This is a genomic window from Shimia sp. R9_3 (assembly GCF_017743755.1).
GTDB lineage: Bacteria > Pseudomonadota > Alphaproteobacteria > Rhodobacterales > Rhodobacteraceae > Shimia.
Map to the genome: position 1 here is coordinate 229,037 of NZ_JAGHRP010000001.1, position 57,418 is coordinate 286,454.

A 57,418-nucleotide genomic window follows, 5' to 3' on the forward strand; every position below is an offset into this window, starting at 1 on the left:
TGCCCGCCACGGACCATCCGTTTCCCACCCATCTGAACACCGCGCTGGGACGTCCGATCACCTATGTGAATGACTGCCGTGCGCTAGGGCTTTCCGAAGCAATTTTTGGCGCGGGTCGGGGCCATGACACGGTGATGTCGCTGATCATCGGCACAGGCATTGGCGGCGGAATTGTGGTGAAACAGTCACTACTACAGGGGCCAACCCTCACCGGGGGTGAGTTTGGCCACATCGCCGCGCCCGCACATATCGTGAGCCGTTACCGGCTGCCGATCCACCGCTGTGGCTGCGGCCGTCAGGGCTGTATTGAAACCTATGTTGCGGGCCCCGGCCTGAGCCTGCTGGCGGAGCATCTGACCGGACAGAACCTCTCCCCACCCGAGATCGCTGCGCGGCGCATGGGCGATATGGCGCGGGTCTGGAAAGTCTGGACCAGCCTTGCGGCCGAGATGATCCACGGGCTGACCCTGACGGTGGACCCTAACGTGATTGTGCTGGGCGGCGGCTTGAGCCGGATCGACGGCGTGATCGAAGACATCACAGCCGCCGCGCAGGATGCGCAGATCGGCGATTTTCTCGCCGCAAAACTGGTACTGGCGCAGGGCGGAGACGCCAGCGGCGCGCGCGGCGCAGCCTATGCCGCCTGGCAGGAGACACAAAATGACTGATGTGCTGCGCAAAATCATCGCCCAAAACCGCGGCGGCGCGCCGGTGGCCATCCCCTCGGTGTGCTCTGCCCATCCGGATGTGTTGCGCGCCTCACTCGCGCTGGCGGAGCGCAAGGATCAGCAAGTGGTGATTGAAGCCACCTCCAATCAGGTCAATCAGGATGGCGGCTATACCGGAATCACGCCGGAAGGCTTCATCCGCTATGTGCACGACATTGCTGACGGCGCGGGTGTAGACCGCGGGCGCATCATCTTTGGCGGCGACCACCTAGGCCCGCAGGCCTGGCGCGCCATGCCCGCTGAGGCGGCCATGGAAAAGGCGCGCGTCTTGGTGCGCGACTATGTGAAAGCCGGATTTGGCAAGATCCATCTGGATTGCTCTGAAGGCTGCGCAGGCGAAGCGGCACAGCTTAATGACGATCAAACCGCCAGCCGCTCTGCGGATCTGGCGCGGGTCTGCGCAGAGGCGGGTGACGATCTGCTCTTTGTGGTTGGAACCGAAGTGCCCCCGCCGGGCGGCGCGCGCATGGATGAGGACGGAGACATTCCACCCACCAATGCCGCAGACGCCGCAAAGACGCTGGCGATGCATATCGAGACCTTCGGCGATCTGGCCCCTGCGATTGGCGGATTGGTGGTGCAGCCTGGTGTCGAATTCAGCCCGACCGAGGTGCATCACATGCCACTGACGCGCGATCCGGGCTTTGTCGCCGCACTCGCAGACGCGCCAAATGTCTGCGTTGAGGCGCATTCCACGGATTATCAGCATCCGGAGGTGTTTCACCGGCTTGCAGAGCTGGGCTTTGCGTTCCAAAAGGTCGGCCCGGCGCTGACCTTCGCATACCGCGAAGCGCTTTACGCGCTGGACAGTCTGCGCGGCACCAAAGGCGCGCTGCAGGCGGCAATGGAAGACGTGATGTTGGCAACGCCAAAACACTGGCAGGGGCACTATCATGGGGCCGAGGAGGCGCTTTATCAGCAGCGCCATTTCGGGCTGGCAGATCGTATCCGTTATTACTGGCCCCAGCCCAAAGCGGTGGCCGCTGTGACCGCGTTGTTTGACGATCTCCCCGCCGCATTGCCGGACGCCACGCTGCGTGCGGCCTTTGACGAGACCACGCTGGCCCGCGCCGAGATGCTCAGCGGCTCGCAGGCGCAGCGGTTGGTGGATGCACAGATCGAGCTGGCGCTGGATCCCTATTTTCTTGAGGTGACATCATGAGCACGCAATGGCTGGCCTCCGATCACCTGTTTGACGGCAAAGACCTGCGCACAGGCATGGCCCTGCGTGTGGAAAACGGCGTTGTGACAGAGATCGCCAAGGCGCCAGCGGGGGCCACGCCGCTGTGCGGCACGCTGACACCGGGCTATGTGGATTTGCAGGTCAACGGCGGCGGCGGCGTGTTGTTAAACGCCACGCCCACGCGCGAGGCCATTGCCACCATCGCCGCCGCGCACCGGCGGTTCGGCACGGTTGCGATCCTGCCCACGGTGATCACCGACCGCCCCGAAGTGCTTGAAAATGCTGCCAATGCCATTGTCGCGGCCAAAGATCTGCCGGGCGTTGCGGGGCTGCACATCGAAGGGCCGCATATTGCCGAGCCGCGCAAAGGCACCCATGAGGGCAGCTTTATCCGCCCGCTTGATACGCGCACGATGAATGTGGTGCGCCATCTGCGCGAGATCGGCATTCCGGTGATGATGACGCTGGCGCCAGAGGCCGCGACGCTTGAGCAGATTTCCGAGCTGGCGGGGATCGGCGTTGTTGTGTCGCTGGGCCACACCGATGCCACGGCAGCACAGGTTGAGGCAGCGATTGCGGCGGGCGCAAGCTGCGCCACGCATCTCTATAACGCCATGTCCCCGATGACGAGCCGGGAACCCGGCGTGGTGGGCGCGGTGATCAACTCATCGCTGTATGCCGGGATCATTTGTGACGGCTTCCATGTGGCTGACAGCATGGTGGGGCTTGCCCTGCGCGCACGTCCGGTGCCGGACCGTATGATGCTGGTCTCAGATTCCATGGCCACGGTTGGCGGGCCGGACCGGTTTGATCTTTATGGCCATGAGGTTGTGCTGCGCGACGGGCGTCTGATCAACCGTCAGGGCGGCCTGGCCGGGGCGCATATCACTCAGGCCGAGGGTGTGCAGCGCCTGATTTCAAAGATCGGGCTGACACCGGAAGCGGCCCTGCGCATGGCGATCACCACCCCTGCGGCCTGCATGGGGCTGGAGGCGCTCGCAAGCCCGCTCAACCGCCCTGTCGAAGATCTGATCCTGCTGGATCAAGACCACGCTGTGACCGGCACGCTTGCCGCAGTTCTCACCGCGCCAAAAGCCCCAGATGCGGCGGAATAGGTTCACATTTGAGGTCTGTATCGACAGCCCTGCCGGGTTGGATGCCTGCGCCGGCTTGGTGGACCGGATCGAACTGTGCAGCGCGCTGGAACTGGGGGGCCTGACACCCGATCCCGGGCTGATAGCGCTGGCGGCGCAGAGCGACTTGCCAAGCCATGTGATGATCCGGCCCCGCGCCGGAGATTTCTGCTATGATGTGGCAGAAACACAGGCGATGTGCGCCAGTATTCATGCGATGAAAGAGGCAGGTCTTGCAGGGGTGGTTATCGGCGCACGCGAAGGGGACGTGCTTGATCTGAAAACGCTCAGCACCCTGATGCGCGCCGCCGACGGGTTGGAGGTCACATTGCATCGTGTAATCGACCTGCTGCCGGATCCCATCGCGGCCATGGAGCAGGCGATCTCCCTAGGCATAGACCGCATCCTGACCTCCGGCGGAGCGCCCAAGGCGATTGACGGGTTGGCGCAGCTCTCACAGCTGCAAAACGCGGCAAACGGGCGGATCGAGATCATGGCGGGCAGCGGCGTTTCAGTCTCTAACTTGGCTGAAATCGCAGCAACGACCGGCATCACATCCTTTCACAGCTCTTGCGCGAAAGACATGCCTGTGGCTGCAGATTTGCATCAATTTGGCTTTGCCAAGACGCAGCGCGTGACAGACCGCGCCACCGTTTCTGCCTTCCGGAAAGAGCTGGATCAGCTTGCGACGCGGAACTAGCTGCGCAGCGCCTGTGCCAAAGCGTGATAAGAGGCCTTGGGCGTGCGCGCAAAGCTGTCAAAATCCACATGGATCAGGCCGAAACGCTTCTCATAGCCCAGCGCCCATTCGTAATTGTCCATCAGCGACCAGATGTAGTAGCCCTTCAGCGGCACATCTGCGGCCAGCGCGTCCTGCACCGCGGAAAGATGGCTATTGAGGTAAGACATGCGGTGCGGATCCTCCACCACCCCGCGATCTGTGAGGTGATCCGGCGCAGACATGCCGTTTTCGGTCACATAGATCGGCAGATCGCCGGTGTATTCGCGCGCCATGCGGATCAGGAAATCACGCAGCCCGTCGGAATAGATCTCCCAGCCCATTGAGGTCAGCGGCAGATCGCCGGTGTGCTCGCTATAACGCGGCCACGGGCCATCCTGCGGCCCGATGAGCTTGCGGGTGTAGTAATTCAGCCCGCTCCAATCCACGGGCGTGGTGATCACCTCAAAATCATCCTGCCAGCCGTGCGGCAGATGCGGCTCCAAGCCCTCCAGCGCCAATGCGGGATATTCGCCTTTGAACAGCCCGCCGAGGAAGAACCGGTTGTAAATCGCATCATAGCGCGCGGCGGCGGCCGCGGCCTCTGCACTGTCATCCAGCGGCGTGGCCCATTCAAAATTGCACACCGCACCGAGGTTTTTCATGCCATGGCCGCGCATCACCTGAATGGCCGTGCCATGGGCCAGAAGCACATGATGCATGGCGCGTGCGGTGGCGCGGATGTCGCGCAGCCCCGGCGCATGTGCTCCCATGAAGTGGCTCAGCCAACCCACGCACCAGGGCTCGTTGATCGGCGCGACCGACCAAACGCGATCCCCGATCCGGCGCATGAGCGTGTCGGTATAGTCGCCAAACCAGCCCGCAATATCGCGATTGCGCCAGCCGCCCAGATCGGCCAGGGCGGAGGGCAGCTCCCAATGATAGAGTGTCAGCGCCGGATTGATGCCGCGCGCCAGAAGCCCGTCCACCAGTCGGTCATAAAAATCGAGCCCCTCCTGATTGGGTGTACCACGCCCATCGGGCAGCACCCGCGCCCAGCTGGTGGAAAAGCGATAGGTGTCCACCCCCAACCCGGCGATGAGATCGAGATCTTCTTCCAGACGGTTGTAGTGGTCACAGCCCAGCGCGCCATTTTCGGCCCGCACCACATTGCCGGGTGTGGCGGCAAAATCATCCCAATGCGTGCGCCCCGCGCCGCCAAAGCTGTGGCCCTCGATCTGATAGCTCGATGTGGCCACGCCAAATTGAAACCCTTCGGGAAAGTCGGAGCGCTTGTGGGTGATCATCTCAGTCCTCCTGTGCCAGAACCTGTCGCACCGCCGGGGCTGGCCCGGTGGATTGGCCCACGGTCAGGGTTGCTTCGAGCATCTCCTGACGCAGCTCGCTGCCGGGTTTGGAAATCATATCGATCAGCGTGCCAGCCACCTTGCGCCCGGCTTCGCGCACCGAAGAGCGCACAGCGGTGAAAGCAGGCACATCGCCTTCGTTGCCAAAGTAACTCAGCGCATCGTCATGGATCACCACGGAGACATCGCGGCCCATCTTCAGCCCGGCCTCGGAAAGCGCGCGGCGCAGGCCAATGGCCGGGATGATCGAGGACACCACAAAGGCGGTTGGCGGTTTCTCCATCGCCAGCGCTTTGCGGCAGGTTTCATAGCCGTAGTTCTCGGTCATTTCATCGTGAAAGATCAGCTCCTGGCGCACAGGCACCTCGCGCCCGTCCAGCGCCGCCACATAGCCCGCGCCGCGGCGGGTGGCAAAATCCATATCCGCCAATCCGTTCAGCAAGGCGATGCGACGGTGTCCCAGATCCAGCAGAAATTCGGTGGCCCGCTGAAAGGCCCGCTTGTTGTTCACATCCACCCAGCTGTAACGCTCTGCCACCTCGGTGGAGCGGCCATGCACCACAAACGGCACACCCAGTTCCTGCAACAGCGCGATGCGGCGGTCATTCACCTTGGGGCCATGTACGATGACCCCGTCCACTGCTCCACGTGAAACAAGTTTGCGGTAACTGGCTTCTTCGTCCTCGTCATTCACCACCGACAGCAACAGATCATAACCGTTGTCAGAATAGATCTCCCCCGCCCCGGCGATGAAATCCGCAAAGATCGGGTTCACCATCTCATGCTTCTTGGACACCGGCAGCACGTGACCGATGGTCATAGCCCGCCCGGTCGCCAGCGTTTTGGCACGGGTGTTGGGCGCATAGTTGTGGGCGCGCGCCGCCTCCAGCACCTTTTGCCGCGTTGATTCGCGCACTTCAGGATAGCCGTTTAACGCACGCGACACTGTGGTCTGCGACAGACCCAGTTTCTCTGAGAGCTCTTTCAGGTTCATGATTTTTGACGTTTATTCCTCAAAGCGCTTTGATAATGGATACTTTATCGGTGTTACCAACAGCATCAACATCAAAGAATTCCTCCTGAAAACAGTCATAAATCATATATTTCTTTGGCACAAGCGCCGCAACTTCAAGCGCATTGCAAAATTCAAAGCGCTTTGGTAATCTATCCACAGATTATGGAAACTGGGAGGAAATCCATGACACCGAAACTCTATGCGAGCGCCGCCGCGCTGGCGCTGATGGCGGGCACCGCAATGGCGGACGGCCACGGCCACATGAAGTTCAAGCCGGGTGAGGGAGCATTCAGCTGGGACAGCTACAACGCATGGGCCGAGAGCGCGCCGGATCTGAGCGGTCAGACCGTGACCGTGGCCGGTCCCTGGCTGCAGCCGGAGGACGACGTATTCCGCTCCGTGCTGGCCTATTTCACCGAAGCCACTGGCGCTGAGGCGATCTACACCGGTTCTGACAGCTTTGAGCAGCAGATCGTGATCGACGCCGAAGCGGGCTCCGCCCCCAACATCGCCGTGTTCCCACAGCCGGGTCTCGCAGCAGACATGGCCGCGCGTGGCCTGCTCTCTCCGCTGCCCGCCAGCATGGCCCCCTGGACCGTTGAGAACTACGGCGCAGGCCAGAGCTGGGTGGATCTTGGCACCTATGCGGACAAAGACGGCGCTGATCAGCACTATGGGTTCTTCTACAATGTGAACGTAAAATCGCTGGTCTGGTATGTGCCGGAAAACTTTGAGGACGCCGAGTATGAGGTGCCCGAAACCATGGAGGAGCTGCGCGCACTGACCGAGCAGATCGTGGCCGATGGCGAAACCCCTTGGTGCATCGGTCTGGGATCGGGCGCGGCAACCGGTTGGCCCGCCACCGACTGGGTGGAAGACATCATGCTGCGCACTCAGCCAGCCGATGTTTATGACGCCTGGACCACCAACGACATTCCGTTCAACGACGAACGCGTGGTGGCAGCCATTGAAGAGTTCGGCTGGTTTGTGGGCGATGACGCCAAGGTCTCCGGCGGCGCGGGTGCCGTGGCCACCACCGACTTCCGCGACAGCCCGAAAGGCATGTTTGCCGCCCCAGCAGAGTGCTACATGCACCGTCAGGCCTCCTTTGTGCCAGCCTTCTTCCCGGAAGGCATCGAGTTTGGCGAAGATGTCGATTTCTTCTACTTCCCATCTTATGAGGGCAAAGACCTCGGCAATCCGGTTCTGGGCGGCGGCACATTGATGGCGATCACCGATCCGTCTGATGCCACCACCGCGCTGATGGAATTCTTCCAACTGCCGCTGGCGCATGAAGTCTTTGGCGCGCAGTCGGGCTTCCTGACACCCCTGAAAAGCGTGAATCCGGAGACCTACCTGAACGACGCGCTGCGCGGCCAGGCAGATATTCTGGTGAATGCGACCACCTTCCGCTTTGACGGCTCTGACCTGATGCCAGGTGGCGTGGGCGCAGGCTCCTTCTGGACCGGCATGGTCGATTTCACCGGCGGCAAAGACGCAGCCACGGTGGCGACCGAAATTCAGGACAGCTGGGACGCGCTGAAATAAGCGCGCTCTGACGCCAAACCCGTGTCGCCCCACAGTCGGGGCGGCACAGTTCAAAAAAGGGGTGCGCCATGTCTCCGGCCCTGCTTGGTCTTGTGACCATTGCGATTGGTGTGAGTGGCTGTCTTGGCTATTTCTACCTGTCCAATCTCTTTCTGGATAAAGTCCTGTTTCCGCCGGTGGGCCCCAATGCGGGGCGCAATATCAACCGCGCAAACATGATCCGCCCATGGCTGTTTCTCGGCCCTGCGATCCTCGCGCTGGGGCTGTACCTCGGCTATCCGGTGATCGAGACGCTGCGGCTGTCTCTCACGGACCGCACGCAGGATGAGGCCTTTGTCGGCCTCGCCAATTACAGCCAGATGTTTGCCGAACCCAAATTCTGGGAGGCAATGCGCAACAACATGCTGTGGCTGATTGTGGTGCCTGCTGCCTCCACCGCCTTTGGCCTGTTGGCAGCGCAGCTGACCGACCGCATCAAATGGGGCAACATCGCCAAATCCCTGATCTTCATGCCGATGGCGATCTCCTTTGTTGGCGCGTCGGTGATCTTCAAACTGGTCTATGATGCGCGCCCCGCGGGCAATGAGCAGATTGGCATCTTAAATGCGGTCTGGCTGCAGTTTGAAGGTGGAATAGGCTCTTTTCTGATCCTGAAACTGATGCCTGCGGTGCTTCTGGTGAGCTTTGCCGCAATCGTGGCCTATGTCGCCTATCTGCTGCTGCGCCCCCTGTTTGAAAGCGCTGGCACCGTATTGATCAAAGCACTGCGTGTGTTTGGCGCGGCGCTTGGCCTGTGGTTTGCCTATACCGCGCTCAGCAATGCGGTGACGGTCTTTGTCACCGAACTTGAATATGGTGCACCGCAGACCTGGCTGACCCTGCCGTTTTACAACAACTTCTTCCTGATGGTGGTGCTGATCTGGATCCAGACCGGCTTTGCCATGGTGATCCTCTCCGCCGCGCTGCGCGGCATTCCCGAAGAAACCATCGAGGCCGCCATTCTGGATGGGGCCAACCCGTTTCAGATCTTCTTCAAGATCAAGGTCCCGCAGATCATGCCCACAATTGTCGTGGTCTGGACCACCATCACACTGGTCGTGCTCAAGGTCTTTGACATCGTGTTCGCCATGACCAACGGCCAGTGGGAAACGCAGGTCTTGGCCAACTACATGTATGACAAGCTGTTCCGCGCCAATGACTGGGGCGTGGGCTCTGCCAGCGCCATCATCATCATGCTGCTCGTCTCCCCGATCCTGATCTGGAACGTGGTGCAGGCCCGCAAAGAACTGCGCTGAGGAGAGAGACCATGGACAATATCGCAGGACGTAAATCCGGTCTCAGCTGGGCAGTGAATATCTCTGTGGCGCTGCTTGTGGCGCTGTGGCTCTTCCCCACCGTTGGTTTGTTGGTGTCCTCCTTCCGCACCGCAGATCAGATCTCTGCTTCGGGATGGTGGAAATCCCTGTTTTCGGCAGAGCAGGTCGTGCAGCTGCGCACCGGTGGGGCGGAGGCCGCAACACAGGAGGGCGACCTCTGGGTGGTTGAGGGCAATCTGCTGGACGAGGCTGAGGACGGCCCCGCACCGGGCATCACCATCACGCGGTTTGGCGTATCCTCCAAAGCGGTGGACGCCTTTGCGGTGGGCGACACAGCAACGTTTTCCAGAGACGAGAAAACCTTCACCATGGACGCGGCGGGGACCTACCGTTTCACCTCCACGGAGAAGCTGCGCAAACGTGGCCAGCGGGTGTTCATCACCGCCACCCTGCCGCCGGACTTTACGCTGGAGAACTACGATCAGGTGCTTTTCTCCGGCAACAGCAATGACAGCATGGCCAAAGCGTTTTTCAACACGCTGACAGTCACGATTCCGGCCACAATCATCCCAATTCTGATCGCCGCCTTCGCCGCCTACGCGCTCGCGTGGATGGAGTTCCCGGGCCGTGTGCTGTTGATTGCGACAGTGGTGGGCCTCTTGGTGGTGCCCTTGCAACTGGCGCTGATCCCGCTGTTGAAGCTGCATCTCAATATCGGCATCGGCAAAGGCTATCTTGGCGTCTGGCTGGCCCACACGGGCTTTGGCCTGCCGCTCGCGATCTACCTCTTGCGCAACTATATGGCGGGGCTGCCCAAAGACATCATCGAAAACGCCAAGGTGGATGGGGCCACGGATTTCCAGATCTTCACCAAGATCATCCTGCCTCTGTCTTTCCCTGCGCTGGCCTCTTTCGCGATCCTGCAGTTCCTCTGGACATGGAATGATCTGCTGGTGGCCAAAGTCTTCCTGATCGACGCCACCGGCAACACCACAGTGATGACCAATCAGATTGTCGAGCTGCTGGGCACCCGTGGCGGCAATTGGGAGATCCTCGCCACCGCAGCCTTTGTCTCCATTGTGGCGCCGCTCTGCGTGTTTTTTGCCATGCAACGCTATCTCGTACGCGGCCTGCTGGCCGGCTCCGTGAAATAACAAAACAGACCCTAACACGGCAGAAATGCCGCCAAGACCTAGGACGACCCGATGACATATCAGGACCCGAACATGACCCAAGACACCGCTCTCATCACAGACCCAGACTGGTGGCGCGGTGCGGTGATCTATCAGATTTATCCGCGCTCCTATCAGGACAGCAACGGCGACGGTATTGGCGATCTGGCCGGCATTATGCAGCGCCTGCCGCATGTGGCCAGCCTTGGTGTGGATGCCGTCTGGCTCTCACCGTTCTTCACCTCGCCGATGCTGGATTTTGGCTATGACGTTTCGGACTATCGCGATGTCGATCCGATGTTTGGCACGCTTGCGGATTTTGACGCGCTGATCGCCAAGGCCCATGAGCTGGGCATCAAGATCATCATCGATCTCGTGCTCAGCCACACCTCTGACCAGCACCCGTGGTTCGTGGAAAGCCGTGCAGATCGCAGCAATGACAAGGCCGACTGGTACGTCTGGGCTGACGCCAAGCCGGATGGCACGCCGCCCAACAACTGGCTGTCGATCTTTGGCGGCCCGGCCTGGCAGTGGGACACTGCGCGGATGCAGTATTACCTGCACAACTTCTTGGCCGAGCAGCCAGACCTCAACTTCCACAATGCAGAAGTGCGGCAAGAGCTTCTGGATGTGGCCCGCTTCTGGCTGGAGCGTGGTGTGGATGGCTTCCGTCTGGACACGGTGAACTTCTATTATTGTGACGCAGAGCTGCGCGATAACCCGCCCCTGCCCGAGGATCAGCGCAACGACAATATCGCGCCAGCGGTGAACCCCTACAACCATCAGGATCACCTGCACGACAAAAACCAGCCGGAAAACCTCGGCTTCCTGCGCGATCTGCGGGAATTGCTGAATGAATATGACGCGATCACCACTGTGGGTGAGGTGGGGGATTCCCATCGTGGCAGCGAAATTCAGGCGGAATACACCGGCGGCGGGGACAAGCTGCATATGGCTTATGATTTTGCCCTACTGGGCCATGTGCATCCCACCGGCACACGCATTGCCGAGGTGATGAAAAAGGCGGAAAGTTTCTCTCAGGACAGCTGGGGCTGCTGGGCCTATTCCAACCACGACGTGGAACGTCACGGCTCCCGTTGGGCGCTGTCTGATGCGGCCCAGCGCACCTATGCGGCGCTTTTGATGTCGCTGCGCGGTTCTGCCTGCATCTATCAGGGCGAAGAGTTGGGCCTGCTGGAGGCCGATGTGGCGTTTGACGATCTGCAAGACCCCTATGGCATCCGTTTCTGGCCTAAGTTCAAAGGGCGTGACGGCTGTCGCACGCCCATGGTGTGGAAGTCTGACAATCAGAATGGTGGTTTCTCGGACAGCAAGCCCTGGTTGCCAGTGGCCTCTGAACATCTGGCGCTATCGGTGGAAGCACAGGAAGACGCCTCCGGCTCCATGCTGAATTTCTACCGCCGCCTGATTGCCTTCCGCAAAACCGTGCCTGCGCTGGCTAAGGGGGATTTCACCCTGATCCACGCCGATGACACCCACATCCGGTTTGAGCGCAGCCACAATGGCACCCGCGCGATCTGTGCCTTCAACCTGTCTGACAAAGACCAAAGTTTTGATCTGCCCAGCGGCGCCTGGAAAGTGGAGGCCAAAGCCCCCTTCACCGTCAGCCGCGATGGCAACAGCGTCACCTTGCCTGGATGGCAGGCGGTCTTTGCGGTCACATCAGGCTCTAACACGGCGCAAAACAGCGAGGAAAGCGGACATGGCTGATCTGGTTCTCAAAGATGTGGCCAAGTCCTATGGCCAGGTGAATGTATTGAGCAAAATCGATCTGGAGATCGAGAAAGGCGAATTGATCGTCTTTGTCGGCCCGTCAGGCTGCGGCAAATCCACCTTGCTGCGGATGATCGCGGGGCTCGAACATATCACCGGCGGCACGCTGGAAATTGACGGCACATTGGTCAACGATGTGCCGCCCAGCCAGCGCGGCATCGCCATGGTGTTCCAATCCTACGCGCTTTATCCGCATCTCACGGTTCGCGAAAATATGTCCTTTGCGCTCAAGATCGCGAAAATGAGCACGGCGGAGATCAACGAGCGTGTGGAGAAGGCCGCCAAAACCCTGCAGCTGCACAATCTGCTGGACCGCCTGCCCAAAGAACTCTCTGGCGGGCAACGCCAGCGTGTGGCCATCGGCCGCTCGATTGTGCGCGATCCAAAGGTCTACCTGTTTGATGAGCCGCTCTCCAACCTTGATGCGGCGCTGCGGGTCGCCACCCGCATCGAGATTGCGCAGCTCAAGGAAAGCATGCCTGACAGCACCATGGTCTATGTGACCCACGATCAGGTGGAGGCGATGACGCTTGCCTCGCGCATTGTGGTGCTGGCCGGTGGCGGCATTGCGCAGGTTGGCACGCCGCTGGAACTCTATGAGCGCCCCGAAAATGAATTTGTCGCGCAGTTCATCGGCTCTCCGGCCATGAACCTGCTGCCCGGCAAAATCACGGGCACGGGCGAGACAACCACCGTGGCATTGGATGCAGGTGGCACCGCCACATCGACGGTGCCGTCGCGCGCTGAGGATATGGGGCGTGCCGTGAACATCGGCGTGCGCCCCGAAGATCTGGTGACCACCGACGGCCCCGCGATCTTCACTGGCACGGTCAATATCACCGAAGCTCTGGGAGAGGTCACCCTGCTCTATTTTCAGCCGCAAGGTGACGCGGATCCGGTGATCGGCAAGCTTCAAGGCATTCACCGCGACCTCAAAGGACAGCAGGTGTCCATGACCGCAGACCCGGCCAAGGTGCATATTTTTGCCGACACGCAGTCGCTTCTCTATCGCGACCGTCCGATCAAATCGATCACAACCAAGGCGCATTAAACCGCGCCAAGGTGCATGGCCCTCATTTTAGGGTTGCTCTCTGCCCCTGCAGCACCCGCCGCAAAACAGTGGTGTGGTGCGCAAAATCGTTGCAAACTAGGGGGATGCAACGCACCCAGCAAGAATCGCGCCGCCGGATTTCAGTGGGCCACAACCAGAGCAGCACAGGCTCTGTGCAAACTTACGAAAAATTTTTGACGAATTTAGCAGACCGCCCAAATATCAACAGTTTTTTTACCTCTGTTAAATAGTCGTCAAGACGTTCCATCTGTCGGCTTATCTAAGTCATTGGGGTTTATCGCAATGCTGCGTCTTATCAGGTTGTTCGTCACATTGGCTGTCGCCGGTGTTCACTGCGCCCCGCATATGTCGGTGGCGGAGACGTTGACCATTGGCACGATGAACCAGGGCATCCGCGCGCAGATGAAGATATATGAGCCTTTCGCGGCTTATGTTGAGGAAGAAATGCGCGGCACCGCGGTGACCAATGTGCGGCTGATGGTGGTGTCGAGCGCCGATCAAATGGCGGATGCGATCAAACGCAACGAGGTCGACATCTTCATCGACAGTCCGCTTGTGGCCGGCAAAGTGGCCAAGATGTCCGGCGCACAGCCATTTCTGCGCCGCCATCAGGAAACCGCAGGTCCCTATTTTTCGGTGATCCTTGCCCATGTGAACAGCGGGATCGCCACGCTGGACGATCTCGAAGGCAAGACCATTGCCTTCAGCGAACCGGAATCCTCCGCAGGCTTTCTGCTGCCCGCCCATATCATTGTGCAACACGGCCTGCGTCTGCGCGAGAAGCTGAACCAGACGCAAGTTGCCGAAGAGGGTGAAGTGAACTTCGTGTTCTCCTCACACGATAAAAACACCATTTTTCTGATCGCCAGCCAGCGTGTGGACGCGGCGGCCACCAATCTGGATGCGTTTCAGGCCTTGCGCGCAGCGCGTCCGGGTGAGTATCGCGTCATCGCCAGTTCCGCAAAGTTTCCGCGTCAGGTGTTGTTGCATCGGGAGAGTTTGAACCCCGACACGCTCTCAGACGTACGCTCTGTGTTGCTGGGCATGCAAGAGTCAGAAGAAGGTCGCAACGTGCTTAAAAAACTGCAGAACACCAGCGCGTTTGATGATTTTCCAGATGGTCGCAATCGGCTGTTTGAAAGGATCAACAAAATACTGAGCGACCTCGAAAAGGCGGGGATACAGTAGCGTGTCCGCAGAGAAGAAACGACCTTTGAGCTATTTTTCCCAGACATGGCAATCGATGACCTACGGCCTTGGCCGTCGCATGACGCTGTACTTCGGCCTCATGATCGGTGCCTTTGTGACCACGCTGATCTATCTCAACACCCTGACCCAGCTGGAGCTGGTGCGCACGCGTTTCTCGGAACGCTCAGACGCGCTGGGAATCCTGATCCAGGAAGTGACGCTGCCTTACCTCTTTGAGGGGCGTCCGGCGGAGCTCGACATCATCTATCAGGAGCTGATGCGCCAGCCCGACATCCTGAGCCTGAAGTTTGTCGACCCAAACAGCTATCTGCTGGTGAACGGCGAAGAGGATTCCAATGCGCTCTTTCTCAGCCGGGTCGAAGATCCCCTGATCACGCTGGCCACCGAGACCCAGACAACCAATATCATCTCCGAGGACAACCGCATTCAGGTGGCGGTGCCGGTGATCTATGGCAATGTGAACTACGGCACGATCCGCTTTGATCTGGATGGGGAGCCTGCCAGCCGGGAAGTGAACCTTGTGCTGCGCCGGAACCTGCTTTTCGGGGTGTTTTTCACCCTCACCGGCGTCTTGTTGAGCATCTGGGTGTCGCGCCGTCTGACCGAGCCTCTGGCGCGTCTGAACAGCGCCACAAAACGCGCCGCCAAAGGCAACCTCAATCAGTCCATTGTCATCCGCACCAATGACGAGGTCGAAAGCCTCGCCAACAGTTTCAACCTGATGCTGGGCAACCTGCGCGCCTGGGTGCAATCGCTGGAGGACACCCAGACCAAGCTTGAGGTGTCGGGTCGCGATCTGAACCTCAAAAACCAGGAGCTGCAAATCGCAGCGGAACAGGCCACAGCCGCCGAAAAGGCCAAGTCCCAGTTCCTTGCGCGCATGAGCCACGAGATCCGCACGCCGATGAACGGGGTGCTTGGCATGGCGGAGCTGCTGGCGGACACCGATCTGTCGGTGGATCAGCAAAACCTGCTGGAATCGATCCACAGTTCTGGCTCCACCCTGCTGCGGATCATCAACGACATTCTGGATTTCTCCAAGATCGACAGCGATCACATGACCCTGCGCGAGGAGGCCTACCGCCCCAGCGACGTGATCGAAAACACCGCGCAGATGCTCTCCTTTCAGGCGGCGCAGGCGGGCGTTGATCTGATCACACGGGTTGCGCCGGAGCTGCCCAAATCCCTGATGGGCGACGACTCGCGCCTGCAGCAGATCATCATCAATCTTGTGGGCAACGCGCTGAAGTTCACCGAAGAAGGCTATGTGCTGATCAACGCCACGCTCAAAGAGGATGACGGGCGCGAGGTGATGCAGGTGGATGTCTGCGACACCGGCATCGGCATCCCGAAAGACAAGCTTGAGACCGTGTTTGACCAGTTCACGCAGGTGGATGGCTCCTACAGCCGCCGCCATCAGGGCACCGGTCTGGGCCTTGCCATTGCCAAAGGCTTCACCGAACTCATGGGCGGGCGCATCTGGGTCACCTCTGAGCTTGGCAAAGGCACCACGTTCAAATTCACCATTCCGATCAAAAAGCCTGACACGCCACCGCCGCTGCATTCCGAGGACAGCGTCGATCTGGAAGGTCTCAGGGTTCTGGTTCTGCAATCCGAACCCACAGCGCTGTTTGTGACCAAAGAAACCTTGAGCCAATGGGGGGCTGAGGCGCAAACCTTTGAGACCGCCGCCGCCGCGCTCAGCAGCCTGCGCGCCGCCACGGAGGCCAAGGAACCCTACGAGGTGATCATCACGGAAACCTCCCTGCCCGATATGGAGCAGGCCAAGCTCTTTGCAGAGCTCAAGGCGGCGCAGGGCCGCAAGAAGGCGCGTCTGATTGTGGTCAAACCGATCAGCGAAGCGCTCAAGACCGACAAGGTGAAAACACCGCAGGCCGATGCCGAACTGCTGAAACCTGTTCTGACACCCAAACTGCTGGCCGCCCTCGTGCCGGATGAAATCGACGCAGAAGAGGCCGCCGCCCCCAAGGCCTTCTTTGCCGCCAATGGCGCGCCCAAACCCATCGCGCAGGAGCTTTCAGAGCTGCCTGAGGACAAAACGATCCTGATTGTGGATGACAACAAAACCAACCGCAAACTCATCGAGGTCTTCCTCACACGGCTTGGGATCAGCCATTACTCCGCCAACGACGGGGAACAGGCGATCAACCGGTTCCGCACACACCGCCCCGATCTGGTGCTGATGGATGTGAGCATGCCGGTGATGAACGGGCTGGACGCAACCCGCGAAATCCGCGCGCTTGAGGCGCTTGGAGGTGCGGCCCGCAGCCAGATTGTCGGGCTGACAGCCCATTCCGCTCCTGAAGATCGGGAGGCCTGTCTGGAAAGCGGGATGGATGCGCATATGGCCAAACCGATCAAACTTCAGCAGCTCAAAAAGATCATCGCCGAACTTTGAGATTGATCGCCGCTTGAGACGCGCAAGCTATTGAAATTCCGCTCTTTGCCCTGCAACACTCGGCGAAGTTGCAAGGAGCGGAACATGGCGAAGACAACACAGCATGTTGTGGTGGTGGGCGCAGGCATCAATGGCGCGGCCACGGCGCTTTGGCTGCGGCGCGCAGGCTGTGAGGTGACGCTGATTGACAAGGGTGCGCCGGGCATGGGCGCTTCTTTTGGCAATGCCTGCCTGTTGGCCAGCTGCGCGATCCTGCCCAATGCAACACCGGGTCTGGCCAAAAGGGCGCCGGGTTACCTGCTCAACCCTGATTTCCCGCTTTTCATGCAATGGGGCCACCTGCCCCGGCTGGTGCCTTGGTTGCTGAAGTTCATGGGATATTCCAGCGACACCCATGTGCGCCGTATCACTCAGGCTCTGACAGATCTGATCGGCGACAGCGTCGAGCAACACAAGGCGCTGGCCGCGGGCACCGCAGCGGAGCGCTGGATCAAAGACACCGATTATCTCTTTGCCTATAAAGACCGCGCCGCATTTGACGCCGACAGCTACGTCTGGGACATGCGCGCCGAGATGGGCTTTGTGCCCGACCTCGTCGAAGGGCAGGCGATACGGGAGATGGAGCCCATTCTGGGCGGGGACATCGGCCTGCTCGCGGTCAACAAAGCTCATGGCTATATCCTCAACCCCGCGTCTTACGTGAAAGCGCTGGTGGAGACATTAACCGGCATGGGCGGCCGCTTTGTGCAGGCGGAGGTGCGGGATTTTGATCTTTCAGGGGGCGAAATCTCCGCCGTTCTGACCGATCAGGGCCGCATCGACTGTGACCGCGCGGTGCTTTCGTCGGGGATCTGGTCCAAGGATCTGGCGCGCAAACTGGGCCTCACTGTGCCGCTGGAGGTCGAACGCGGCTACCATGTCACCTACCGCAACCCGTCGGTGCAGCCCAACAATCCGATGATGATCGCGGACGCCAAATTTGTGGCCACGCCCATGGATCAGGGGCTGCGCTGCGCCGGGATTGTCGAGTTTGGCGGCCTGTCAGAGCAGAAATCCAAAGCCCCGCTCAAGCTGCTGCGCCGCAAGGTGGCAGAAGTGTTCCCTGATCTGAAAGCTGACAGCGAAGAGGAGTGGCTCGGCTTCCGCCCGACGCTGCCGGATAGCCTGCCGATGTTGGGAGAAATTGGCACAAGCGGTGTGTTTGCGGCCTTTGGCCATCAGCACATCGGCCTCACAGGCGGTGCAAAAACCGGACGTCTGGTGGCGGATCTGATCACCGGCAAAACGCCCAACATGGACCTCGCACCCTACCACCCGCAACGTTTCACATGAAACATCGCCCGCAACGTGGCGGGCGATGTCTCAAGTTTTATTGGGGATCAGGCGGATTTGCGTTCCGCTTCCGCTGTGGACACCTCAGCTTCCACTGCTGAGCCTTCCACCACCTGATCATCCGCGTCCGATACCTCTTCGGCATCTTCGACGGAGGAGTGTTCAGAGTGATCTTCCAGCGCGCCGATGATCAGCGGCAGCATGGCCGCACTGGCCTGGCTCTGGCCTTCGACTTCCGGCGGAGCCACCCAGCTTAGCGTGTCAAAGCTGTGGCAGGTCTCACAGGTTGGTGCCCACTCCGCATGGATGTGACCACAGTTGTCGCAAACCCATTGCGGACCGCGCGGCGCGCTCAGCGCTTTGGCGAGGAAACCCTTCACCACCGCATCGCTTGAACCTTCGCCACGTTCCACAGCTGCCATGATGGTCAGCACTCGCTGCGTGGCCGCGCTCTCAACCAGATCGCCCAGCGCACGGCGTGCCGCCGGGAAATCTTCCGCCGCAATATAGAGCTCCGCCATGAGCATTTTGCTTTCGTCATGCTCCGCCGTGGTCTTGATCAACGCGCTAAAGCGCTTGATGCGCGCCTCAGGTGTTTCATCAGGGGCGATCTCGGCAAAAGCAGCGGCAAGATCCGGATGCGGCTGCGTATCCCAGGCTTTCTTGAGCAGGCGTGTCGCATAGCGCGCTTTGCCTTTCTCAATATAGCCGCGTGCCGCCAGAACTGCCGCAGGGATCAGATCCGGTGACAGACGGTTGGCCTCAATCGCCTGCTCCTGCGCCTCGATCGTGGTGTCTTCGGCCATCACATCCTTGGCTTCCGACAGTGCCAGAACCGCATCGCGACGGCGGTGCACATCGCGCGGCAGATTGCCGTGGCGCAGCTTGGCGTTCAGCGTGCCACGGGCGCCTTTCCAGTCTTTGCTTTCGGTCTGAAGCCGCAGCAGCGTGTCCTGCACCTCTTCATGGCGCGGCTTCAGCGCAAAGGCGTTTTCCGCCAGCTTCAGCGCCACATCGGTTTCACCCGCCGCCAGCTTCTGCTTCATGAGGCCGCGCACACCCACAAACCGCGTACTCTCGTCATTGAGCAGCTTTTTGTAGGTTTCCTCGGCCTTTTTGGCATCGCCATGCATCTCAGCGGCCTGTGCCACAATGAGGTTGGTCAGCTGCGGCTTCATCAACAGGCGCTCTGCACGGCGCGCTTTGTCCATCGCGATGCGCCCCTCACCGGAGGCCAGCGCCATGACGCTGTCAGACAGCGCCTGATAGCCTTTTTGCTCGCGATTGCGGTCAAAATAGCGGCTGATCGCGGTTTCATCCCCGTTGAGGAATTTCAGAACCGCCACGAGAAAGCCGAGAAGCTTGATGCCCACCCAGACAGTGGCCACCAAAGCGGCCAGCGCCAGCGCGGTCTGGAACGGGCCGAGGCTGTATTCCACCCCGCCCACGGTCAGCATCACACCGCCTTCGCTTTCAAGCAGGTAAATCGAGCCAAAGGTCAGCCCGGTGACAATGGCAACAAACGCAATAATTTTGATCAGGGACCAGAGCATGAAATGACCTTCAGTTACTGTTTAGGGTTTGTGCCAGATCTTCGGCAGCTTGCGTGGCGTCAGCCCGGGTCTGCGCCTGCGCAACCCATTCTGCCATCACGGATTTCGGCCCCTCGGCCAATGTGTCGATCTCGCCTAGCACCGTCGCCAGATCACCTGCCTTCAGGGCCGCTTCGGCCCGGCTGAGGATCGCATCTGTGTCGCTGCCTTCGCGGGCCTCAACAGAGCGTGCGCCAAACTGGGTTTTGAAGAAATTGCCAAGGGTGCTGCCTTGGGCATCATCCACCTTATCCGCCCGCGCCTTGGCCAAGGCCGCGCGTGCCGCATCCGGATAGCTCTCGATCAATGCAGAGAGCGGGATGATCCCATCATCCGCAAACTGTTCCAGAACCGGTGCAACCTCCTGCCCGGTGGCAGACCGCAGATCAACCACCGCAGCCCGATACGGCGCGCCGCTCTCAAGCGCGGCAACTATGCGGGTTACAGAAGAGCGCGCCAATGCGGTCTTGGCCGACAAATCCGCGCGGTCTTTAAGCTCCGCCGCTTCCGCTTTCTGGGCAGCAACCAGATCTTTGAGGTCTTTCACCTCGCGCTCATAGGCGGCCACCGCCGCCGCGCCCAACCCTTCGGTCAACGGGCGCTTTTCGATATCCATCAGGCGCGCTTCAAAAGTGGCCACCGCCTCAGACAGGCTGCCCACATCGGCGCGCAACGTCTCAAGCGCGCTTGCGGCCGCATCCGCTGCGCCTTGCGCTCCGGTTGCCGCCGCAGAGCTTGCGCTCACACCGCCCTGCAGCTCAGCCAGCGTGGCATTCTGTGCCTCAAGCTGCGCAGATAGCTCGGCAAGCGCCGCCTTGGTGTCGCCGCCAAGACCAAGCTGATCGCCAAAATAGATCGCCCCGCCAAATCCGATGACAGCCGCGATGACACCGCCAAACACCATCGGCACAAAGCCACCGCGACGGGCGTCCTGTGGTGCGGGCGCTGGGGCCATCTGCTCAGGCTTTTCAGAGGCGACGCGCTCAAACTCCGGCTCTTGCGCGGATGGCTCGTCTGCACTGTCCTGCGCATCCTCAGAGAGATCAGTATCCGAAACCTCCTCCGCGGCGCTCTCCTCCACTATTTCGGCATCTTCGATCGTGTCCGCGGCCTCCACCGCCTCCACCTGATCCTTGTTCGGCTTGTCCGACTTGTCCGTGGTCCCCACCGGTCACCCTTTCGAATCCGTTTTTGCAAATGCAGCACCAAGTCTAGGCGAGCGTGGCGACTCGCTCAATGCGTCACCCTGCGTCCAACAGTCTCGTGATCGCATCCGCCATGGCCCCCGCCTCTTTTTGGGCCGCCAAAACAACCTGTTCACAGGGCAAATCCCCCAAGGCACCTTGTGTCGCGCCACTGATTACCACCACATGCAAAGCGGCCTTGATCGGGCCAAGCTCCTGCAACTGATGCGCAAATTGGTCTGCGGCATTTGGCGAAAAAAGCGGCACTAAGACGGGCTTTTCCTGCATGAGCCGCGATTTTGCGGCATTTGACAGCGCAGAAGGAACCTGCCGGTACACCACCGTTTCGCGCGTCTCGATGCCCAGAGCGGTCAGTCGAGCGGCCAAATCGCCCCGCGACAAAACCCCGCGCAGATGCAAAAGCGGCCCCTTGGGCGCATCGGCTGAAATTCGCGCATAAAGCGCATCCGCGTCGCCTTCCGCTGCAATGGCACGCCAGCCCTTGGCCGTTGCCATCTCTGCCGTGGCCCTGCCAACGCACCAGGCGGGCAGATCCAATCCATCCACCGCCGCCACCGCATTGCGGGAGGTGAACACAACGCCCGTGACAACTGAAAGGTCGACCTCTGCGCCGGTGGGCACAATCTCCACAATCGGGGAAATCTCAATCGGTGCCGCCACGCCGCGTGCGCGCAACACCTCCGCAAACCGCTCCGCATCCGCCAAAGGTCGGATCAGCAAAATCGAAGCAGGTGTTTGCGGCATTCAGGCCACCGGGATTGTTTGAACGATAGGGAGGTGTTACCTGCCACAGAACCCACGCGCAACGGCAAGGACACCCGCCGCCATGACTGAAACGCTCACCATTCTTGGCATTGAGAGCAGCTGTGATGACACCGCTGCCGCGATCCTGCGCCAACCTGCGGGCGCTGAGGCCGATATCCTCGCCTCCGTCGTGCACGGGCAAACCGATCTGCACGCCCCCTACGGCGGCGTGGTGCCCGAGATCGCCGCCCGCGCCCATGCCGAGAAGGTGGACATCTGTATTCAGCAGGCTTTGGAGGCCTCCGGTGTGACGCTGAAGGATCTGGACGCCATTGCCGTCACCGCCGGGCCCGGTCTGATTGGCGGGGTGATTTCCGGTGTGATGTGCGCCAAAGGGCTGTCGGCCAGCCTTGGCATCCCACTCATTGGGGTGAACCACCTCGCCGGCCACGCTCTGACACCGCGCCTCACCGATCAGGTGGCCTTTCCCTATCTGATGCTGCTGGTGTCGGGTGGGCATTGCCAGTTCCTCATCGCCCATGGCCCGGAAAAATTCTCCCGCCTTGGCGGCACCATTGATGATGCCCCCGGCGAGGCCTTTGACAAAACCGCGCGTCTTCTGGGCCTGCCGCAGCCGGGCGGGCCTTCGGTGCAGGCAGAAGCGGAAAAGGGCGATGCCAAGCGGTTCCGCTTCCCCCGTCCGCTGCTGGATCGCCCCGGATGCGACATGTCTTTCTCTGGCCTGAAAACCGCGCTGTTGCGCCAACGCGATGCCATCATCGCTGAAAAAGGCGGGCTGACCGTGCAGGACCGCGCCGATCTCTGTGCCGGATTTCAGGCCGCTGTGGTGGATGTGCTGGCGGAAAAGACCCGCCGGGCGCTGGAGACATATCTGGCGGAACCCCCCTCTGAGCCACTTCTGGCTGTGGCCGGTGGCGTGGCGGCAAATACTGCCATTCGAGCCAGATTAGAGACTGTTTGTGCCGATCTTGGCGTGACCTTCACCGCGCCGCCGCTGGCGCTTTGCACCGACAATGCGGCGATGATCGCCTATGCTGGGCTTGAGCGGTTTCGTGCAGGGGAGCAAGACGACATGTCTCTTGTGGCGCGCCCCCGTTGGCCGCTGGATCAATCCGCACCCGCGCTTCTTGGCTCCGGCAAGAAAGGGGCCAAAGCATGATCTCCGTTCTGGGCGCAGGCGCCTTTGGCACCGCACTGGCCGTGGCCTTTGCCAAAGGCGGCACCGAGGTGACCCTCTGGGCGCGCGATGCTGACGCCGCGAAAACCATGTGCGCAACGCGAGAAAACCCGCGCCTGCCTGGTGTCGATCTCCCAGCTTCCTTGGCTGTTACAGCTGATTTCGCGGCAGCCCTCTCCGATGTAATCCTGCTCGCCGTTCCAATGCAGAAACTGCGCGGCGTGCTGGAGGCGCACCCAGAGCTGTCTGGCCGCACCCTTGTAGCCTGCTGCAAAGGGGTGGAGCTGGGCACAGAGCTTGGCCCCGTGGCCGTGATCCGCGATGTGCTGCCCGAGGCCATGCCCGCAATTCTCACCGGACCCAGCTTTGCCGCCGACATCGCGCGCGGCCTGCCCACCGCACTGACGCTGGCGACGCCCGATGAAGACACCGGAAAAACGCTGCAACAGAGACTGATATCGCCCAATTTGCGCATTTATCGCACCACCGACACAGTTGGTGCAGAGTTGGGTGGCGCCCTCAAAAACGTGATCGCCATCGCCTGTGGCATTGCGATTGGGGCCGGTTTAGGTGACAGCGCCCGCGCCGCGCTCATGACCCGTGGATATGCCGAAATAGTGCGCATGGCCCGCGCGCTTGGCGCGGAGGGCGATACTTTGGCCGGGCTTTCTGGCTTTGGCGATCTCACCCTGACTTGTTCATCTGAACAATCACGCAACTACAGCTTTGGCCTGTCGCTGGGTCGCGGTGAAGGCTTTGACGCCTCCGTCACCGTTGAAGGTGCAGCCACGGCCCGCGCCGCACTCGCACGCGCCAAATCCATGCACATCGACATGCCCATCACCGAAGCGGTTGTCGCCATCCTCGATGGGGGCTTGCAAATCCGCGACGCGATGGAAATGTTGCTTTCAAGACCACCCAAGGAGGAATAACCATGCTGATCGCCCTTATCGCCAAAGACAAAGCCGGCGCATTGGACATCCGCAAAGCCAACCGTGACGACCACGTCGCCTATCTGAAGGCATCCGGCGAAACCGTCATGATGGCAGGCCCGTTTCTGAATGACGCAGGCGACATGTGCGGCTCGCTCATCATTCTGAATGTCGCAGACATGGCCGAAGCCCAGGCCTGGGCCGCAGCAGACCCCTACAAAGCAGCTGGACTGTTTGAGAGCGTCGAGCTGACCGCCTGGAACAAGGTACTGGGCTGATGCGCTATTGGCTGTTCAAATCTGAGCCTTCCACCTGGAGCTGGGATCAGCAGGTCGCCAAAGGCGAGGTTGGCGAAGAGTGGGACGGCGTGCGCAACTATCAGGCGCGTAATTTCATGCGGGAAATGGCCGTGGGGGACCGCGGCTTTTTCTATCACTCCCAGAAAGAGAAATCCGTGGTTGGCATTGTCGAGGTCTGCGCCGCAGCTCATCAGGACAGCACCACAGATGATGACCGATGGGAATGCGTGGACATCAAGGCGATTGCCCCGGTGCCCAAACCGGTCACGCTCGCCATGATCAAAGCCGATCCTCGGCTCACCGAAATGGCGCTTGTCAAAAGCTCCCGCCTGTCCGTGCAACCCGTCACGGAAGAAGAGTGGGCCATCGTTTGCGACCTAGGCGGTGTCAAACGCTGAAAATTCAGGCATACTTCTCCGTGAACAACCATGAACGGGGGAGGTTTCCATGGGATTTCTAGCCGTATGTGTCGCCGCTGTGGCGTCTTATGCCTTTGGGTCGGTCTGGTATATGGTTCTGGCCAAACCCTGGATGGCCGCCGCTGAGGTCAAGCTGGGCGACAACGGCCGCCCCCTCAACGCCAGCAATCCGGCCCCCTATATCGCCGCCTTTGTCTGCACGCTGATTGTGGCGGGCATGATGCGTCACATCTTTGAGCTCTCAGGCATCACCAGCCCCGGCGCAGGGCTGATCGGCGGGCTGGGTATTGGCCTGTTTCTGGCAACACCTTGGATCATCACCAACTACAGCTTCGCCGGCCGCCCGCGTGTCCTGATGCTGATTGACGGTGGCTACGCCACCATCGGCTGCGGGATTATCGGTGTGGTGCTGACTTTGTTTTGAGGATAAGCTTTGAGATATCAAGACATCGTAGAACAACATCCGACCTAATATCAAAAGCTGGGAGGTTCGCCGAAAGCTAGAGGTTTGTTTGTTCTGCCACCAAAATCCTGCGCTCGATCCGAGCGAATACTGTTTCGAAAAGAGCATTTAGCTCGGACGAGCTCGCAACAACGCTCCTACCATGTTCTCTGCGTAGCTTTCGTACGATTACACCATTCTGTGCTAGTTCAAAATCGTCACGACCTGCGTGCCGCTACCCAATTTCTTCTTAGTCCAAAACTCCTTCGTTATAGTGCAGGAAAAAATTGAGCCTTTAACTACCTCAAAATTTCATTGGGAACACCGAAGGACAAAGCTCTGGACAGAGATAGTGTATCAAATCTGTCTAAATCCTAAGCGGGTAGCCACAGCTAAAAGACCTCTGGATTTGTGTCTACGGTTATGTTCTACCACCTTCGCGTATGACGCGAAAAATCACGGCTACCATACAAAATGTGCTTAAGATAGGAATTCCAATTGAAGAATTTTGTAAACGGGGTGCTCGCTTCGATCGACGTGCAACTAGTGCGAAAATCAAAGTATGAACAGCTTCTCGAGAACAGAAAAAAGTATCGCGATATCGAACTTGCCTCTGTGCTTGATATCAAAATGGTCGAACGTTATCTGGAATTCTTACCATTTTCGACATCTCAGCTCCGCCAAGACCTATTCGTATTGAGTGAACTTGGCTTCAAAACTAATGGTTACTTCGTGGAATTCGGTGCGACTGATGGAGTTACGTTGAGCAACAGTTTCCTGTTGGAAAGCAAATTCAATTGGACTGGTATTCTAGCTGAACCAGCCAAAACCTGGCACGATCAGTTGATCAAAAATCGAAACGTGAATATCGAGAGAGACTGTGTTTGGCGCGCTTCAAACGAAAAACTAATCTTTAACGAAGTGCAGGACGCCCAGCACAATGGAGAGTTGTCGACCATAGATTCATTTTCCTCCTCAGACAAACACAAAACTGCTCGACAGATGGGCAAGAAATACGAAGTTGATACAATTTCGTTGATGGATCTTCTAAAAAAATACAACGCACCTAAAAAGATTGACTATCTCTCGATAGATACCGAAGGAAGTGAGTTTGAAATTTTAAACTCATTCGACTTTAGCGAGTATAGTTTTAAAGTCATCACCTGCGAACACAACTTCACTCCAATGCGTGATGAAATTCATAACCTATTGTCTTCTCATGGGTATGTTAGAAAATTTACCGAGTTTTCGCGATTCGACGATTGGTACGTTTTACAAGACAACTAAAGCTTTCAAGTAGACAGCGCTCATTTTGGTCGATCGTATTTGAGAGGCTCAGACGAGCGTCACTTGAGCAGCCGAAGCCAAAGCTACCTTACAAAGAAGCAAACATCCACCTCGGCAGTTTGTTTCGGAAAATGGTTTTGCGCTGCCTAAGGGCGAATTTGATGAGGCGTCGAGGAAATGATCGCCCGAATATGAACCCGAACCGCACAATGACTTTATCCAACACGCTTAGAGAAGGTGCTGTTTTAACTTGGGAGTAAGCCGAGGAAAAAGATGAATTTGCCTTCACCGACGGGCGCGAGAAACTTCGCTCTGCCATGTTCAAGAAATCCAAGCACCTATGAATTTCTCGGTCAAAGTCATTTCGCAAATCTTCGTAGGCAATCTCGAGCAAACGATCTGATTTGATGGACAAAACAGCTTCATAGATGCCGGACTCAAATGCAGCGACGAACAAATTCTTTTTGTTAAGTGTCCCCTTTAGCCCGACACACGTTGACAAAGTCTGATCCAAAATATTGCGTCTTACACGAATGAATTGAGCGTCCGGGTAGTATGACATGAGGTCATCGACCAGCAGTGAGTGCGCGGGCGTTTTTTCAAGCCAAGCGTCGCAATCTTGGGCATTCGCAGCTGCGCTCATCAAAGCTTCAAACATCAGTTCAGGGCAAAGTTGATGATCGACCTCATCGAAATCTACACCTAGTGCCGAAAAGAAATCAGATTTGGAAAAGGCCGCGTAAAGAGCGGATCTATCGACAGCCGATTTCGCGCCACTGAAATAAGGCACTATACTGCTAAAGAAAGCGCTTTCGATTTGCCCATGATGGAGGTCAACCCGTGGCGTATATACTCCATCAACCTCTGCGATGCAGTTCGCGAGCCAAGTTGTGCCAGATCTGTGTTTTCCAAGAATAAAAATTTTTTTCATGAGCTAGTTTATCCAGTCACCATAAACCTTAAGTTGGGCGCTGACGACATAGTCTGTTGAGAAGTGATCAACAACCTTTCGCCGCGCTGCGTGAGACATGGAAGTGCGCTTGCTATGGTCATCTAACAGCGAAGTGATTGCCCGCGAGAGCGCTTGGTATGAAAGTTTCGACTTAGGCACGATGAGCCCGCTAACGCCATCATCAATGACTTTGTCGTAGTCCGGCCAATCGGTTGTGATCACGACCGCGCCAGCCGCCATGGCCTCTAGCACGACTTTGGGAAGTCCTTCCGCATAATTCGTCGGTAGCACAAATACCGTTGTCTCAGTCATGAGCGCAGCCATGTCGCGGTGATCGTAAAGTACCTCGATACCGGTGCCGCCTACTTGATCCTCAAGTTCATTTTCGCTGAGGCCGTCGAAGGAAGCCTCATCAAGTCGACCTGCTATGGTCGGTCTATAGCGGTGAGATATTTCTGACGCTTTGATCGCTTCGATAAATTCTATGATGCCTTTTGACTTCAAAAGGCGAGCGGCAAACAGAATTCGATTGCGGTTTCGTGAGGGTTTATCCTCCGAGGAAAACTGATCAATATCTACACCCGCGCCTCGTATCAGAAATACGTTCTCGTTCAGCCGTCTAGAAAATTGTTTTCCAAGCAAGACCTCTCCGTCGACTGTATTCTGGAAAACATACTTTATGTTCTTCGATCCAGATTTGAATTTCGCCAGAACCAGAAATGAATGAACCAGTATCCGTTTTGGTAGAGAAAGCTGCTCTAATCCGCCCAACCCTGCAATGCTGATAACGCTGTTCATTGATCGCCCAACTGCAAGATAAGGGGCTAGTAACAAGAAACGGATCGTAATCACATGGACCAAATCGGGATCCAGTGTTTTGATAATATCGCGTGTCGCGCGCATTTGCTCAAACAAGCCGAGCCCTTTGTTCGCGCCTTTGCCTGCGAACGGGTGGAAGGTCACGGAACGTAGTTCTTCGGGCACTTCATCTTTGGGCACCGTGATTTCTGTGAAGACATGCACGTCATGGCCTAGCGCGACCAAAGCACTCAGTAGCTCTTTGCGATGACTAAAGAGGTACCAGTCGCTGGGTACGAGAAACAGGATCTTAGACACTAATTTCGCTCACATATTATCTGGTCATAAGCCTGAGAGATTGAGAAGTTTTCGGCTATTTTGTCTCGGCACCGGAGCTTTAAAGCGTGCCAATCCTCTGGCGTGGCGGCCATACGCTTTAAATCAGCCAATCGTTGAATAAGCCGAGCCTCATCTTCAATTGGCACAACAAAACTCTCTCTCACAACGATCTTTTTCGCAGCACCTATATCGGTGCAAAGCGCTGGAACGCCAAACGACATTGCTTCCGCAACCACATTCTGGAAGCTTTCACCCCAAGACGAGAACGAAACATAAGCATCAAGCTCAGTATAGAAGTCGCAAATAGCTTGCGCGTCGACTTCGCCGAATAGTTTGATTTTATCCTTCGCGCGCGAAAAGGCAGGCAGATTTGCCAGCTTATCTGTATCCTTTCCGGCGATGTGAAGTTCGTAGTGCTCATCAGAGGCAATCAATTTCTCGAATGCATTTATTAATCCAGCTAGATTCTTCATTGGGTGGTTGCGCGCAGCAGCGCCAATCACAAATGAGGTTCGCGTTGGATCTCTTAAAGTAAGTGGCCTTTTGCCATCCACTGTGTAGCCGTTGTCGACAACAAAATGACGACGCGCTTTGAACCCAAACGCTTCGTGCCACGTCTGTGCGTGCATGGAATTATATGTGACGGCGTCCAATTTTGGGGTTAACAAACGCAATAACCTAAGGGCGATTTTTATTTTGTGGGACTCATTTGATAAAGAGACAGGCGTATGTCTGATATGCGCCATGACCCGCCCATGAGCGGAAAACTTTAACAGCGCAGAAATAATACCTCCATAGTACATCCACCCAGAGACCAGTGTAACGCTCTTCCTCTTTGCGCGCCAAAGATTGACGAAGGCCCAAATTGCTTTGAGAGGGTTTCGCTTTAGATCCAGATTCACCACCTCAGCGTACTCGGTCATCTCTTTTGACAAAGCCGTTGGAGAACCTAAGTTTACTACAAGGTGTTGATCTCCACGCTGTGCGCCCTCTTTGACTATTCGCGATAGTAGAGTTTCCGCCCCCGCACGGGGCAATCCAGCAATGATATGGAAAACTTGGCTAGCGTCATGCATCTCTGATTTTCTGCTCGTTCGTCGAAATTTGAGCTGATGTAACAGCTAAGAGAACTATCAAAATTGGGGTCAGGACATTTGGCTTGTGGGCCAAAAACAAAATAAGGCCAAAGCTGTACAAAAACGAGCCGCGCCAAAACAGCTGGCAGGCCACGGTTATCACTGGTGCGAACAGGATTGCACTTCCTGTAAGGCCAAACTGTTGGAAAATCGCGAGACCACTGTCAAACCCACCTCCGTAACTCCCGTCCCCGATCAGGAAGTTCGATGGAAGAGTATCATCGTAGAATCTGTTGTCCCCTGCAATCAACCTCCCTCCTTGGCCAAACGAAAGTCGCGCGGCGACAAAACTCAGCGCTTGTATGAGGAAAAAGCCGACTAGAACTACGAACGATCCCCAAAACAGTGAGGTGAAGAAATTCTTCCGAAATAGCTGTAAAACTACCTTAATACGTAGGTTGACCAATGAGGCCACTACCATAGAAATGAAAGTTCCTAGCGAAAATGTTGAGATGATGCCGGTGAAGAGTAGAAATTTTTTCCCGGTCGAAAATTCCCTCGAGGTAACAAATAGAAGAAACACGCAGTAGAGTATCATTCCGAAGGTGCCAGGTTCATTAAATATTCCGCTAACGCGGAAAAAGGTAAGCCCCTCAACAAAGATCCGGGAGGTGGCAAACGATCCGAAAAGAACGCTAATTTGCCGATTGTCGATCACCCATCTGGTGAGCTCTCCCTGCCCAAGGAAGTTGTGAATGAGGTTGGCAACAAGCACGAGTACCAAAATTGGTAAGACCGCATAGACAACGGCGCGTGATGCATCTTCCGTTTTTTTTTGGGCGACCGATGCAATAACAAAAAATATCGCAACTTTGATAGACGCCCCCAGAATGGGCGCTACAGAGGAGGTGAGGCCAGCGGCGGCATAAAGAAGAGCGGTAAACAAGCCACAAGCAATGACAATCGTCGCGCCCAAAATCGTCTTCCTAGGCAGTTTGAAGCGATTAATTGACATAAATGCCAAAGCCAAAACCACCAATAGCAGCTGTCCAACAGGAGCTTTCAAGGCCCCTAATCCAACCACATTGAGCAGCAACGAAGGTGCGGCTAGACCAACCGTTACAACGAAGATGGAGCCCAAAAATTTATGAGACTGGAGCCGCATTTACCAATGCCATGTACTTGTTGTAGACCTGAACAGGGTCGCTCACTTCGATTGCACGCTTACGCAGTTCTTCGGCTTGGTCCGGATCAAGCAGCTTGCTCTCGAGAGCATCTGCGAGAGCTTTCGGAGTCGCCTTTGCAATTGCACCAAAACGACCATTGTCGAGGATTTCGATAGGCCCCGGGCACGGCGTTGAAACTACGTTTTTTCCCGCATAGAGTGCCTCAATAATTACGATGCCAAATCCTTCCCAACGGCTAGACATGAGAAGACAATCGGTCCGTCGCAGATATCCATAGACGTCTCTTTGAAATCCAGTGAACTCATAGGAATGAGCCAGTAATCTTCGTTCTGCAAGCTTCTCTAGATATTTGTGTTCCGGCCCTTCCCCGACAATTGTAATGCGTACCTTGGGAAGGCGTTTTTGTAGCTCACCAACGGCCTCGATTGCCAGTCCAAAGTTTTTCTGCGGGTGCAGGCGCCCAATACAAAGCACATTGTAACCTTCGCAATCGCTATCCGGCACGCCACTGGATAGCTCAGGTGCGAAAACTGGGTTGTGCACAGTCCCAATTAGATGATCCTGAAGATCAGAGCGTTCTCGTAAAGAGTCCTCAATCGCCTTTCCTACGCAGAAGATTCCGTCGGATTTCGGATAGAACCACCATTTCAGATTCTGAATGATTTTTTCTTTTTTGTTCAGAGAAATATCAATCGGATTGTGTTCTGTAACGAAAACGCGGGCTTTCGAGCGCGCAACCTGTTTTAGTGCAAGCACAGCCAAGTTTACATGAGGCTGCCCAGTTATGATCACATCCTCTTTGGTCGCACTTTTCATGATTTTCGCTAGGTTTCTCAGCGAAGATCTGACAGTCGACCTGCCTAAAACCTCGACTGGTACATCGCCAAAGTCCAAATGTCCGTCATCCAAATCAGTCAGCGAAACCACACGGACATCTTCACCTTGCTTAAGGCAAGTGATTGCCAGGTTACAAATTCCGCGCTGTACCCCGCCTCCCTTGAGGTTTGCTACGATCAAAGTGATACGCATGTTAAGCTCGCAATTTGTTCAATACAGAAGCAGCAAATGATCGAAAAACAAGGAACAACGGTATTCGATATTTCAAGGTTCTGCTGATGCGCAGTTTCTCGTTCCACTTTCTCAATGCATGGCGGCGCGAGTTCGAGATACCTCCAACTCGGAACTTTGTAACAACGAAATCCAGAAACTGCGGGGTCTCCGTCGCAATTATGCGTCCAACATGCAACGAATCCGCGCAGATCTTATAGCTTTCATCAAATCTCGGAAAATCGTCAAACAACGATTTGTGAAAAAAGGTAGCCGGATGTGGCGGAAACGCGCGTGTTGGAGGATCGAATTTGTTTGCATAGTTTGCAAATGGCTCTCCGTTAAATGAGATAAGTTCTCCGGACAACGTCTCTTTGCGTACTTGGCCATAGAACAGCCGGCATTCGGGAAAGCGCGACATTCCTTGCAGGATTTCGTACATGACCGTTGACGAAGCGAGCTCGTCATCGGACCCGAGGAATATGATCCATCTTCCGCGCACGCGTTTGAGAGCCTTATTCCAAGCTTCGTATACACCACCATCCTTCTCGACATTCACGACGAGTTCAGGTCGCGACAATCTTTGTAGAATCTCGTACGATCCGTCTTTCGACTCTGCATCGAAAATGAGATGCTCCACGCGCACATTTTCTTGCGCCGCGACACTTTGAATACAAGCCTCAAGTGTTGCGCTGCTATCTTTACAAGCAGTTATAACCGAAAAATCATAGTCTGGGCTTTGGCCTGAGGTGCTATCTGGCAAAAACAACGTCGACCTCAAAAAGCTGCCGGGTTTCATCATCAAAATAGCCAGGAAAAATCCCGGCAACATGAAACCCTTTTTTAGTCATATATTCAAACATGTCACCCATCAGTGGTCTGTCGCGATAAATTTCGACCAATGAGCACTCCAAAAGCGCCAGAGGAACATGATCCAAGAGAGGTCCAAAACCCTCTAGGACATGTTTTTCAAACCCCTGAACATCAAGTTTCAGAAAACACTTATCTTTCTTAAAATCCAGGCTAGGAAAGAGACTTTGAGCAAAGTCCTCGAAGCGCTCGACAGGGATCCCGATCTTCTGCATTTGAGCCTCTTCTTCCAACTCTAAGTGCCGCTTAAACCCATCTGCAACCGGCAAGAGTGAGCTGGAAACGCTATTGGGCGCGACGTAGATATTCTGCGTTTCGTTCTTGTCGCCGAGCGCAATATTGAATGTCTGTATTTTTGACTTAGTTTTTAGATCTTGGACACGGTTTTGCAGGTTGGCAAATGCATCTGGTAAAGGTTCAAAACTGTATATTTTTTCAAAAGCCAAGCTGCTGTTGCTCATGACCTTCGAAATGAATTGCCCTTCGTTCGCCCCGACATCGATCATAACATTCGTTTTATAATCAAGTATTTGCGACTCGAGAAGGTACCAAAGATCGTTACGGTCGTTCAAGCGCGACAGCTTGATACCGAATTTTCTTGCATGTTTCTGGAGAAACTTTTTCATGGTTATCCCTCAATCAGAGCTCTTAGTTCGCTCAAGTTATTCTGCAAACACGCCTCTGGCTCCACCTCAAAAAATAGGCGTTGCAACATATCTCGTCGGGCTCGTGTGTCAGCTTCAATTTTCGTATTCTTTATCAGGGAAAATAAGGCCTCCTGGGTCGATACTCCCATTCCAGCGGTCAGAAATTCATCAGGCAGGATGAGCCCTCTCTGCTCCAAGAAGTTATCTCCAGGGAATCTCAACAGACCAATTGGAATATCCTGTCCCACGAAATCCAAATACAGCCCTGAGTAGTCCGTAAGAATCACATCGATGCCTGCGATAACGTCATTCAATTCCGGCAGGACATTTGCGCCCATGTAAGCACAGTGACTATTTAGCTCATGTTCGTGTTGGCCGTTCGTCAGAAAATGATCTCGGACGATGAGACCGATATTATTCTCTTCTAGAAACTGAACCAGTTCCGAGCGTTCATAGCCGTCCAATTTGCTCAAGCTATCAAGCGCTGTAGCCTTGTTACCTTCCTGGTATGCCCTTTGTGTGAGTGCCAGCAGAACCAACCGTTTACCGACATATTCCTGACCTAAAACCGCGTTTATCTTGTCTCTTGCAGTTTCGCGATTCTGACGGGTGGCGGTCTCAGAAAGCTGACTTTGTCGAGCGGCTCCGTTTACCTTGATTTTCTCAATCGGAACGCTCAGTGATGCTGAGGCAAGATAACGCTCGAATGTTGAGCTTACCCACAGCTGGTCAATGTCTTTCCAATAGGACAAGTACTTCTGTTTTTTTAACGCACCGAAATGTTTGGCTATCTGGCCTGGTGCTTTCAAAGGAATACCATTTGACAGTAAGATCGTTTTCGCCCGCCACGCAAACAAATGTCTGCTTTTCCAGTCATATCCGGGCGTCGTTACAAACATAATTTTCGCCTTCCACAAAAAGGCGATAAAGGAAAAATAACTTGAGCTGGAACGCAAATGTAAGATGTGTGCCTGTGTCAACGGCTCGCTAATATCAGCGTGGTTCCTAGCGACAAAAATAGGTTCGAGCCCGTCTTCAGCTTCTTTCAGATAGGCTTCGAACAAATACTTCGCATTGCCATTGTAGTGGCCTTGATGCCCCAAAAAAACAATATAACGACGGCGACGCGGGATAATTGCCAGCAGATACCCCAGCGCTGCAATGGCGAAAAATGCACACCTATTCAGCAGTAGTGAGACCGCGATACGCATTTCTATGTTCACGCCTGTACCGAAATCTTATCTTGGAAGACCGTAATTCGTGCATCGCAAGCGCCAACTACCGCGCTAGAATGCGTTACAATCAATACCATGGCGCCATTCAAATCCGACTTTAGGAGGTTAACAACGTCCTTTGCAAAGGCGTCATCTGTCGCTGATGTTGGCTCATCCAATACAATGATATCTCCGCCAAAGATCAAGGCACGTGCTATTGCCAACCGTTGGCGTTGCCCCCCGGAGAAAAATCCATATTTGTCGCCAACTAAAGTATCTAAACCTTTAGGAAGATCATGAACATAGCGCTCCAGACCAACACGTTCGAGCATAGTCCAGACAACACTATCTGAAATATCCATACCGAGGCTTAGATTCTCTCGGACCGTCGCATCCAGTAATATCGGATCTTGAGGCACATAACCGATCGCGAGATTGTCCAGAAGCTGAGGCGAAGTCAGTGATGCTTCTAATTCGTTAGAGCTAGAAATCACGATGGACCCGGCCTGCAGGTCCCCCTTAACCGAGCCGAGCAAAACCTTAATGAATGTTGATTTCCCCACGCCATTTGGCCCGGTGACGGCATAAACACGGTTCGACTCTAAAGTCATATTTACGAATTTTTGGAAATATGGCCCGTCTTGCCCCGAAACTACAAGCTCGGCGCCGCCAAATGAAATTTCAAATGGGCGCGGCTGTGGTTCTAGTGGAGCTGAATTCAAGGGAGCGTCAGCTTCTTGATCTGCAAGTTGCTCTGAAAGCTCCTCCAAAACAGGGCCAGAATAGTCCAGTCGCTGAAAATTTGCCAACATTTTAGAAGATAGCGGAAGCAGACGTATAGCGATACCCGCTGTTACAGCAATTTGACTAAGCTCGGGCACATGCCCACCATTGAGAAGCAAGATTACGGCTAAAATCGAGATGATAATGAACTCAACGATCCAGCGTGTCGACATATTCAAGCCGCTTTGGAGCCCACCTGCATGGGCCGACCGTTCGTTCACACGATCATACCGCCGCCAAAAAAAATCAAAAAGTCTGTGCGCAAATATGAGATCTCTTTGTTCAAAAGCCTCATTCACATACTGATATCGAACCCCATCCATTTCTTTGCGCAGCGTGCCGAGCCGACCAAGATGACCACGCACTACGGCTGCCATCAGATAAATCAGAACCCCAAAAAGCACACTGATGACCAATAAGGACGATCCATTCAGGTAGATTAGATAGCTAATCAATACCGCCGCAATTACCGTATCACTCGCTATCGCAATCATCGGAACATAGCCGTGCTGCGTGATACTTTGAGCTTCTACGATTACGTTTTTGGCCAGAAGGTTAACGTTGCGCGTTTTTTCTGAGCTCTTGTTCAGCTTTAGATACTTCCGAAACAGAGACGACGAAATCTCGGCCTGAATCTTAAAGACAGTCGTTGCTTGGAAAAACGACAAAAACACCAACATCGATGATCTGAAAAAGAACGCCAAAACAAACAACGCCAAAACAAAGTTGGTAGAGCGTTCTCCCAATAACGGGACGGTGGTCAATCCGGCTTCATTTGCCATAAGACTTTTGGCAAGTGGGGCAATTGTACTGAATGCGACACTTTCCAATATCCCGATTAATAAGGACGCGAAAATGAGCAACACAAAACTGCGTTTGCGTTGAGAATCCAGCAAAAAATATAAGGACTGTAAGCGCTGTATTAGTTTCATCTATAAAATTTGGTTTTCTAGCTTTGAACCTTGCGACAAATGCTGGCATAGGTTTTCTGCGGCTAGACTTCGCATTTCCTTGTAGGATTGTTGAGAATAGTAGGCCGTATGCGGATTCAGAACCAACTTTCCTTTTTCTATTAGCTCTATCATTGGCTCATGAAGTGCATTTGTTCGAGGCAAGGGCTCCTGTGGAATAACATCCAAGCCAGCAAAAGACAGCTTACCTAGCTTCAGCGCGTTAAAAACTTCCTCTAAATCGTCGATCAACCCACCACGGGCGGTATTAATCAGAATTGCGCCATCTTTCATCTTTTCGATGAATCTTACGTCAATCATTCCCTCAGTCTGATCGTTCAGAGGAGTATGTACTGAAACAACATCACATTGGCTCAGAAGATCGTCGAGAGACCGGTAACGAAGCAACGAGAGGGACTTATCAACACCGGATGGAAGAAGGGGATCATAAAATGAAACCTGAAACCCGAGTGCCTTGCACTTCAAAGCAAGCGAGGTTCCGATCCGGCCCAGGCCAACAACGCCCAAACGCATGTCTTTGGTGCGAACAATATGCGGCAGCGTATTTTCCTGCCAGGTGCCTTCGGCCAACGTTTTGATCACATGGTGATAAGCCGTGAGCCCTCGCGCACCACTTAAGACCATTGCGACACCGGTGTCGGCAACCTCATCGGTCCCGTAGTTTGGAGTATTCCCAAATCCAATTTGCCGTTCGGCTAGAAGCGAAACATCGATTTGATCGAAACCAACCCCATATCGAACCACGGCTTTGAGGTTTGGAAACTGATCGATGTAGTCTGCGTCGATTTCCTGATGCCAAACCAGAAGCCCAACTACGCGCTCTTTCTCGGAAACACTCAACTCACCATGAGCGATACCCAGTCCGCAACGCTCGGTTATTTCCTGCTCAATGTCAGGATTTTCGACATAATCGGTTACGTAGATTAAATTTTTAGAAGCCATTTATTCGTCTTCATTTTGTGCTTTGCATCGCTGCAACAAAGTCGCTGTAAGATTTCCGTACAACGTTGCAGTCGACGGAATAAACCAAATAATTCATGCCCATTTCGCTGAACTCAGTTGCGACCTCCGTTGTGGCGCAAATCGTTCCGACAGATTTGCCCTTGGCGACACAAGCATCTGTCACTTTCCTGACCGCATCCTTGAAAACCGTTGATGAAAAATCTCCCGGTCTACCTAGGCTACGTGAAAGATCGTAGAGGCCAATAAAGATAGCATCGATCCGATCGATGGAAATCAACTCATCAATCGCGTTAGCGCTTTCAATAGACTCGACATTAACAATAATTGCTGTTTCGTCGTTTCTCTTTGACGTCATCTCAGTCGCAGGCAAACGTCCATATTCACCGTTGCGGGTGAACAACGAAAATCCGCGATTCCCCTCGGGTGGATAGAGAGAAAATTCTAGCAGAGAACTCAATTGGGAAACATCTTCGATATTTGGAACCTGTATTCCAGCAATTCCCAAATCCAAGCAGCGCAAAATTTCAGCCTGATCAACATGGGTACACCGGACTAAGGGCGCTACACCACGGGCCTCAGCGGCCAAGGCAGAAGCCAGTACGGTTTCAAAACTATGTGGACCATGCTCGCGGTCGATGATCAAAAAGTCTATGCCTGATGTACAGATAATATCTGCTGCTGCTGCAGACGGAATTGTGAACCAAGTCCCAAGCACTTGCTCTCTGTTTAAGAGCCTTTCGCGAAATGTCATTACAGCTTCCTCTGCATCAAGAACTGCGCATACTCGAAATCTAAGTCTGTATCTACATCGACAGAAGACACATCATCCGTTTCGTAAAAATAGGGGCTCGGACTAACCACATACCGATTGCGAACCATCATTTCTTTTTTTGTTATGAATAGCGCACCGTTCACAGCAAAAGTCTTTGGTAAGTGCTGGGAATACTTGTGCCATGGCCCCCAAGCGTAGTTGATCGGGAGCCCCATCTCAGAAACCAGGAATTCAGAAATTTTCTTAACAGCGACAAGACCGTCATAATCGCCACCAGAACATTTTTCCTGATATGCTGCGACACATTTCGAATACTCATCAAACAGCGGACTGGTTGTATGACACCATGCAACACTCGTCTCATCATCTTCAGGAAGAGACGCAGCCACTTGGTGAATAACCTCTGGCCAAGGTTTGACATTGTCACAGAATTCGACATCGCGCTCAATAAAAGTAAATCCAAGTTCGCTCTGTCTGTCTGCCAAGCTCGTGTAGTCAGACGACACATAGATTTCGTCAAAACAATCGGCCGCGTGAAGCTGCGATAGCTTTAGTTCAAAAAGCGATTTTCCACCAAAAAACTCGCGAAAGTTCTTCGATACGACGCGATCAGATTTTTCTTTTACCGGAACAACAGCAACGATTTTCATGCTTTTCTCGCTTCCGAGACAAACTGGGCTTGATCCAGAACGCGCCCCGCATAGCCATTTTCATTGTCATACCACAAAATCAGATGAATTTGGTTGTCAACAATATCCAACCACCTTGCATCGATGATCGCAGATTCCTCACGATTGATAAAGTCACGGGAGATTAGGGGGTCAGTGTTTATCCCGAAGAGCTTCCAGGCAAATGCAGAATTAAACTTTTCAAAGGCCGAAATGACTGAAGCCTTACTCGCCGGAGCTTCCTTCAGCTGGAGCACGAGGTCAGCGGATCCAACCAAAGATGTAGGAACACGATATGAGAATGATGAAATTTTCGCATCGAAATTCGGCAGTGATTTGAATGTCGCGGTTACCGCAGAAGTTGGTTTTGGGATTAGGTTATCCAAAGCACTGCGACCTAGCGGATAGTGATCATAGATTTCGCCAGGATTAGCCCAAGACGTGGATGGTCCGTCTAACAAGTTTTGGTAGTTTAGCCATGGATGAACCGTGGTAATATGACCTCTTTCAACCCCATAAGCTTCATCAAGACAACGCAGCACAGGCGCCAAAGCAGTAGCATCGCAGATACTCGTCGAAATGATCGAAGATGCTGAGATATCAAGTTGTTCATGGTTAGCCCCAAGAACAAGACATATGTCCGCGTCTGGATGAATATGTGTTGTAAGAACTTTCAGTTTTGGGAACTTTTCCACCAACGCCGACAGAGAGGCACCGTTATTTGACAAGCCTGAAGCATCTATCAATATGTCGATATCAGCGCAGTCTAACGCAGCCACGTCTTCCTCGCGCGAGTATCTAATCTCATCGCCTTCACTTCCGACGCGCAGCGCATTGCTCGAGACTACCTGCAGAGCTGCCTCGCCCTGGCTGACACCTTGGATCGAGTCAAAGTTGTACATATAGCAAACGTTTTTCTCGTCAGGATTGATGTCATTGATCATCACAACGCGAAATCTATGATCTCGGTGGGCCTGACGAAAGATCGCCCGCCCAATACGCCCAAAACCGTTGATGGCAATATTCAAAGAAGTTGGCATAAAATATCCCCAAATTTATTTATGGAATAGCTAGGCTTGTCGATCTGGCCATAATCGACATGAGAGAACTGTTCAACGAAACAGAAATCGACGCCCGTCTCAATACAGGCTTCAGCATCATAGGGTGAATCGCCAAAATACACTGCAGTCAGTCCACTCTTTAGCAAGTTCCTAAAATGCTGCACCTTGTTCAGAGGTGGCCCAAAAACTCCGTGAAACAAATCGGCACATTGGTTGCGCTCAAGGATCTGCTCCACCTCTTTGACATCGCCACCAGTAACAATCAACGCGGTCATTTCGCGCTCTGAGATTTTCTCAATGAGCCTAAGGGCGTCGTCATCAAGAACAACCTCAGACAACATCACTTCAAGATTAGAGTTGTATTTGGCAAGGACCTGTTTCGCGACCGCCTCATCAAACTCCGCGGTAATTTTCGCTTCCCGGGAAATTCCGCTTTGGAAAATGAATTTCTTTGCAAAGCGTGATGCTACACTTTCATCTTCCGTGACGCTCAGAGCCGCGCAATAGACTGCCCGATACTTCGTAGCGTTTGTGTCAGCTAAGGTCCCGTCAAAATCGAACGCGAAGACATCGTAGTTCGCCAACTCAAATGGCCGCAATTCCAGTCGCCTCGCTGCATTCAAATCCAGTGGATACGTTTTGAAACAAGTGTAGTCATTGCTAAAGAAACTGCGTTTTTGTTCAGATAGATATGCCAATCGCGTCTCATCTACACATCGGATAGTCTTCTACGAGGTTCCTGACTTACTTACCAATTGTACTCGCATTCGCCATCCCAGTATCAATGGCATCAAAGAAGCGCAACGCCAAACGTGGTCAGCGATACTCGAAGGGGCCAGTTTCGAGAGGCAAGGTCAAAAAAACATACTAATCTCTGCTGGAATATTTCAAATGCATTGAGGCAACCTAAGCGCGTTTTCTAACCTCGACCACGTGAGCCGCTTCGTGTTTGTCCAAACGGCGACGCCATTTGTCCGATTTTGGATTGAGAGCCAGAAGCTCCGGGAACAGGAAGGCCATTTCGTCCGCATCTACCGTCGCAAATTCCGGCATATCAGCTCCAGCGTGGCGCATCTCCACCTGCATGCCATCCATGGTCAGGATTTGCGGTGTGTCACATAGCACGAGAAAATAGTCGGTCGTGGGCGCATGTGAAACATGCTCTGTTATCCCGTGCCAACCGACGAGATCCTTCACCGGAACCATCACCTCACGCGCAGCAAAGGCAGTTTCAAACTCAGTGCCCCGCATCCAGATCCGAGAATTTGGTGCAAGTAAACAATCACGCGCTGGGACATTTCTCCCCAAAGCGCCAGCAGGCACTCGGATCGGGAGCTCAATTGCCTGCAACACTCCAACCCAGCGCACACGGATAAGCCCCAGATCTCGGCTGACCACTTCATCACCAGCGCGAAGCGTTTCGACCGCCACCTCTCCTTGTCGGGTTGCGATCTTTGTACTTCTCGCAACCAGGCTCACATCTTTGGAGCCCAGCTCTTGCACCTGAGACTGCCGGCCATTTGTGTATGCTGTTTCTGCCTGCGCCATTTTTGCTCTCCCATGGCCATTTCATCGACCGGTTGTTCCGATCGATCTCCCCCATGGTGACGTTGGATGCGTGTTAGGCCCTGGCAGGGGCTTTATTGATCTCAGCTGCAGCGTTTCTCTGCGTCTTCGACGGCAGCGGTAAAACCGCGCAACGAAAACGTATCGGCGGTTTTGGTCCCGCGTGAAGAGCGCGCCGTCAGCGTCGCATCCGCGCCGCGTTTCATGGCCGCAACAATTTTGGCATCATCTCCGGAAGACGCAGGCCAAGCCCATTCGCCTTCTGTGATCATCACAAAACTCTGACCGTCAATGCTCACTTCAACGGTGGATCCACCAGCAAAGGGATATCCACCGGTAAACCCAACCTGCGCCGAGACGCTCTCGTGGGGCAAGAAAGACACCATCAGCAGAATGTCGCTGCGGCGTACGGCCACAACCTGTCCACCACGGGTGTTCACGCTCTCTTTGGCTGTGCTCACCGCCCAGCATTCACGTTTGTCACCGTCTTTGTGCTCAAAGACGCTCCAATCCGTGATGGCGTTGACCTGATTTTCGCTTGATGCCTGTGCCGAAACACTGCCACTCCAAAGCGTCGCCGCCATGGCCAGCGCCGTCATCCAACGTGATGTCATGCTCTTCTACAGCCTCCAAGCTGTGTGTTGCCTCTGGTTCCTGCCCGCTGGTTTTGCACCATTTGTGTTGGGCCGGAGATTATTATACGCGATAGAATAAGCTTAGCCCATGTTTGCCGCGAGACGAAAGACCCGTTGGCACAAATTTGCCCATGAAAGCGAGAGATTGATGACCAAAGCCGTGCCGATGACCGAACTCTGGCGAGGAGACATTCTTGAGAGTGTCCACAGCGGCCATGCCGTGGTCTGCAATGCCGACGGGGAGATTGTGCATGCATGGGGCGATCCAGATGCCATTGTGCTGCCTCGCAGCTCCTCAAAAATGATCCAGGCACTACCTTTGGTGGAAAGCGGCGCAGCCGATGCCGCCGGTTTGACAGAGCAGCACTTGGCGCTGGCCTGCGCGTCCCATAACGCATCTGCCATCCACAATGACATGGTGAATGCCTGGCTTGCGGCACAAGGATTTTCCGACGATGATCTGATTTGCGGACCTCAGGAACCGCGCGACATCGGTATTCGTGATGAGTTGATCCGCTGCAATGACCCGGTCTGCCGCGTACACAACAACTGTTCCGGCAAACATACGGGTTTCCTCACTCTGACCAAACATCTCGGCGCAGAGAAAAACTACACAGATATCGACCATCCTGTGCAAAAAGCCGTTCTGGCAGCGCATGAAGAGCTGACACAGGAAACCAGCACAGGCTACGGCATTGATGGCTGCTCTGCTCCCAATCACGCCAGCACACTCAAGGGAATGGCCCGCGCCATGGCATTCTTTGCAGCCGCTCGTGAGGGGGAAGGCACCCGCGAAACAGCCGCTGCACGCTTGCGGGACGCTATGGCCAAACATCCGGAGTATGTGGCTGGCGAAGGCCGCGCGTGCACCAATCTGATGCGCGCAATGAACTATAAAGTCGCGATCAAAACCGGTGCTGAGGCCTTCTTCATCGCCATATTGCCCGAACAGAAACTGGGTGTCGCACTGAAGATCATTGATGGCGGCACGCGCGCTTCTGAAAACGCAATTGCGGCGATTTTGGCGAAGCTCGGTGTTTTAGACCCTAACCATCCGGAAGCGGCCAAATATCTCGATGCGCCAATCAGAAATTGGGACGGTCTACAAACCGGGATGATGCGCGCCACAGAGGTGATGCGCTGAACTTCGCCACTCCAGCTGCACTCGGCAGAAAATACTCCCGCCGGAGGCATCGACATATGCCACCGGCGCTTCATTTAGTCTGGTTTGACTACATCTCCATCGCTTCGGCCACTTCCACTGTGCCCATCCCGCCTTCCAGGATTGGGCAAGCTTTTGCGATTTCGCAGGCCGCGTCCATATCGGACGCGTTAACAAGCGTGTAGCCAGAGACCGGATTGGCACCGCCATCATTCGCCACACCATCTACACTGACGGTTTTGGACATACCTGCCGGGTTGCCGCCATCGACGAGATCAGCGCCTATCCCTTCCATCCACTTCATCCAGGCTGCCATGACTTTCTCTCCTTCCTCCGGCGTTTCCGGGCGCCCACCTCCGTGGTAAATGAACATAAATTTTGGCATTTGAAGTCTCCTTTGTTGAAGGGTCTTGATCCAAATTTATTCAAGAAGCGCCCGCAGCCTATTGGTAGAACTGTTCCAGCCCCAACTATGGCCACGCACAGCTTCTTCATCCTGCAACTTCTTGTGATCTATGATCAGCCTAGCCCCCCGCGTCGTCGCCTCGACGGTGAATGTGACATGACTTTCATGTCCACGTTGATCATTTTCGTCGTGCCAAGCCCAGGTAAACCCGACCGAATGTGGCGGATCGATACTTGTCACCTGACCTGACATTTTCATCTGCCGACCAGCGTCACTGATTTTGACAGAATGCCACGGACCAAGTCGCGTAAAATCTAAAGTGTGGTCGCCCAATGTCATGCCTTCCGGCCCCCACCAACGGCTCAGATCGGCCGGATTTGTAATCGCAGCGTAGAGGCGCTCAGGCGAGACAGAGAACTCCTTTTCCAATCGCGCATCGCTCATGACTTGTCCTCCGCCAACAGGGCGTCCAACCGCTCCAAGCCTGACTGCCAAAACGCTTTATGATCCATTGTCCATCCCGCAACGGCTTGCAGCGCTTCCGGTCGAACGCTGTAAAGACGTTTTGTGCCCTCTGCGCGCTGTGTCACCAAGCCTGCGTTGCGCAAAACTTTAAGGTGGCGAGACACCGCAGGACCGCTGATCGACGCGTCTGCCACAAGATCACCGGCTGGAAGCTCCCCAACAGCCATAAGACGCTCCATCATGGCAAGGCGGGTTTCATCGGAAAGGGCAGCAAAGGTTGTGGCCAGACAGGTCATAGCCTGATCTTGAGGGGATTCTCTATTTAACACAAATGTTAAATTTCAAGTCTGACAGAGCACATCCCAGAGCAGTTTGAGCGCCAATGCGACGGAGGTTGCCACCAAAAGCGGGCGGATCAACCTTGCCCCTTTCGCCATGGCCACCTTGGCACCAAGCCGAGCGCCCAAAATTTGCATCGCGCCCATAGCTAAGCCAATAGCCCAAAGCGGGTTGGCAACGAGGATAAACCCGGCGAGCCCGCCAACATTGGAAGCGAAATTCAGAAGCTTGGTATGCGCGGTCGCTTTCAAGATGCCGTAGCCGCCCAGCGCAACGAAGGCGATCATATAGAAACTGCCCGCGCCCGGCCCCAAGATACCGTCATAGAAGGCAACAACCGGAACAGCCGTCAGGGAAAAGATGATGGGTTTGAGACGCGCTGTACGATCCATCTCGCCGGGATTTTTGCGAAGGGCAAAGAACAGCGCAATTCCGATCAGCAGAACCGGCAAGATCAGCCGAATCCAATCTGTTGGCAAAACGGATACAAGGAGTGCGCCGCCAAGCGATGCGATAAACGCCAACAGTGCAGGTCCAGCCTGAGCGCGCAGATCGACCAAGCCACTCTTTGCATAGGAATAGGCAGCGGTGCCTGATCCAAACATCCCTTGTATCTTGTTTGTTGCGAGTGCTTGCACGGGCGGCACACCGGCAATCATCAACGCCGGCACCGTGATCAATCCGCCGCCACCAGCTATCGCATCCACGAAGCCCGCAAAAAATCCTGCTGCCAGTAAGAGCAGCAGCCCCTCAACCCCAAATTCCAGCATGTATTAGAGGCCCGCGAACTCAGACTTGGCATAGCCTTGGATATACAGCAGCGCGGTGAGGTCCCCATGGTTGATGCGGATGTCACATTCTGCCGCGACTGAAGGCTTTGCGTGTAGCGCTACCCCTGCCCCAGCGAGCCCCAGCATGCCAAGGTCATTGGCACCATCACCCACAGCCATCACATCTTCATGCGCAAGCCCAAGTCGTTCGGTGATCTCTTTGAGCGCCTGCACCTTCGCTTCGCGGCCCAAGATAGGGCGCCCCACATCCCCGGTCAGTTTTTCATCTGCAATCAAGAGCGTGTTGGCGCGGTTTTCGTCAAAGCCAAGTTCGGATGCTACTTTGGCAGTAAAGGCTGTGAAACCGCCTGACACCAACGCTGCGTAGGCGCCTTCCGCTTTCATTGTCGCCAAAAGCGCTTTCCCCCCGGGCATGAAAGTGATGCGTTCCGCGAACACCTTGGCGATCACCCCCTGATCCAAGCCTTTCAACAGGCCAACGCGCTCCGTCAATGCACCTTCAAAATCGAGTTCTCCGTTCATCGCCCGTGCGGTGATGTCTTTGACGCGATCCCCGACACCCGCTTCGTCAGCCAACTCATCGATGCACTCTTGCTCGATCATCGTGCTGTCCATGTCCGCTAAAAGCATCTTCTTCCGGCGGCCTTCAGTCGGCTGAACAACGAGATCCACACCCAATTTTTGCAAATCGGCCCAAACCTCCCAAAGATTGTCGGGCTTGGCAGGCAGAGAAAACTCCGCAGCCTCTTCGACTGCGAGCCAATGTACGGTGTCACCTCCCCACGCATTGCGCAAATTCTCCAAAAGCGCCCCATCAAGACTTGGCAACGTCGGATTGGTCAAAAGCGTGGCAGTGAGCATCGGGGGCCTCAACAGATTTGAAGTTAGCTTGGGCGCCATAGAGCACGGCGGCAAAGATGATTCCAGTCTCGGATATTTCTGACCGTAAGGTTTTATTCATCAGAATCTGCACCTGCCGCACCCACATCGTTCATGTGACCGAATGTTTCCGATAGTGGTCATTTGGCGTCGCTTTTGAATCACAAACTGTCGCCAATGCGGATTTTTCCTGTTGTGAGATCCCGCCACTCCGCCTAAGTCGGTCCGTGGGACACCTCTCCCCAACGAGAGGCATTTATCTGGAAGGATAGCACTTATGGCTACTCAGCAACCGGCGGTTCGCCCGGCGAATCCGCGTTTCTCCTCTGGCCCCTGCGCCAAACCCCCCACATTTGATGTGACCAAGCTCGCCGATGCCGCTCTCGGCCGCAGCCACCGTGCCGCTATCGGCAAGGACAAACTGAAGGCCGCGATTGAAGGCACACGCGAGATCCTGGGCATCCCCGCAGATTACCGTATTGGTATCGTGCCTGCCTCTGACACAGGCGCGGTTGAAATGGCGCTTTGGTCCCTTCTGGGCGCGCGCAAAGTCGAAATGCTGGCTTGGGAGAGCTTTGGCGCGGGCTGGGTTACCGATGTGGTGAAGCAGCTTAAGATCGACGCCGAGGTCAAGACCGCCGACTATGGCGATATCGTGGATCTGGCCACGGTAGATACCAAGAACAACGATGTTGTCTTTACCTGGAATGGCACCACCTCCGGTGTGCGCGTGCCAAATGCCGACTGGATTACGGATGACCGCGTAGGGCTGACAATCTGTGATGCTACATCTGCCGCATTTGCGATGGACCTGCCTTGGGACAAGCTGGATGTGACCACCTTCTCCTGGCAGAAAGTGCTGGGCGGCGAAGCGGCGCATGGCGTTATTGTCCTGAGCCCGCGCGCTGTGGAACGACTGGAAAGCTATACACCAGCATGGCCGCTGCCAAAGATCTTCCGCCTGACCAAAGGCGGCAAGCTGATCGAAGGCATTTTTACCGGCGCCACCATCAACACCCCCTCCATGCTGGCAGTCGAAGACTATCTCTTTGCGCTGGATTGGGCGCGGTCTGTGGGTGGCCTGAAAGGTCTCATCGCGCGCGCGGATGCCAACGCCAAAGCGGTTTTCGATTTCTGTGACGGAAACGACTGGATCACGAACCTCGCCGAAGACGAAACCACGCGTTCCAACACATCGGTTTGCCTGAAGTTCTCAGACGACCGCATTCAAGACGGTGCAGCATTCGCAAAAGCGGTGGCCAAACGTCTTGAGGCAGAGAACATCGCCTTGGACATCGGCGCCTATCGCGACGCGCCTGCTGGCCTTCGCATCTGGTGTGGCGGCACAGTCGAGACCTCCGATCTGCAGGCCATGCTCCCATGGCTCACATGGGCCTTTGAGGCCGAAATCACAGCGCAAGCCTAAGAGGGGCCCCCGAGGGCACACCCTACGTTGGGTGCGCAGTTGTTGCGCACCTTCCCAGACATAGATTTTCCAAAGGACGCTTAAAATGGCTCCCAAAGTACTCGTATCCGACAAACTCAGCGAAACCGCCGTTCAAATCTTCCGTGACCGCGGCATCGACGTCGATTTCATGCCTGACCTTGGCAAAGACAAAGAGAAACTGGCCGAAGTGATTGGCCAATATGACGGGTTGGCGATCCGCTCCGCCACCAAGGTGACCCCGACAATCCTGAACGCCGCCACAAACCTCAAAGTGGTCGGCCGCGCAGGCATTGGCACCGACAATGTGGACAAGGAAGCTGCTTCCAAAAAGGGTGTGATCGTGATGAACACGCCTTTTGGCAACATGATCACAACTGCGGAACATGCCATCGCGATGATGTTTGCTGTCGCGCGCCAAATCCCGGAAGCCAGCACATCGACCCATGCCGGGAAATGGGAAAAGTCCAAATTTATGGGGGTCGAACTGACCAACAAAACCCTCGGCGTGATCGGTGCAGGCAACATTGGTGGCATCGTTTGTGATCGTGCCCGTGGTCTGAAGATGAAAGTTGTGGCATATGATCCATTCTTGTCCGCCGAGAAAGCGGACAAGATGGGTGTGGAAAAAGTGGAGCTGGACGAATTGCTCGCCCGCGCTGATTTTATTACCCTGCACGTGCCATTCACGGAACAGACCGCCAATATCCTGAGCCGCGAAAACCTTGAGAAGACCAAAAAAGGCGTGCGCATCATCAACTGCGCCCGCGGTGGTCTGGTGGACGAAGAAGCGCTGGCCGAGCTGTTGAAATCCGGCCATGTCGCTGGTGCGGCCTTTGACGTTTTCTCTGAAGAGCCTGCCAAAGAGAACGCGCTCTTCAATCTGCCTAATGTGGTCTGCACCCCGCACCTTGGCGCAGCGACCACCGAGGCTCAGGAGAATGTCGCTCTGCAAGTGGCTGAGCAAATGTCCAACTATCTGCTGACCGGCGCTGTTGAAAATGCGCTCAACATGCCGTCGGTGACCGCTGAGGAAGCAAAGGTGATGGGACCCTGGATCAAACTGGCAGATCATCTTGGCGCCTTCTCGGGCCAAATGACGGACGAGCCGATCAAAGCCATCAACATCCTCTATGACGGCGTAGCAGCGGATATGAATCTTGCAGCTCTGAATTGTGCAGTGGTGGCTGGGATCATGAAAAAGGCCAACCCAGACGTGAACATGGTTTCCGCCCCTGTGGTCGCCAAAGAACGCGGCATCCAGATTTCGACCACCAATCAGGACAAGTCCGGCACTTTTGATGGCTACATCAAAGTGACAGTTGTGACCGACAAGCGTGAACGCTCCATCGCAGGCACCGTCTTCTCGGATGGCAAGCCGCGCTTCATCCAGATCAAAGGCATCAATATCGATGCCGAGATCGGGGCCAACATGCTCTACACCACCAATGAGGACGTGCCAGGCATCATCGGTACGCTGGGTCAGACATTGGGCGACAATGGCGTGAACATCGCAAACTTTACATTGGGTCGTGCGGACGTCGGCGGCGAAGCGATTGCACTCCTTTACGTGGATGAACCGGTCCCGGCCGAAGCGCGTGCGAAACTGGCAGAAACCGATATGTTCCGCCAAATCAAACCACTGGCCTTTGACGTCGCTTAAACTGTGACAAAGCCAACAAAAGCGCCGCCTCGTTTTGGCGGCGCTTTTTTGTTGCCTCTGAAAGATCCTCTGGGGTTGTGCTCAGAAGATCTCCAATCAACAGTGGGGGTGTTTACACATAGTCGGTTTAGGAGGTTTCCATGTTTCCCCAAATGCGTGACGCTGACAAGCACTCGCCCACTGTTTCCGGCCCGATTGACCAGCTGTTTTTCCAAAGTCGCAACGTGATTGTTGCCGGAGAAATCAACGATGTTCTCGCCCGCCGCACGGTGACCCATCTACTCTCGCTTGCTGAAGCCGGAGATGACCCGATCAACGTGTTTATCTCCTCTCCCGGCGGACATGTGGAAAGCGGCGATATGGTGCATGATGTCATCCGCTTCATCCGTCCCAAAGTACGCACAATCGGCACCGGCTGGGTGGCGAGTGCCGGTGCGTTGATTTTTGTCGGTGCACAGGCTGAAAATCGGTTTTGCCTACCCAATACACGTTTCTTGCTCCACCAACCGTCTGGAGGCATTGCCGGACAGGCCTCCGACATGGAAATTCAAGCGCAACAAATTAGGATGATGCGTGCCCGCTTTGATACTTTGTTTGCCGAAGCGACCGGCCATACTCCGGAACAAATAGCCGACGACACTCAACATGATTTTTGGCTTACAGCGCAGGAAGCGGTCGACTACGGTCTTGTTGGGCAGATTATTCAAACAGCAGATGAACTTCGATGACAGATCCAGTTTACGCCATCGGCGACATTCACGGGTATCTCGAGAAACTGGAAGACATACTTTCGCGCATTGAAGCAGATGGCGGTCCCGATGCGCGTATTGTCTTTCTGGGAGACCTTGTTGATCGCGGACCAAACAGTTGCGGTGTGGTCGATAGACTTATGCATGCACGCACCGAAGGCCGCCCTTGGACCGTTGTGAAGGGCAATCATGATCGCATGTTTGAATATTTCATGGCCACGCAACCAAAGCATGATCCACGCCTACGACCAGAACTCACATGGCTTCATCCGCGACTGGGCGGCGCTGAAACGCTGGCCAGCTATGGTGTGGATGCCCATGCCGATCGTGCTGTCGAGGACATTCATGCTGACGCGCTCGCGCTTGTTCCCAAAGAGCACATAGAGTTCATATCGAGCCTACCTTTGTTTCATCTCATGAATCCTATCCTCTTTGTACACGCCGGCATTCGACCTGGCATCGCGTTGGAAGATCAGTCAGAAGACGATTTATGCTGGATCAGAGACGATTTTCTTTCCGATCCCCGGCCACATCCCTGGCTGGTGGTACACGGCCATACGGTTGTTGAAACCGTCGAACACAAAGGCAATCGCATCGACTTGGACACGGGAGCTGGCTATGGAAAGCCTATTTCAGTGGCCGTCTTTGAAGGCTCAGATGTCTGGACCTTGGAAAGTTCCGGCAGGAAGGTCCTGAAGCCCGCATAACAAGCAGGCTGCTCCGCTCAAAACACAATCGATCCTCAGCGCCCTTTCTGCGCAAAGCCAGTTAGAGGCTTTGTTAAGATTTTCTTCTTACTCTTTTCGGATCAAGTGTATGTGTTTTGTTCTGGTGTTGTTATGTTTATGCGTGTGTTGGCGCTGCTCTGCGGCCTATCTGGGATGGCTTCGGCCGATATCTACAAGGTGTATTTGGATGCGGATCGGACTTCCAACTACGCCTCTGCACGGTCAATCGAAATTGGACTTATGGCCGCGTTTGACGAGGTAGATCGTGTTGTAATTGGGCGCAAGATTGAGTTTGTGCCTCTTGATCACCGCGCCAATAGCAAACGCTCAAAAAGACATCTCCAGCAATTTTTAGAAGACCCCCAGGCAATCGCAGTCGTGGGTGGCCTGCACTCCCCGCCTTATCTTTCCTCCAAAGACTATGTGAATGAAAATGGCATTCCACTGCTATTGCCTTGGTCGGCCGCCGCCCCACTCACGCGCGCACAAACTGCTCGAAATAGTATTTTTCGCCTGTCTCTAGATGATGCGAAAGCAGCAAAAATTCTTGTCCCGCAGGCCGTCACACAAGACAAATGCCAGCATATCACCCTGATCTTGTGGCGGTCAGGATGGGGAGAATCCAACGAGCGCACCATGACCGCGGAGATGAAATCTCTCGGGTTTAATCGCTATAAAATCCGATATTTTGAGGGTAACCTGGGTGAGGCTGATGCCTTGTCTCTTGCCAACGCATTGGATGTCGCAGGCAGTGATTGCGCCATTTATGTGGGCAATGCGAAAGATGCTTCTGTTATCTTCACCGCACTCCACAAAACAGAAATGCAAACCAGAATGCTTAGCCATTGGGGCATTACCGGGGGAGATTTTGAAGAAGATGTTCCGGCCCCAGTGCGCGACGGGTTGCAGCTCCGTTTCATTCAGCCCTGCTTTAGCTTCAAAGCGCCCGCGGGATCTTCTGATGCGCGCTTAGATCAGATTGTCAAAACCTATCGTGAGGATTTTGATGACAGTGGCTATTTGCGAGCGCCAGCCGGGTTCTTTCACGGATATGATCTTGGCCTTTTGCTCATTGAAGCATTGAGAAACATCGAGGTCGAAGACGATATATCAACACAACGCGCGATGTTGATCAAAGCACTGACCAATATCGAAGGACCGGTCGACGGGTTGCTCCGCCGCTATGAGTTCCCCTTTTCGGAATACGCGGTTCAAAATCCAGAAGCGCATGAAGCACTCGAAGTAGGAGACTTCTGTATAGCGCGTTTCGACAACGAGGACCGTATTGTTACCGCCAAGTCTGATCACTTCTAAAAATGGCCAGCTCAATGCGCTACACGTTGTTCTTCAACATCTTCGTTGTGCTCGCCTCATTGGTATCAGGGGCCTTCACCAGCGCCGTGGTGCGTTTTTCGGTGTCAGAACAAACTCTGAGTTCCCAACAGGAATTTGCCAAAGTCGAAGGTGACGCACTTGCGGATCGGTTGCACACTCACATGGATCAGCTGGGCTTAGGTCTGACTTTTCTCGCCACGCAACCAGCCATCGTAAATCTTGTCTTGGGAGATGTGCAAACGGACACCTATGCAGATTCAATCTTTGACCGCTATCTCGAAATTGCCCCTTTTGACGGCACTCTCTTGTACGATTTTCTCCCGGAAGAAATTCTCCGGCTAGACGCAAACAACATTCTAAACAAGCGCATCTCAGATCATACCAATCTCTTGGCACAGCGCGTTATCTCAGCCGAACAAACGCTATTTGACGTCGTCTATTTTGAGAGCACACCAACATTAATGGTAGCCGTGCCGGTACTGGCAAACGGATTTGCCGAAGGCGTTCTCATAGCTATTGACGCCGAATGGAGTTTGCCGGCTCAAATCATCCCGTCTGAGGTGGAAACTTTGACGCTGACGCGAACCCAGCAACAAGATCCCGCAAATTGGTTGTTTGCAAGCAACCTAGAAGGCACCGGCCTAACCCTTCAAGTGCAGTGGGACGCAGCGTCGCTGGATCAGGCACGAACGGCACTTTTGCGATCTCTCACGTGGGCGATTTTCGGAATTCTGTTGGTGGCGGCGCCATGTATGTCTTTGCTCGGTCACCGGTTGTTGGTTCGACCCGTCAAAGCATTGGAAAAAGCCAAAACCGAAATGGAGGAACTAGAACAGAAACATAGGGAACTGTCAGAAGTCGCAATCCGCTCCAACGATGCAGTGGTCATCACGGATAAAAACAGGCTGATCACCTGGGTCAACCCAGCGTTCGAAAACCTAACAGGCTATAAACTGGGAGAAGTTCTCGGAAAATCTCCCGGTGCGCTGCTACAGGGCGAACTGTCTGATCCAAAAGCCATTGCAACCATGTCTCGCAATCTAAACGCTGGAAAGGCGGTGACTGTCGAATTGATCAACCATGCAAAAGACGGGCGCCCCTATTGGGTGGAGGTCGCGATCAACCCGGTTTTTGATGAAAGCGGTACATTGGTGCGTCTGATTGCCGTAGAGCGAGACACAACACACCAAAAGGAGCACGAACAACGCCTCAATCAAGCAGCGCTTCAGGCCGAGGAAGCCAACAAAACCAAGAGCCGTTTTCTAGCAAATATGAGCCACGAAATCAGAACGCCGATGAATGGGATCATTGGCATGTCAGAAGCTTTGTTGGACGAAGACCTTTCCGCCGAAGCGCGAGACTCGGTCAGTGTTATCCGCTCTTCTGGCTTGGCTCTTGTCGGGATTATCAACGATATCTTGGACCTTTCAAAGTTGGAGGCAGGACAGTTTGAAACATCAAGTGAGCCCGTATTGATTGACGATCTGGTCTACGAAGTTGTTGGTCTGGTCAAACAGGGGCTCGAAAAACCTGACGTGGCCTTTGAAGTGACATTAGAAAAAGCCATGCCAAGAGTGATTTGGTCTGACGCCAAGAGACTGCGGCAGATTCTGCTGAATGTCGTTGGGAATGCGAACAAATTCACCCTAAGCGGACATGTCCGAGTTTCCCTCCAAAGACGCCCCAATACACAAGACGACTCTTTCGAAATACATGTTTCCGACACCGGCGTCGGCATCGCCGAAGACAAGCTGGACCGGGTGTTTGAGGCATTTAAACAGGTGGACAATTCGGCAACGCGCACCTTTGATGGCAGCGGCTTGGGACTCGCGATTACAAAGGGGCTGATTGATGTCATGGAGGGCCAAATCACCGTGGCCTCTGTACTGGGTGAAGGAACCACCTTCTCGATTGTTTTGCCCCTGTGCACGACGGGCTGCGGACACACCCCAATTAACAACCTGAATGGTAAACGCATTGCCATATTAACCCAAGACTCACCGGATTTAGCGCGGTTCTGGCAAGACAGATTGGCTTATGTTGGTGCAGAAGTCGTCCTGCTGCGTATGAGCGAATTCAATCTTCCACTCATGAACAGACATGCAATCCTGGTTGGTGGGTCGAAGCTCCCGAAATCGGCGCAGCAGAACCTGGAAAAGTCGAAGTGCCACGTATTTGAGATTGGCGATGGTGACCAAATGAGAGGTAACTATCCATCACTGAGCCCGTTGATGACCAACTCCACTCTCATAGAACGCCTGTCTCCCGAAGAAGACGCATTGAATACCCCACGAGATACGAGAACAGAGTTACCCAATTGGCGGATCCTTGCCGCGGATGACAACAAGGTTAATCGGTTGGTATTGGAGAAGTTGTTCAAAAATCAGCCTGTTGAATTTCAATTCTGCGTAAACGGACAAGAGGCGGTAGATGCCTTCCAAGATGACCCGAGTTTCTCTGTCGTGCTCATGGACATATCCATGCCGATAATGGGCGGGTTGGAAGCAACACTGCGCATTCGTGAATACGAACTTGTTCACGGCTTAACACCCACCTCCATCATCGCTCTAACAGCCAATGCAAGCAAAGAAGATCGCGAGACTTATCTCGCCAAAAAAATGAACGCTGTCCTTTCAAAGCCCTTCAAGAAAGAAGAGCTGCTCGACCTGCTTTGGGAATTCGCAAAGCCAGAACTCGCTTCATCTCAGTCAGACGCAAGAGAGCCAAAAAACAGAGCCCGCTCATAGACAAATCGTGCCTTTGGGATTGTGGTAAGTGTTACGGCACTTTTAAAGCTGAAAGATGGTGCCTCAAGAGGGACTCGAACCCCCGACCTTGTCCTTACGAAGGACCTGCTCTACCAGCTGAGCTATTGAGGCACTGCGCCCGTTCCTCTAACCGCTAACAGTTTAGCGCGCAAGGGTCCGCAATCAAACCCGAGATCATTTGTCTTTCCAAGAGCGGCTACCTAACGGGATCCAGCCCTTTTTAAGTGTTTCACAATCATTATCGGCTCCGGAGGGAGGCTCTCCTTGCCCAAGCGGTTAAAAACCGCTATCGCGCGAGCGTTATATGGACGAAGGGAAAAGACATGTCGGCTCCGAAGAAAGTTGTGCTGGCCTATTCCGGTGGCCTGGATACCTCAATCATCCTGAAATGGCTGCAAACCGAATATGGCTGTGAGGTGGTGACCTTCACCGCAGATTTGGGTCAAGGTGAAGAGCTTGAACCGGCCCGCCAAAAGGCGGAACTGCTGGGCATCAAACCAGAGAACATCTACATCGAAGATGTGCGCGAAGAGTTTGTACGAGATTTCGTTTTTCCAATGTTCCGCGCCAATGCGGTTTATGAAGGGCTCTATCTGTTGGGCACGTCGATTGCACGCCCGCTGATCTCCAAACGTCTGATCGAGATTGCGGAGGCAACGGGCGCAGATGCGGTGGCACATGGCGCAACCGGCAAAGGCAACGACCAGGTGCGCTTTGAGCTGGCCGCCTATGCGCTGAACCCCGACATCAAAGTAATTGCGCCTTGGCGTGAGTGGGATCTTTCTTCCCGAACAAAACTTATCGACTTTGCCGAACAGCATCAGATTCCCATCGCCAAAGACAAACGCGGCGAAGCGCCCTTCTCAGTGGACGCGAACCTTTTGCACACCTCTTCAGAAGGTAAAGTATTGGAAGATCCGGCCGTCGCGGCTCCGGACTATGTCTATCAGCGTACCGTCCATCCTGAGGACGCACCAAATGAGCCAGAATTCATCGAAATCGGCTTTGAAAAGGGTGATGCGGTCAGCATCAATGGCGAGACGATGAGCCCGGCAACCATTCTAACCAAGCTGAACGAATATGGTGGCAAACACGGCATTGGCCGTCTGGACCTCGTAGAAGGCCGCTTCGTGGGCATGAAATCCCGTGGCATCTATGAAACACCCGGTGGCACCGTACTTTTGGAAGCTCATCGCGGCATCGAGTCTATCACCATGGACCGAGGCGCGATGCATCTCAAAGATGAGTTGATGCCGAAGTATGCGGAGCTGATCTACAACGGGTTCTGGTATTCTCCGGAGCGTGAGATGCTGCAGGCTGCGATCGACAAATCCCAGGAGCACGTCACAGGCACCGTGCGCGTCAAGCTCTACAAAGGCAGGGCGGCCACTGTAGGCCGCTGGTCCGACTATTCTCTTTATTCGGAAGAGCACGTAACCTTTGAAGATGACGCGGGTGCTTATGACCAAAAAGACGCAGCCGGCTTCATTCAACTACAAGCGCTGCGACTAAAACTGATCGCGATGCGCAACAAGCGCAACGCGGATTAAACAGCCAGAATTTAGACACTAAAACCCGCCCAATGGGCGGGTTTTTTGTTTCCGGCAGTTTGCTATCAAACCGACAGTTTAGTTGAATACAGACGTAAAGCCGGTAGAGTCCATTTTGTGTACAGGGTCCTGCTCTTCTTGCGGTTTGCAAGTCAGAGGGTAGGTCGCATTGCTGTCACATCCGGTAATTGGATATCTTCCCGCGTCTGAGCAAGCGGAAATGAAGGTGACTAAACAGGTTATCAGGATCAGCGGGCGCATGGTGATCTCCATAAAAAGTGTAATTTTGGTTCGATCAGCTATTTATTCTTAGCGAACAGACAAAACATGACACCAAGAGCCAACAACTTGATAGTTTCGGACAGAACTCTGAAATCCAGAAGAAAACGGCAAATTCCTCTGAGGCCTCACCACTTAACGTGGAGGTAACCAATCCAACGTAACTCTTGCAGCAACGCAATGTGGCTGCGATTAAGTGCTCGTTAGAAACTAGTCTTTTGGAGGATACATGCTGGAAGAGATTGCGGCGCAAATGCGCGAAGGGTTGAAAAATCAAGCGTTTGATAACACGCTGAAATTTGATTGTGGCGACGCCGGAGTGCTCGTTCTGGCAGACGGGACTGCGTCTACCGATGATCGTGATACCGACTGTACCGTCACAATCTCTGCAGACAATCTCTCAAAGCTTCTGGCGGGAGATCTCAAGCCAACCACAGCTTTAATGTTGGGCAAGCTCAAAGTGTCGGGTGACATGGGCGTAGCCATGAAGTTGGGACAGTTGCTGGCCTAAATATCTGTTTCCAGACTCTTCTTCACGGAGGCAGTGTTCCCTACCTCCGTGTTGAGGACGCTCAGCGCTTTTGCGATTTCATCTCTTCGTAGATTGGCAAAGCCGCATCAAGCACCGGCTGGAGGTTATCAGGAACCTCTGGCAACGGGCCCTCTGCACCCGCAAATCCCGTGGAGTTCCAAACTGCGCCATACCAGTGTTTGGCCCAAACGCCATCATCCTTATGCCCGCCTTTGGGCCAGCTGAGCATCGCCGGATCGTAATCTAAACCTATATCGTTACATAGCTTTCTCAGCGCATCCTCGGGATTTTCCCGAATGTCATGGCTGTCAACGATGACGACATCTCGCCCCCAGTCCCGCACTTTTTTGAGAAGCGCTAGTTGTTGAGGAAAACCGATATCTTCAAGTGTGGGGTTCTCTCGTTTGGCCGCATAAGAGGCGATCACGCGTGCCGGATGGCGCAGCAAAAACACGTTTTTTGCATCCTGCATCCACTCTCTAGGAACGCCATCAATCATATGCTGGGTCATATGTTTTTGATAAAAAACGGTTTTACCATCTGGATTGGCGCCTGAGAGCGCTGAAGCCACCACTTGTGGATCCTGGTGTTGTGACCTCAGGATCTCTTCACGCATCGGATGATCTAGGCCGGTTTTTGCAAGGTAAGCCGCGTA

Annotated in this window: 54 protein-coding genes and 1 tRNA gene (2 of these 55 cut by a window edge); 27 read left to right on the top strand and 28 right to left on the bottom strand. The window is 54.7% G+C overall.

Annotated elements, in window-relative coordinates; translation table 11 throughout:
- The 4 genes in view from J7412_RS00995 to J7412_RS01010 are tightly spaced (each overlapping or abutting the next) and all read left to right on the top strand, a layout consistent with a single transcriptional unit that may run on beyond the window.
- A protein-coding gene (locus J7412_RS00995; RefSeq protein ID WP_209076192.1) for an ROK family protein crosses the window boundary here: on the top strand, positions 1-668 show its 3' portion. Its footprint begins 238 nt before the window's first position; only the last 668 of its 906 coding nucleotides appear in the window; the start codon falls outside the window, past its left edge; its stop codon occupies positions 666-668.
- The gene (locus J7412_RS01000; RefSeq protein WP_209076195.1) at positions 661-1,890 is read left to right on the top strand and encodes a class II D-tagatose-bisphosphate aldolase, non-catalytic subunit; all 1,230 of its coding nucleotides are present in this window, start codon (positions 661-663) and stop codon (positions 1,888-1,890) included. Before J7412_RS00995 ends, J7412_RS01000 begins: the two co-directional genes overlap by 8 nt.
- A complete protein-coding gene (locus tag J7412_RS01005; RefSeq protein ID WP_209076197.1) occupies positions 1,887-3,026 on the top strand; it encodes an N-acetylglucosamine-6-phosphate deacetylase in 1,140 nt (379 codons plus the stop codon). The genes J7412_RS01000 and J7412_RS01005 overlap by 4 nt, the downstream gene beginning before the upstream one ends.
- Entirely contained in the window at positions 3,013-3,744 is a 732-nt protein-coding gene (locus J7412_RS01010; protein ID WP_209076199.1) for a copper homeostasis protein CutC, read from the top strand. The genes J7412_RS01005 and J7412_RS01010 overlap by 14 nt, the downstream gene beginning before the upstream one ends.
- Here J7412_RS01010 and J7412_RS01015 read toward each other — a convergent pair.
- A complete protein-coding gene (locus J7412_RS01015) occupies positions 3,741-5,069 on the bottom strand; it encodes a GH1 family beta-glucosidase (RefSeq protein ID WP_209076201.1) in 1,329 nt (442 codons plus the stop codon). The two genes, J7412_RS01010 and J7412_RS01015, sit on opposite strands and share 4 nt — an antisense overlap.
- 1 nt (position 5,070) lies before the next feature.
- Complete coding sequence (locus tag J7412_RS01020) at positions 5,071-6,123, bottom strand: substrate-binding domain-containing protein (RefSeq protein ID WP_209076204.1); 1,053 nt, start codon at positions 6,121-6,123, stop codon at positions 5,071-5,073.
- 204 nt (positions 6,124-6,327) lie between these two features.
- On the opposite strand from J7412_RS01020, the gene J7412_RS01025 reads away from it, so the two are divergent.
- The 8 genes from J7412_RS01025 to J7412_RS01060 all read left to right on the top strand — a co-directional run bounded on the left by J7412_RS01025 (position 6,328) and on the right by J7412_RS01060 (position 18,006).
- The gene (locus J7412_RS01025; protein ID WP_209076206.1) at positions 6,328-7,692 is read left to right on the top strand and encodes an ABC transporter substrate-binding protein; all 1,365 of its coding nucleotides are present in this window, start codon (positions 6,328-6,330) and stop codon (positions 7,690-7,692) included.
- Positions 7,693-7,760: 68 nt separating this feature from the next.
- The gene (locus J7412_RS01030) at positions 7,761-8,987 is read left to right on the top strand and encodes a sugar ABC transporter permease (protein WP_209076208.1); all 1,227 of its coding nucleotides are present in this window, start codon (positions 7,761-7,763) and stop codon (positions 8,985-8,987) included.
- 11 nt (positions 8,988-8,998) lie between these two features.
- Positions 8,999-10,162, top strand: coding sequence for a carbohydrate ABC transporter permease (locus J7412_RS01035; protein ID WP_209076211.1), 1,164 nt, complete (start codon positions 8,999-9,001; stop codon positions 10,160-10,162).
- 72 nt (positions 10,163-10,234) lie between these two features.
- Positions 10,235-11,911 (top strand): alpha-glucosidase family protein, encoded by a 1,677-nt coding sequence (locus J7412_RS01040; RefSeq protein ID WP_209076213.1) that lies wholly within the window; start codon positions 10,235-10,237, stop codon positions 11,909-11,911.
- A complete protein-coding gene (ugpC, locus tag J7412_RS01045) occupies positions 11,904-13,025 on the top strand; it encodes a sn-glycerol-3-phosphate ABC transporter ATP-binding protein UgpC (RefSeq protein WP_209076216.1) in 1,122 nt (373 codons plus the stop codon). The genes J7412_RS01040 and ugpC overlap by 8 nt, the downstream gene beginning before the upstream one ends.
- A gap of 303 nt (positions 13,026-13,328) precedes the next feature.
- A complete protein-coding gene (locus J7412_RS01050) occupies positions 13,329-14,234 on the top strand; it encodes a phosphate/phosphite/phosphonate ABC transporter substrate-binding protein (protein ID WP_209076218.1) in 906 nt (301 codons plus the stop codon).
- Positions 14,235-14,259: 25 nt separating this feature from the next.
- Positions 14,260-16,674, top strand: coding sequence for a response regulator (locus J7412_RS01055; RefSeq protein WP_209076220.1), 2,415 nt, complete (start codon positions 14,260-14,262; stop codon positions 16,672-16,674).
- Between the two features lie 84 nt (positions 16,675-16,758).
- Positions 16,759-18,006 (top strand): FAD-binding oxidoreductase, encoded by a 1,248-nt coding sequence (locus J7412_RS01060; RefSeq protein ID WP_209076222.1) that lies wholly within the window; start codon positions 16,759-16,761, stop codon positions 18,004-18,006.
- Between the two features lie 47 nt (positions 18,007-18,053).
- Here J7412_RS01060 and J7412_RS01065 read toward each other — a convergent pair whose 3' ends face one another.
- From J7412_RS01065 to J7412_RS01075, 3 genes are all read right to left on the bottom strand, one after another.
- Positions 18,054-19,559 carry a heme biosynthesis HemY N-terminal domain-containing protein gene (locus J7412_RS01065; protein WP_209076225.1) on the bottom strand — a complete coding sequence of 502 codons (1,506 nt, stop codon included), beginning with the start codon at positions 19,557-19,559 and terminating at the stop codon, positions 18,054-18,056.
- Between the two features lie 10 nt (positions 19,560-19,569).
- Positions 19,570-20,766 carry a mitofilin family membrane protein gene (locus tag J7412_RS22075; RefSeq protein WP_209076227.1) on the bottom strand — a complete coding sequence of 399 codons (1,197 nt, stop codon included), beginning with the start codon at positions 20,764-20,766 and terminating at the stop codon, positions 19,570-19,572.
- 73 nt (positions 20,767-20,839) lie between these two features.
- Complete coding sequence (locus J7412_RS01075) at positions 20,840-21,547, bottom strand: uroporphyrinogen-III synthase (protein WP_209076229.1); 708 nt, start codon at positions 21,545-21,547, stop codon at positions 20,840-20,842.
- A gap of 82 nt (positions 21,548-21,629) precedes the next feature.
- Here J7412_RS01075 and tsaD point away from each other — a divergent pair, with 82 nt between their 5' ends.
- From tsaD to J7412_RS01105, 6 genes are all read left to right on the top strand, one after another.
- On the top strand, positions 21,630-22,727 hold the full coding sequence (tsaD, locus tag J7412_RS01080; protein WP_209076231.1) for a tRNA (adenosine(37)-N6)-threonylcarbamoyltransferase complex transferase subunit TsaD: 1,098 nt from the start codon (positions 21,630-21,632) through the stop codon (positions 22,725-22,727).
- Entirely contained in the window at positions 22,724-23,677 is a 954-nt protein-coding gene (locus J7412_RS01085; RefSeq protein ID WP_209076233.1) for an NAD(P)H-dependent glycerol-3-phosphate dehydrogenase, read from the top strand. The genes tsaD and J7412_RS01085 overlap by 4 nt, the downstream gene beginning before the upstream one ends.
- A gap of 2 nt (positions 23,678-23,679) precedes the next feature.
- A complete protein-coding gene (locus tag J7412_RS01090; RefSeq protein WP_209076235.1) occupies positions 23,680-23,955 on the top strand; it encodes a YciI family protein in 276 nt (91 codons plus the stop codon).
- Complete coding sequence (locus J7412_RS01095) at positions 23,955-24,374, top strand: EVE domain-containing protein (protein WP_209076237.1); 420 nt, start codon at positions 23,955-23,957, stop codon at positions 24,372-24,374. Before J7412_RS01090 ends, J7412_RS01095 begins: the two co-directional genes overlap by 1 nt.
- Before the next feature lie 49 nt (positions 24,375-24,423).
- A complete protein-coding gene (locus tag J7412_RS01100) occupies positions 24,424-24,819 on the top strand; it encodes a DUF1761 domain-containing protein (protein WP_209076239.1) in 396 nt (131 codons plus the stop codon).
- Between the two features lie 516 nt (positions 24,820-25,335).
- Positions 25,336-26,124, top strand: coding sequence for an FkbM family methyltransferase (locus J7412_RS01105; RefSeq protein WP_247743716.1), 789 nt, complete (start codon positions 25,336-25,338; stop codon positions 26,122-26,124).
- Between the two features lie 88 nt (positions 26,125-26,212).
- Here J7412_RS01105 and J7412_RS01110 read toward each other — a convergent pair whose 3' ends face one another.
- The 16 genes from J7412_RS01110 to J7412_RS01185 form a co-directional block, all read right to left on the bottom strand.
- On the bottom strand, positions 26,213-27,055 hold the full coding sequence (locus tag J7412_RS01110) for a sulfotransferase (protein ID WP_209076242.1): 843 nt from the start codon (positions 27,053-27,055) through the stop codon (positions 26,213-26,215).
- A 3-nt stretch (positions 27,056-27,058) separates the two neighbouring features.
- Positions 27,059-28,192, bottom strand: coding sequence for a glycosyltransferase (locus tag J7412_RS01115; protein ID WP_209076244.1), 1,134 nt, complete (start codon positions 28,190-28,192; stop codon positions 27,059-27,061).
- On the bottom strand, positions 28,192-29,289 hold the full coding sequence (locus J7412_RS01120; protein ID WP_209076246.1) for a glycosyltransferase: 1,098 nt from the start codon (positions 29,287-29,289) through the stop codon (positions 28,192-28,194). Before J7412_RS01120 ends, J7412_RS01115 begins: the two co-directional genes overlap by 1 nt.
- The gene (locus tag J7412_RS01125; RefSeq protein ID WP_209076249.1) at positions 29,282-30,454 is read right to left on the bottom strand and encodes a hypothetical protein; all 1,173 of its coding nucleotides are present in this window, start codon (positions 30,452-30,454) and stop codon (positions 29,282-29,284) included. The genes J7412_RS01120 and J7412_RS01125 overlap by 8 nt, the downstream gene beginning before the upstream one ends.
- A complete protein-coding gene (locus J7412_RS01130) occupies positions 30,435-31,505 on the bottom strand; it encodes a glycosyltransferase (RefSeq protein WP_209076250.1) in 1,071 nt (356 codons plus the stop codon). Before J7412_RS01130 ends, J7412_RS01125 begins: the two co-directional genes overlap by 20 nt.
- Before the next feature lies 1 nt (position 31,506).
- Complete coding sequence (locus tag J7412_RS01135) at positions 31,507-32,355, bottom strand: glycosyltransferase (RefSeq protein WP_209076252.1); 849 nt, start codon at positions 32,353-32,355, stop codon at positions 31,507-31,509.
- Entirely contained in the window at positions 32,276-33,019 is a 744-nt protein-coding gene (locus J7412_RS01140; protein ID WP_209076255.1) for an FkbM family methyltransferase, read from the bottom strand. Before J7412_RS01140 ends, J7412_RS01135 begins: the two co-directional genes overlap by 80 nt.
- 2 nt (positions 33,020-33,021) lie before the next feature.
- Complete coding sequence (locus J7412_RS01145; RefSeq protein WP_209076258.1) at positions 33,022-34,251, bottom strand: CDP-glycerol glycerophosphotransferase family protein; 1,230 nt, start codon at positions 34,249-34,251, stop codon at positions 33,022-33,024.
- Positions 34,252-34,259: 8 nt separating this feature from the next.
- A complete protein-coding gene (locus J7412_RS01150; protein WP_209076260.1) occupies positions 34,260-35,969 on the bottom strand; it encodes an ABC transporter ATP-binding protein in 1,710 nt (569 codons plus the stop codon).
- Positions 35,970-36,950, bottom strand: a complete 981-nt coding sequence (locus J7412_RS01155; protein ID WP_209076262.1) for a C-terminal binding protein — start codon at positions 36,948-36,950, stop codon at positions 35,970-35,972. It abuts the gene before it with no gap.
- A gap of 10 nt (positions 36,951-36,960) precedes the next feature.
- Positions 36,961-37,722, bottom strand: coding sequence for an aldolase/citrate lyase family protein (locus tag J7412_RS01160; RefSeq protein WP_209076264.1), 762 nt, complete (start codon positions 37,720-37,722; stop codon positions 36,961-36,963).
- Positions 37,722-38,393, bottom strand: a complete 672-nt coding sequence (locus tag J7412_RS01165) for a hypothetical protein (RefSeq protein WP_209076266.1) — start codon at positions 38,391-38,393, stop codon at positions 37,722-37,724. Before J7412_RS01165 ends, J7412_RS01160 begins: the two co-directional genes overlap by 1 nt.
- Positions 38,390-39,451 carry an aldehyde dehydrogenase gene (locus J7412_RS01170; protein WP_209076268.1) on the bottom strand — a complete coding sequence of 354 codons (1,062 nt, stop codon included), beginning with the start codon at positions 39,449-39,451 and terminating at the stop codon, positions 38,390-38,392. The genes J7412_RS01165 and J7412_RS01170 overlap by 4 nt, the downstream gene beginning before the upstream one ends.
- Complete coding sequence (locus J7412_RS01175; protein WP_209076271.1) at positions 39,436-40,170, bottom strand: HAD hydrolase-like protein; 735 nt, start codon at positions 40,168-40,170, stop codon at positions 39,436-39,438. The genes J7412_RS01170 and J7412_RS01175 overlap by 16 nt, the downstream gene beginning before the upstream one ends.
- A 208-nt stretch (positions 40,171-40,378) precedes the next feature.
- Positions 40,379-41,020: a Hint domain-containing protein gene (locus J7412_RS01180; RefSeq protein ID WP_209076273.1), complete on the bottom strand. Its 642-nt coding sequence runs from the start codon at positions 41,018-41,020 to the stop codon at positions 40,379-40,381.
- Between the two features lie 101 nt (positions 41,021-41,121).
- Entirely contained in the window at positions 41,122-41,652 is a 531-nt protein-coding gene (locus J7412_RS01185; protein WP_247743717.1) for an invasion associated locus B family protein, read from the bottom strand.
- Between the two features lie 169 nt (positions 41,653-41,821).
- Here J7412_RS01185 and J7412_RS01190 point away from each other — a divergent pair, with 169 nt between their 5' ends.
- Positions 41,822-42,817 (top strand): asparaginase, encoded by a 996-nt coding sequence (locus J7412_RS01190; protein ID WP_209076275.1) that lies wholly within the window; start codon positions 41,822-41,824, stop codon positions 42,815-42,817.
- Between the two features lie 88 nt (positions 42,818-42,905).
- On the opposite strand, the gene J7412_RS01195 is transcribed toward J7412_RS01190, so the two are convergent.
- The 5 genes from J7412_RS01195 to serB are packed head-to-tail and all read right to left on the bottom strand — an operon-like array spanning position 42,906 to position 45,697.
- Entirely contained in the window at positions 42,906-43,220 is a 315-nt protein-coding gene (locus tag J7412_RS01195; protein ID WP_209076277.1) for a hypothetical protein, read from the bottom strand.
- 36 nt (positions 43,221-43,256) lie between these two features.
- Positions 43,257-43,685: an SRPBCC domain-containing protein gene (locus tag J7412_RS01200; protein WP_209076279.1), complete on the bottom strand. Its 429-nt coding sequence runs from the start codon at positions 43,683-43,685 to the stop codon at positions 43,257-43,259.
- The gene (locus J7412_RS01205; RefSeq protein ID WP_209076281.1) at positions 43,682-44,002 is read right to left on the bottom strand and encodes a metalloregulator ArsR/SmtB family transcription factor; all 321 of its coding nucleotides are present in this window, start codon (positions 44,000-44,002) and stop codon (positions 43,682-43,684) included. Before J7412_RS01205 ends, J7412_RS01200 begins: the two co-directional genes overlap by 4 nt.
- Before the next feature lie 45 nt (positions 44,003-44,047).
- Positions 44,048-44,815 carry a TSUP family transporter gene (locus J7412_RS01210; protein ID WP_209076282.1) on the bottom strand — a complete coding sequence of 256 codons (768 nt, stop codon included), beginning with the start codon at positions 44,813-44,815 and terminating at the stop codon, positions 44,048-44,050.
- A gap of 3 nt (positions 44,816-44,818) precedes the next feature.
- A complete protein-coding gene (gene serB, locus J7412_RS01215) occupies positions 44,819-45,697 on the bottom strand; it encodes a phosphoserine phosphatase SerB (RefSeq protein WP_209076285.1) in 879 nt (292 codons plus the stop codon).
- A 295-nt stretch (positions 45,698-45,992) separates the two neighbouring features.
- On the opposite strand from serB, the gene J7412_RS01220 reads away from it, so the two are divergent.
- From J7412_RS01220 to J7412_RS01245, 6 genes are all read left to right on the top strand, one after another.
- On the top strand, positions 45,993-47,141 hold the full coding sequence (locus J7412_RS01220; protein WP_209076286.1) for a phosphoserine transaminase: 1,149 nt from the start codon (positions 45,993-45,995) through the stop codon (positions 47,139-47,141).
- A gap of 85 nt (positions 47,142-47,226) precedes the next feature.
- On the top strand, positions 47,227-48,822 hold the full coding sequence (gene serA, locus J7412_RS01225; RefSeq protein ID WP_209076288.1) for a phosphoglycerate dehydrogenase: 1,596 nt from the start codon (positions 47,227-47,229) through the stop codon (positions 48,820-48,822).
- Positions 48,823-48,962: 140 nt separating this feature from the next.
- The gene (locus J7412_RS01230) at positions 48,963-49,550 is read left to right on the top strand and encodes an ATP-dependent Clp protease proteolytic subunit (protein WP_209076290.1); all 588 of its coding nucleotides are present in this window, start codon (positions 48,963-48,965) and stop codon (positions 49,548-49,550) included.
- Complete coding sequence (locus tag J7412_RS01235; protein ID WP_209076292.1) at positions 49,547-50,278, top strand: metallophosphoesterase family protein; 732 nt, start codon at positions 49,547-49,549, stop codon at positions 50,276-50,278. The genes J7412_RS01230 and J7412_RS01235 overlap by 4 nt, the downstream gene beginning before the upstream one ends.
- A 132-nt stretch (positions 50,279-50,410) precedes the next feature.
- Positions 50,411-51,613 carry an ABC transporter substrate-binding protein gene (locus J7412_RS01240; RefSeq protein ID WP_209076294.1) on the top strand — a complete coding sequence of 401 codons (1,203 nt, stop codon included), beginning with the start codon at positions 50,411-50,413 and terminating at the stop codon, positions 51,611-51,613.
- A 14-nt stretch (positions 51,614-51,627) separates the two neighbouring features.
- Entirely contained in the window at positions 51,628-54,381 is a 2,754-nt protein-coding gene (locus J7412_RS01245) for an ATP-binding protein (RefSeq protein ID WP_209076297.1), read from the top strand.
- A 56-nt stretch (positions 54,382-54,437) separates the two neighbouring features.
- Here the strand turns inward: J7412_RS01245 and J7412_RS01250 are convergent.
- A tRNA-Thr gene (locus J7412_RS01250) sits at positions 54,438-54,513 on the bottom strand.
- A gap of 212 nt (positions 54,514-54,725) precedes the next feature.
- On the opposite strand from J7412_RS01250, the gene J7412_RS01255 reads away from it, so the two are divergent.
- Both J7412_RS01255 and J7412_RS01260 read left to right on the top strand, forming a co-directional pair.
- The gene (locus J7412_RS01255) at positions 54,726-55,952 is read left to right on the top strand and encodes an argininosuccinate synthase (RefSeq protein WP_209076299.1); all 1,227 of its coding nucleotides are present in this window, start codon (positions 54,726-54,728) and stop codon (positions 55,950-55,952) included.
- 508 nt (positions 55,953-56,460) lie between these two features.
- Complete coding sequence (locus J7412_RS01260; RefSeq protein ID WP_209076302.1) at positions 56,461-56,742, top strand: SCP2 sterol-binding domain-containing protein; 282 nt, start codon at positions 56,461-56,463, stop codon at positions 56,740-56,742.
- A 61-nt stretch (positions 56,743-56,803) separates the two neighbouring features.
- Here J7412_RS01260 and J7412_RS01265 read toward each other — a convergent pair whose 3' ends face one another.
- A protein-coding gene (locus J7412_RS01265) for an HAD family hydrolase (RefSeq protein WP_209076304.1) crosses the window boundary here: on the bottom strand, positions 56,804-57,418 show its 3' portion. It continues 99 nt past the right edge of the window; the window shows 615 of its 714 coding nt (coding positions 100-714); the start codon falls outside the window, past its right edge; its stop codon occupies positions 56,804-56,806.

What these genes read in the sequence shown, in the direction of transcription:
- J7412_RS01000 (WP_209076195.1), top strand. Translation starts at nt 661, where the DNA reads ATGACTGATGTGCTGCGCAAAATCATCGCCCAAAACCGCGGCGGCGCG.
- J7412_RS01005 (WP_209076197.1), top strand. Translation starts at nt 1,887, where the DNA reads ATGAGCACGCAATGGCTGGCCTCCGATCACCTGTTTGACGGCAAAGAC.
- J7412_RS01010 (WP_209076199.1), top strand. Translation starts at nt 3,013, where the DNA reads ATGCGGCGGAATAGGTTCACATTTGAGGTCTGTATCGACAGCCCTGCC.
- J7412_RS01015 (WP_209076201.1), bottom strand. Translation starts at nt 5,069, where the DNA reads ATGATCACCCACAAGCGCTCCGACTTTCCCGAAGGGTTTCAATTTGGC.
- J7412_RS01020 (WP_209076204.1), bottom strand. Translation starts at nt 6,123, where the DNA reads ATGAACCTGAAAGAGCTCTCAGAGAAACTGGGTCTGTCGCAGACCACA.
- J7412_RS01025 (WP_209076206.1), top strand. Translation starts at nt 6,328, where the DNA reads ATGACACCGAAACTCTATGCGAGCGCCGCCGCGCTGGCGCTGATGGCG.
- J7412_RS01030 (WP_209076208.1), top strand. Translation starts at nt 7,761, where the DNA reads ATGTCTCCGGCCCTGCTTGGTCTTGTGACCATTGCGATTGGTGTGAGT.
- J7412_RS01035 (WP_209076211.1), top strand. Translation starts at nt 8,999, where the DNA reads ATGGACAATATCGCAGGACGTAAATCCGGTCTCAGCTGGGCAGTGAAT.
- J7412_RS01040 (WP_209076213.1), top strand. Translation starts at nt 10,235, where the DNA reads ATGACCCAAGACACCGCTCTCATCACAGACCCAGACTGGTGGCGCGGT.
- ugpC (WP_209076216.1), top strand. Translation starts at nt 11,904, where the DNA reads ATGGCTGATCTGGTTCTCAAAGATGTGGCCAAGTCCTATGGCCAGGTG.
- J7412_RS01050 (WP_209076218.1), top strand. Translation starts at nt 13,329, where the DNA reads ATGCTGCGTCTTATCAGGTTGTTCGTCACATTGGCTGTCGCCGGTGTT.
- J7412_RS01060 (WP_209076222.1), top strand. Translation starts at nt 16,759, where the DNA reads ATGGCGAAGACAACACAGCATGTTGTGGTGGTGGGCGCAGGCATCAAT.
- J7412_RS01065 (WP_209076225.1), bottom strand. Translation starts at nt 19,559, where the DNA reads ATGCTCTGGTCCCTGATCAAAATTATTGCGTTTGTTGCCATTGTCACC.
- J7412_RS01075 (WP_209076229.1), bottom strand. Translation starts at nt 21,547, where the DNA reads ATGCCGCAAACACCTGCTTCGATTTTGCTGATCCGACCTTTGGCGGAT.
- tsaD (WP_209076231.1), top strand. Translation starts at nt 21,630, where the DNA reads ATGACTGAAACGCTCACCATTCTTGGCATTGAGAGCAGCTGTGATGAC.
- J7412_RS01085 (WP_209076233.1), top strand. Translation starts at nt 22,724, where the DNA reads ATGATCTCCGTTCTGGGCGCAGGCGCCTTTGGCACCGCACTGGCCGTG.
- J7412_RS01090 (WP_209076235.1), top strand. Translation starts at nt 23,680, where the DNA reads ATGCTGATCGCCCTTATCGCCAAAGACAAAGCCGGCGCATTGGACATC.
- J7412_RS01095 (WP_209076237.1), top strand. Translation starts at nt 23,955, where the DNA reads ATGCGCTATTGGCTGTTCAAATCTGAGCCTTCCACCTGGAGCTGGGAT.
- J7412_RS01100 (WP_209076239.1), top strand. Translation starts at nt 24,424, where the DNA reads ATGGGATTTCTAGCCGTATGTGTCGCCGCTGTGGCGTCTTATGCCTTT.
- J7412_RS01110 (WP_209076242.1), bottom strand. Translation starts at nt 27,055, where the DNA reads ATGAAAAAAATTTTTATTCTTGGAAAACACAGATCTGGCACAACTTGG.
- J7412_RS01120 (WP_209076246.1), bottom strand. Translation starts at nt 29,289, where the DNA reads ATGCATGACGCTAGCCAAGTTTTCCATATCATTGCTGGATTGCCCCGT.
- J7412_RS01125 (WP_209076249.1), bottom strand. Translation starts at nt 30,454, where the DNA reads ATGCGGCTCCAGTCTCATAAATTTTTGGGCTCCATCTTCGTTGTAACG.
- J7412_RS01130 (WP_209076250.1), bottom strand. Translation starts at nt 31,505, where the DNA reads ATGCGTATCACTTTGATCGTAGCAAACCTCAAGGGAGGCGGGGTACAG.
- J7412_RS01135 (WP_209076252.1), bottom strand. Translation starts at nt 32,355, where the DNA reads ATGTTGCCGGGATTTTTCCTGGCTATTTTGATGATGAAACCCGGCAGC.
- J7412_RS01140 (WP_209076255.1), bottom strand. Translation starts at nt 33,019, where the DNA reads ATGAAAAAGTTTCTCCAGAAACATGCAAGAAAATTCGGTATCAAGCTG.
- J7412_RS01145 (WP_209076258.1), bottom strand. Translation starts at nt 34,251, where the DNA reads ATGCGTATCGCGGTCTCACTACTGCTGAATAGGTGTGCATTTTTCGCC.
- J7412_RS01150 (WP_209076260.1), bottom strand. Translation starts at nt 35,969, where the DNA reads ATGAAACTAATACAGCGCTTACAGTCCTTATATTTTTTGCTGGATTCT.
- J7412_RS01155 (WP_209076262.1), bottom strand. Translation starts at nt 36,950, where the DNA reads ATGGCTTCTAAAAATTTAATCTACGTAACCGATTATGTCGAAAATCCT.
- J7412_RS01160 (WP_209076264.1), bottom strand. Translation starts at nt 37,722, where the DNA reads ATGACATTTCGCGAAAGGCTCTTAAACAGAGAGCAAGTGCTTGGGACT.
- J7412_RS01165 (WP_209076266.1), bottom strand. Translation starts at nt 38,393, where the DNA reads ATGAAAATCGTTGCTGTTGTTCCGGTAAAAGAAAAATCTGATCGCGTC.
- J7412_RS01170 (WP_209076268.1), bottom strand. Translation starts at nt 39,451, where the DNA reads ATGCCAACTTCTTTGAATATTGCCATCAACGGTTTTGGGCGTATTGGG.
- J7412_RS01180 (WP_209076273.1), bottom strand. Translation starts at nt 41,020, where the DNA reads ATGGCGCAGGCAGAAACAGCATACACAAATGGCCGGCAGTCTCAGGTG.
- J7412_RS01185 (WP_247743717.1), bottom strand. Translation starts at nt 41,652, where the DNA reads ATGACATCACGTTGGATGACGGCGCTGGCCATGGCGGCGACGCTTTGG.
- J7412_RS01190 (WP_209076275.1), top strand. Translation starts at nt 41,822, where the DNA reads ATGACCAAAGCCGTGCCGATGACCGAACTCTGGCGAGGAGACATTCTT.
- J7412_RS01195 (WP_209076277.1), bottom strand. Translation starts at nt 43,220, where the DNA reads ATGCCAAAATTTATGTTCATTTACCACGGAGGTGGGCGCCCGGAAACG.
- J7412_RS01200 (WP_209076279.1), bottom strand. Translation starts at nt 43,685, where the DNA reads ATGAGCGATGCGCGATTGGAAAAGGAGTTCTCTGTCTCGCCTGAGCGC.
- J7412_RS01205 (WP_209076281.1), bottom strand. Translation starts at nt 44,002, where the DNA reads ATGACCTGTCTGGCCACAACCTTTGCTGCCCTTTCCGATGAAACCCGC.
- J7412_RS01210 (WP_209076282.1), bottom strand. Translation starts at nt 44,815, where the DNA reads ATGCTGGAATTTGGGGTTGAGGGGCTGCTGCTCTTACTGGCAGCAGGA.
- serB (WP_209076285.1), bottom strand. Translation starts at nt 45,697, where the DNA reads ATGCTCACTGCCACGCTTTTGACCAATCCGACGTTGCCAAGTCTTGAT.
- J7412_RS01220 (WP_209076286.1), top strand. Translation starts at nt 45,993, where the DNA reads ATGGCTACTCAGCAACCGGCGGTTCGCCCGGCGAATCCGCGTTTCTCC.
- serA (WP_209076288.1), top strand. Translation starts at nt 47,227, where the DNA reads ATGGCTCCCAAAGTACTCGTATCCGACAAACTCAGCGAAACCGCCGTT.
- J7412_RS01230 (WP_209076290.1), top strand. Translation starts at nt 48,963, where the DNA reads ATGTTTCCCCAAATGCGTGACGCTGACAAGCACTCGCCCACTGTTTCC.
- J7412_RS01235 (WP_209076292.1), top strand. Translation starts at nt 49,547, where the DNA reads ATGACAGATCCAGTTTACGCCATCGGCGACATTCACGGGTATCTCGAG.
- J7412_RS01240 (WP_209076294.1), top strand. Translation starts at nt 50,411, where the DNA reads ATGTTTATGCGTGTGTTGGCGCTGCTCTGCGGCCTATCTGGGATGGCT.
- J7412_RS01245 (WP_209076297.1), top strand. Translation starts at nt 51,628, where the DNA reads ATGCGCTACACGTTGTTCTTCAACATCTTCGTTGTGCTCGCCTCATTG.
- J7412_RS01255 (WP_209076299.1), top strand. Translation starts at nt 54,726, where the DNA reads ATGTCGGCTCCGAAGAAAGTTGTGCTGGCCTATTCCGGTGGCCTGGAT.
- J7412_RS01260 (WP_209076302.1), top strand. Translation starts at nt 56,461, where the DNA reads ATGCTGGAAGAGATTGCGGCGCAAATGCGCGAAGGGTTGAAAAATCAA.